This is a genomic window from Arthrobacter sp. B055-34 (assembly GCF_059090425.1).
The window spans coordinates 1-56,062 of the sequence record NZ_JBNHFQ010000011.1 but is presented as its reverse complement, the minus strand read 5'-3'; the positions used below and the strand labels follow the sequence as shown (position 1 = coordinate 56,062).

Below are 56,062 nucleotides of genomic sequence, written 5' to 3'. Positions count from 1 at the left end.
ACATTGGCTCGGTCGAGTTCCGGGTTCACGATTCCGTACCGGCGCAGGGCTGACCAATAGGCTGCAGAGGGAAGCTGCTGCACATTCCGGCCTGCGTCCCGGCCGATAAAGCTGTCCACCCCGATCTCCTTGAACCGCTCGATCAGCCGGCGCTCCGACTCTTCGGTCCGGAACCGTAACTGGTCAGGCTGAGCCGCTCCGTGCCGGCTGCTGAGGTAGGCCCACGGAACCAGGAGCATGTACCGGGCGCCAACATGCAGCACCGACGTACCGGGGAACAAGCTGTTGCTGATCGCATCGCGTAGCTGGCCCGTGCCCAGATCGTCAGTCGTCTCGGGGGAGCCGAACAGTTTCACCAGCTCTCGCATCCGGTTATTTTCTTCGGTGGAAGCATCGAGCCAGGAGATAAGGGATGTCATATGCAGTAAATACTCGCAGTCATAGACGTCGAACAATATTGGACTCTGGAGAAGCTAAAACGAGGATTAGGTGCACACTGTTCCACCATCAATCCTAGGAATGATCCCCCTTAGAATAAGGGTGGTCTCCGATATCCGTAGATGCATTGTGAGCTTTGCCTTCAGGGTTTTCGAACCGCCCGCTAGATTTCATCGTGTCTAGTAAGGAAAGTGCTTCCTTTGACTCGGGCTCGAGGTACCTATCCTCACTCTGAACTTGAAGTAACAACACGCCATCGGAATTTGCCTGGTCTATGACATTCTCCGTAAATCCGTTTAATGAAAAAATTACCCCTCTGCGGCGGGATAAGCGGCATATTGTAATCAGCTTGAAGTACCTGTTCAGGTCCATGCGGCGATGTTGGTCGTTTACATAGACTATGTATTCTGTGCCCGGCGGATGGCTGACTTGGTGCACCTCGTCAAAATTAAGGTTTGTAAGCTCTGCATCCATAGGGTTGATTCCCAACGCCTTGGTCCATACGGCTGGTGAATCATCTCGCGCCGATTCAAGCGACAAGGCGGTTCTTCGGTTTGCCACTGGGCGAGTGCTGGACGCTGCTGTCGGTGATTTTATCGGTGCAGGATCTAGCTGCCGAACCAGGGGCGTCATCGTAGTAGCGACGCGGGAAGAAGCCGCCTGAGCACTCTGATAAGCAATTTCTTCGAGATCTGCAAGGGTTAATTCAACTTGTCTCTTGATGTACTGCGGGTTTTTGGTGCCTAATGTGTTGTTGTACATTGAGCTCGCGCCAGCTAGTCCAATTGCCGCTCCCGTAATGCCTAGTAACACCATCATCGATTCTGGGACGTACGATGCAGCAACGAAGAGCGCGGAGCCAATGAGTGCAATAAAGCAGCCCGGTGACTGTTGAGGCGTCGGCAGTAGCTTCCGTTGTGAATATGCCCAGCGGTTGCATCTCACGCGAATTTCTTTATCGTGTTGAATGCGACTTATTTGATTCTTAGCGGATAAGGACGGGTCGGCTGCGATTTTCAGTCCTGCGTCTTTGGCTGCCTGTACCAATTCGTCCGATAAGTGAAGTCGCGGGGTTCTCATGAGGTAGCTCGCGATTGTTGTTGGGATTCAATCGATCGCGGCGCCATGGACTCCATCTGCTCGATGACGAGCTTGATGGCTTCGGGCTGCTTGTCTGGCGGATAGCCGTTGATCACCAGGAGCCGTTTGATCGATGAGCGCAGCTTGGCCCGGACATCCTCGCGGACTGTCCAATCAGTGCGGACGTCGCGGCGCATGATGCCGACCAGTTGGCGCGCGATTTCGGCCAGAATGCCTTCCCCTTGGACTTCAACGGCCGACTCGTTCTGGGCGACTGCGTCGTAGAAGGCTAGTTCGTCCTCGTTCAACGGCGGGGAGAAACGCTGGCCGCGGTGTGATTCCTCGGCGACCTCCTTCGCCAGTTCCACGAGTTCGGCTATGACTTCGGCGGAGGTCAGTTGCTGGTTGGTGTATTTGTGCATCAGCTCAGTGATGCGCTCGGAGAAGGCCCGATGTCGGATGGTGTTATGCCGCGTGGTCCGGACAGACTCCTCCGCTACCAGCTTGCGCAGCGCTTCGATGGCCAGCTGCGGGTTCTTCGCCTTTTGCGTCTTCCCGATAAACTCCGGTGTCAGATCGTTGAGCGACGGCTTGGGCATGCCGGCGGCATCGTAGATGTCGAGAACTTCACCGGTGGCGTCCGTCGCCGTCGCAATCAGCTGACCAAGCATCCGCTGAATGTCTTCGGGGACGGGCTCACCACGGGACTGTCGGTCCGCGGCGTCGTACTTGCCCATCCAGACGCGGATCTCCTCATACACCTGGATCTCCGGGCGAAGCTCTTCCAGCTTCCCGGAACCGGAGCAGAGCGCCCAAGCCCGGGCCAATTGGCCGGCTGTCTGGCGGTAGCGGGCAGAGAGCATGGGGGAGTCGCTGTCAGGCTCGTTGCCTGGAGTCGCAGGGCTGCGCAGGTAGTTGACGGCACCGCTGACGGCGTTGAGGAACGCCTTCGGCCCGCCCTTGAGCAGGACAGCCTTCCAGTTGTATCCGGCCAGAAGCCCGCGCACCTGATCGACCAGCTCCATAGCCAGCGCGGCGGCGTCGTCGACGTTCTTGCCGACGGGCTTCCTCTCCTTGTCTGTGGACGTGTACTCGGCCAGAGCCTTGGCGAGATTCTCCGCCAGGGGCGCGTAGGCCACCAAGAGCCCGTCCTTTTTGCCACGGAAAGTGCGATTGACCCGGGCGAGCGTCTGCATGAGCAGCGCACCTTTCAGCGGCCGGTCCAGAAAAAGCGTGTGTAGCGGCGGGGCGTCGAAGCCGGTGAGCATCATGTCCTTGACGATGACGAGCTCCAGCTCGTCGCCCGGATCTTTGAGCCGCTCCTTGATGGCCTTGTTCGCGGAGTCGCGGCGGACGTGGTCGATCACCGGCGGCATATCCGAGGCATCGCCGGAATAGACCACCTTGATCTTGCCCTTGTCCAGCTCGTCCGAATGCCACTCTGGCTTCAGCGCAACGATCTGCGCGTACAAGTTCGCGCAGATCTCCCGGGTCCCGCAGACGATCATCGACTTGCCGTAGGTGGCCGAACCCTCGGTGTCCGCAATGAACGGTGCCATGAGACCGCGCCGCTGCTCCCAATGCGACACCAGATCCTTGGCCAGCTCCTCTAGCCGCTCGGGGGCACCATAAACCGCGTTGACCACGGCCACGGATTGCTCGATCCGCGCGCGTTCGGTGTCGTCCAGCCCGACGGTCGCCTCATCCGCCGCAGCGTCGAGGTCCTCCTGCGTCACGCCCTCGGCAAGCTGCACCTTAATGAGCCGCGGCTCGAAGTAGACGGGCACGGTCGCGCCGTCGTCCACTGCCCGCGAAAGATCGTAGATATCGATGTAATCGCCGAACACATCACGGGTGTTGCGGTCGTCGAAAGAGATCGGTGTGCCGGTGAACGCGATCAAGGTCGCGTTCGGCAGCGCGTCGCGCAGATGCCGGGCGTAGCCGTCGAGGTCGTCGTAGTGGCTGCGGTGCGCCTCGTCGACGATGACGATGATGTTCTTCCGGTCGCTCAGCAGCGGGTGCTCTATGCCGGAATCCTTCTCTTCCTGTGTGCGCCCGAACTTCTGCAGGGTGGTGAAGTAGATGCCGCCCGTGATCCGGCCAGAGAGTTCGGCTCGCAGTTCCTTGCGCTTGCGGATCTGCTTCGGCACCTCCGGCAGCAGCCGCGAGCGGGCGAATCCGGAGAAGAGCTGCCCGTCGAGTTCGTTGCGGTCCGTAATAACGACGACGGTCGGGTTCTTCAGGGCAGGGTGCCGCATGACCCTGTTGGTGTAGAGCTCCATTTCCATCGACTTGCCGGAGCCCTGGGTATGCCAGACGACGCCGGCCTTGCCGTTCGTGCGTACTGCATCAATCGTGCTGCCCACAGCCTTGGTAACGGCAAAGTACTGGTGCGGCTTAGTGATTCGTTTGAACAGGCCTTCGGCGCCGGCATCGAACGCAGTAAAGGATTCAACTAGCTGCAGGAAACGCGTGGGGTTGTAAAGCCCAGAGATTGCGGTTTCGATCGCGAGGACCGCCTCGCCGTCAACCAGTTGGTCCGGCGGAACGGGATTGCCGTCGTCGTCCACGTTCCAAGGGGAGAAGTGGTTCAGCGGTGTGAACGGCGTGCCGTACTTGGCTTCGAGTCCGTCGGACGCGAAGGTGAAAATGCAGAAGCGGAACGCCATCGGGAATTCACGCAGGTAGGTCTGCAGCTGGGCGTGTGCGGCAGCGACGTCGGCAGTCTTGGCCCCGGCCTTCTTGAGCTCGAGGACACTCACCGGCATACCGTTGCAATAAAGCACGACGTCGAAGCGCCGCCGGCAGTCACCCTGCACCAGTGTGACCTGGTTGACGGCGAGCCAGTCGTTGTCCGTCTCCTCGGCGCCCAGCAACCGGAGCGTTGGGTTCTGCTCCGCACCTTCCGGATCGAGGTAGGTGAATCGGTAGCCTTCGACCAGCATCTTGTGAATGCGATGGTTCTCCGTAATAGCGTCCTGAGATGACGGCGCAGCGATCTCAGCTAGGGCCTGCTGCAGGTACTGCTCGGGAATCCCAGGGTTCAGCCGTCGCAGCGCAGCCAGCAGTCGCGGGCGGATGAGCAGTTCGTCCCAAGTCTCGCGCTCGCCTGACCCTGGCGCGATCTCGTCCCCGTGCATCGGTAGCCAACCGTGCTCGCCGAGCAGATCGAGGGCCAAGCCCTCCCAATCGGCCTCTGTAAACGTTGTCTGAAGTGTCATGCCCTAGCCCTTCCCCCGTGGACGGTGTGTTAAAAGAATCTATCTGCCTTCAAGATGAAGCATTCCAAAACTTGCAGATGGCATCTGCAAGTTGCCCACTGAGCGATTCAGATGTTGCAACAGGCTGTTGCAACATCTGTGTCCAATTGTGCAAGCGACGCTTGCAACATTCGGGTTGTGCAACAGCCTGTTGCACAACCCGCAGATTTGCAGACACGTTATACCGCTGCTTCCACGAGTGCTTCAGCCTCTCTAATCAGGAGCCTGCCGGACATCATCTGCGGTAGGAGGGCGTCACGTATTGTGGCGAGGGCAGTATTTTCATTGCGAAGCGACCCGAGGATCTTCAGATTTTCGTCTGCCCACCGTCCGAACTCAATAAGGAATTCCTTATCGATACGCGAGAGGGTATGACGAGCCAAATCAGCTGCCGCCACGCGCTGCCTGCCAGAGGTCCCGGCCATGTTCTGAATCGCGAATTCGCGGAAGCGCTCGCTGATGGCCATGAAATAGGAAAGGCTCAGCGGTAGGCCCGCCTTCGAGCGAATCACGATGAATTCTGTTGAACCTATGCCAACGTCGCCGTCGGAGAGAAAATCAACGTAGGCGGTCTTGCGATTCTCCAGGCATGGCGTTATGCGGGCGACCAGAGTGTCGCCATTCATGAAGCGAGTTCCGCCCTTTCGTTTTCCGATCCCCCATGTGGCGATTAGCGGTTCGGATGTGGGGAGAGCCTGCATATCGATGACAGTTGGGCCATTTGTTACCACGGTCCTGCGCGGATTCAAGTCGAATAGTGTATCTATGGTGCAGCCGCCGTCAACAGGCTCCGAGTCCAGACCCAACTGACTAAACTTGGCAGTGCCGAGCGCCTCAAAAGTACGTGCGAGCTTGTTGTTGGCATTGATCTTGTCGTCGAGGGAGCCGAGGACGTCGGCAATGGTCTTTTGGCTACTTAATGCTGGGATATTGACAGGGAGATCTCGCAATTGACCGAGGTTGAACCCAGGAATTGTGCTGCCGATGGCGCGGGACTTGACCTCGGAGATCATTCTCGGCTGACTCAGATAGTAGTAGAGGAAAACAGGATCCACCTGCTCTAAATCAGGTGTCAACTTCATCTGCTTGTTAGACACTATGTAGCGGTCATAACGCGACGATTCATCGATCAGACCTAACTGACCAACCGAGCCCCAGTTGGTGAATACGAGATCTCCGCGTTTGGCTACGCTCCGCTCGAACGTCGCTGCGAGAGCTGGTTCAAGGTAGACAAGGTCGCTCTCACTCAGCCGGACGCTAACGCCTTCGCTTAGGTTGCTGCCTCGCAGCATTGGAACACCTTCACTGCGGAAATGCTTCGAGGAAACCGATGAACCAAAGGGCCCTGTTGCCAAAGCGGACTTAGTTGAAGCCGCCAACTGACCTATGGTCGTGGAACGCCAATTGCTCACGGGAGCCTCGCTAGCTGCTCACGAACGACCTGCGCCAGTCGCTCAGATTCTTCGAACTGTTCGAAGAGTTCCTTCTTGAGCCGGACAATTTTCTCCCTGATGGGTTCGCCGTCGTCCTCGATCTCGGCTGCGCCGACGTAGCGTCCCGGGGTGAGAGCATAGTCCGCTTCTTTGATCTCCGCCAAGGTGGCCGAATAGCAGAAGCCTGGTTCGTCGTCGTACTTCAATTCCTGTTCCACGGCGGAAGGCGTGCCGCGCCAGGCGTGGTAGGTGTTGGCGATCTTGGCGATGTCCTCATCGGAAAGGGCGCGTTCTGCGCGGTCCACCATGTAACCGAGGTTCCGGGCATCGATGAACAGGACCTGTCCGGTGCGGTCCACGGTGCCGCGGCCAGCCGCGGACTTGTCCTTGGAGAAGAACCAAGTGCAGACTGGGATGCCGGTGGATCGGAAGAGCTGGGTGGGCAGGGCGACCATGCAGGAGACCAGGTCGGCCTCGACAAGCTGCGCGCGGATCTGTCCTTCACCACCGGAGTTGGAGGACATGGAGCCGTTGGCCATGACCACACCGGCCGAGCCGCCGGGGGCCAGTTTTGAGATGATGTGCTGGATCCAGGCGTAGTTGGCGTTGTTGACCGGCGGGACGCCGTAGCGCCAGCGGGAGTCCGATTCATTGCGCGCCCAGTCCTTGATGTTGAAGGGCGGGTTGGCCATGACGAAGTCGGCCTGCATCTCCGGGTGCTGGTCGCGGGCGAAGGTGTCGCCCCAGCGTGGTGCGAGGTTGGCGTTGAGCCCGTGGATAGCGAGGTTCATCTTCGCCATCCGCCACGTGCGCTCGTTGAGCTCCTGCCCGTAGACAGAGATGGCAGTGCGGTCCTCGTTGTGCGCGTCCAGGAACTTCTCGGTCTGCACGAACATGCCGCCGGAGCCGCAGCACGGGTCGTAGACGCGGCCGTCGGTCGGCTCGAGGACTTCCACGAGTACGCGCACGACGCCGGCGGGCGTGTAGAACTCGCCGCCCCGCTTGCCCTCGGCCTTGGCAAACTTCTCCAGGAAGTACTCGTAGACCTCGCCGAGCAGGTCGCGGGCGCGCGTGGCGCCTTCGCCGCGGAAGCGGGTGGTGTTGAACAGGTCCAGCAGTTCGCCGAGGCGTCGCTGGTCCACGCTGTCCCGGTTGAAGATGCGCGGCAGCGTGCCGGCGAGTGACGCGTTCGCGGCCATGATGGCATCCATGGCGGCGTCAACTAGCTCGCCGATGTTCTTCGGCGGCTGTCCGTCCATGGCGGGCAGGCCTTTGGCGTTCTCTGCGAGGTATTCCCAGCGGGCGTTCGCCGGCACCCAGAAAACGCCGCGGCCGGTGTATTCGTCCGTGTCGTCGATCAGTTGGCCGATCTGGTCTTCGTTCATGCCGTCCGCGGCCAGCTCTACCCGCAGCTGCTCGCGGCGCTCGGCGAACGCATCCGAGACGTACTTCAGGAACACCAAGCCCAGGATGACGTCCTTGTACTGCGAGGCGTCCATGGAACCGCGCAGCTTATCCGCGGCCTTCCACAACGTGTCCTTGAGTTCCTTCATGGTCGACGGCAGCGCGTCGGCCTTCTTTTTCGGGGGCACTAGGGTGTTCCTTCCGTTGACGTTTCGGGTGGGACGACGGCGAGCCGTCCGCGGGAGGTGCCGTCCATCAGCAAATCGGTGAGGTTGTTGAGCCGGGCGAGTCTGTCCTCTGCGGCCCGGCGGTGCCGGTTGAGCTCTGCCAGCGCGGCGGCCAGCGGCTCCCGCTGTGGTGCGGGAAGGGTGCGGACCGGCCATTTCCGCCAGTTGCCCGCAGGGGCGGCGTTGATGTCCGCTGCGAGGAGCTCGGGCAACAGTCCGCCGGGATCCTTGGCGCTGATCCGCAGCACCCGGGCCGGATAAATCACGACGGCGGAGCCCTCCTTGTCCACGAGAACGGCTGGTTTTGCTCCGGTGCAGAAGACGATATCGCCCGGCTCTGTCAGTTGGGCGCGCGGGTGGTTGGCAGCGAAGACCAGCCTGTCGATCCGACGTCCACCGGGATCGGAGCTGCTATGGAGCTCGGCCATTCCAAAGACACGGGCACCGCCGTCAGCTTCGGTTGACACATCGGCTTCATCCACTCGTGTTCCGGGAATGTAGACGAGGTGCCGGGCTTTCAGCAGCTGGTCGACGGTGGAGCGCCCAGGACCTGATTTTGTCTGTCCAGTGGAACGGGTGGGTGCAGTTTCCACCGTGATTTCCAATGGAACAGCCTCGACATCCGATGAGTTCAGCCGGGCAATCAAATGCTCGGCGCGAACCATGTCTTCGGCGGCGGTCGCTGCCTGAACCAGGGTCTTCAACCGCGGTATGCTGGCGGCAATCGTCAGCGCACCCCGGCCCGCGAGCAGGGCATGCGTCAGTACCAGCCGCGCGAAGCGGAAAGAGTGGGCGCGGACCAGCTCACGGTTCCCCATGGCAGCAGCCATGTCCGAAACCAGGTCCTGCACCGCGGCCTCGTCCAGTTCGACGTTGGACAGGTCCGCGGTCATGGTCCAGCGTTCGCCGATGGGAACGTCCTGGTGGGCCGGGCCGAGGACCCAGAGGGCCTGGGCCTGGCGGGATTTGCTCTTGAGCAGGCCCTGCGGCAGCTTCACGATGGCACGGACCCGGCCAGAGCGCAGGACGTCGGAGCGAATGTCTTCCACGCGGCGGTTGCCGGCAGCGTCTGCGAGGACTGCGGCGGGTCCGATAACGACGGCCCGCTGGGAGTCATCCATCCGCAGCACAATGTCGTCGACGGCGGTGAGCAGATCCTCCGGCGACAACTCCGGCTGGGCAGGGGAGGGGAACTGAGCCACGTGAACGATCGAACTTTCAGCGCCGATCCCTGCAGCGTCTTTGATACGGAGATTGTCCCGGTGTGCTGCATGGAGCCGCAACCTGCGCCGCCCGAGCCGCGCCGCGCCGTCGTCGTTGTTTCCCGCCGCGAGGACGGCGGCCTGCCCTTCGTGGAGAAGATCCGCGACACCCACCAGGAGGTCGCTCCCGCCCAGTGTGGCGTCGGCGAAGACCGGCTGCGGTTCCCCGGCCGAGAGCTCGACGGCGATCGCGGCGACCGTGCGGATGGCAATATCGGTGAGCGCCGCGAGCGATTCCTCCCGCAAACCGACCCGGAAGCGGTCCGCCATGAGGCGCTCGAAGGCGGCGGGAGCGCTGTAGGCGGCGTCCACCAGCAGGTCCGTGTACTTAGCCAACGGGACGAGTCCGCCAGCGAGGGCTTCGAGTTCCGAGTAGAGGAACGTGTCGTCCGGATCCTGCTCGTCGGCGGCGTCCAGCAGATCTGCCTCGCTGAGATCGCTGACGGGGCCACCGGTGAGTGAGCGTAGCGCGAGCAGGCCCGTCACAGCGTTGAAGTGTGCGCTGTCCAGGTTTGGGCCGGTAGGAACGGCGAAGGCCGCGAGATCCTGCGCGGCTTCCGGATTGTTGCCTCGCCCCGTGGCGTTGAGCCATTCCGCCACCTCGAAGGCGTTGAAGAGTTCCTGGTTTCCGTATATGGCCACCGGTTCAGGAAAGGGCAGCGCGGTCCCCTCGCTGCGTTTGCGCCACATGGTCACCACCGGGCGCTTGACCTGGGCCAGGAGCGCGATATCGGCAAGGGAGATGTGCAGCGGCGCGGCCGTGCCAGTCATCTGATTCCCCCTTTTTCAGTGCGTGGGTTCCAGCGTACTGGATAAACGTTCACTGGTAGAGCGTGTCCTGATAATCCCCCTTATCAGTTGTTTGTGTCCGCCTTTGATGGCGGTCGTCCTAGGTTTGAAGAGCAAGGCCGGCTGGGGTGAAAGACCGGCACTGCAGGCGGGGAGGCTGAAGCCAAGTTGTGGGGGACTTGCTTCGCCTTCCCGCCCATTAGCTACCAAGCATTCCGCACCAGACAAGGAAGCCCGTCATGACGCAACCACCGAACACAGTTCCTCCGGAACCAGCGGCGGGCGCCGACTTGAATGGCTCGGCTGGGCAGCCGGACGGAAACGCCGACGCTACTCTGGCGCGGCGGAAGGACAAGGGGCGGCTCCTATTTGCTGCAGGCGGCGTCGGTGTCGGTTTGGTTGCGGGCGTCCTGATGGGGCAGATCGACTTCCCGTCCACTTCGCACGCCATTCCCGTCGCCGTCGAATCCTGCGAGGTGGCTGACGCAACGGGCATCAGCTTGCTGGACGAGGGCCAGAGCATCTCGATGCAGACGGCGGGAAGCGAATCCACCGGGGCCGAGTATGCCGAGGTTACTTGCGTGCTGATCGCCCTTGAAACTCCGCAGAGCGTGATCTCGCGGATCGACAGCACGCGGGCCCTAGACGGACGCCAAACCGGGGAATGGGGAGAGTTCTCGGCGTCGTGGGGCTATCACCCGGACAACGGCCTGGACATCGTCGTCGAAACAGTCGACAAGAAGTAGCTCGGAAAGGTTGGGGGAAGCATGGACAAGGCAAAAGTTGGGGCAACCGGCAGAGGGAAGACGATCGCCCTGGTGATTGCCGGCGTCGTACTTTTTGGCGGTGGGATCGGCGTCGGCACCGCGGTGACGGATCCGACCGCGAGCAATGAATACGTTGCTCTCCTGGGGGAGAGGGACGCTGTGGAATCAGAGCTGACCGGGCTCGATTCGGACTATGGCGAGCTCAAAGCCGACTACGACGCGATGGCGGGCGGCATCGAAAAGCGTGAGTCCGCTGTCGAGGAACGGACCGCGGACCTCGAAAAGGGCGAGGCGGAGCTGAAGGAAGCCGAAGCTGCCGTCGCGAAGCGGGAAAAGGAAGTCTCCGGCGCCGAGAAGGAAAAGGCGGACAACACCATCCGCGAAGGTACCTGGACGGTTGGCGTGGACATCGCCGCAGGCACCTACCGCACCACGGATTCCGTCGGGTCCACCTGCTACTGGGGCATCTACACGTCCGGTACCAACGGCGACGACATCATCACCAACGACATCCCGGGCGGTGGCCGGCCAACGGTCACGCTGTCCAAGGGGCAGGACTTCAACACGACCCGCTGCGGTACGTGGGAGAAGCAGTAAACCAACAACGTCCGCCAAACGGCGGACCGATGAAAGGCGCAACCATGACTCACTACGCACCGAACGAACCGCTGGCCGGGCGGCCGGCAAACAACTATGCAGCCCAGTCGCAGGAGGGCGGCAAGTCCTTCCTGGCCACGTGGCTGTTGTCCCTGTTCCTTGGGGTCTTCGGAGTGGACCGGTTCTACTTGGGCAAGATTGGTACCGGGATCCTCAAACTGGTCACCTTGGGAGGGCTGGGGGTCTGGGTCCTGGTGGACCTGATCATCGTGCTGGCCGGCGGCCAGAGGGACAAACGCGGGCTGCCGCTGGCCGGGTACGGTAAGCATAAAGTTCTTGCCTGGATCGTGACTGCGGTCCTCATCGTGCTCAGCGCGATCACCGGCGGTTCCGCGGGGCAGGGCACTGCCGGTCCTGCGCCGATTGCGGACACGAACGCCGCGGTTCAGGAGCAGCCGGCGCCGGAGCCCGAGGCAGCTGAACCGGCTCCGGCCGAGGCGGCTGAACCGGCTCCGGCCGAGGCGGCTGAACCGGCTCCGGCCGAGGAACAGTGGACCGAGGTGGCTTCGCTCGAGGGGAGCGCTGACGCCGCCAGCCCCACCTTCGAACTAACCGGAGGCGAAACACGCCTGACATATGAATTTGAAGGGGCCGAAAATGATTTCGTTGTGGTGGCGGCCTACCTGGAGAAAGAAGGGACCGACCTGGCTGTAGATGGCGGCCTCCCGATTATGGTCCTCGACAAGCCGGGCGCCGGCGAAACAGCCCTGCACAAGACGCCGGGCAAGTACTTTCTCGACGTGCGCGCAGCCAACATCGACTCGTGGACTGTGACGATCGAGGAGAAAAAGTAGTCTGCCGAAGCTGACTCCAGGAGCCGAGCTGCTCAGGCCCAGTAAAAATGTCAGTGCGAACGGTTAACCTGAAATTCGGGGTGGTTCTGGGACGAGCACCTCGTTGGGGGATAGATAGGGGAGCTGCAATGAACTGGGCGTTGTGGGACGGAACAGGGGCGGAGCTTGCCGCACATATGCAAAGGGAACGCGAGCAACATCTCGTGGTCATTTCGCAGCGGACTGACTCGGAGGCATTGAACCTTGACGCCCAATACATCGCTGAACGTCTGGATGGATGGGCTGAGGTTGTCGTACTGAGGAACGTGGGCGCCGCATACGAGTTGTCAGAAATTCTGCCCGAACACTGGCAAGTATTCGGTGACTCGGCCCGGGCCTATCCTGCCGGTGCGACCCTGGAGGATGGCCGTCCCAGCAGGTACGTTGTCGCCCGTGCCACTGGGGAGCTGCGGAAGGCAGCCGATGAGCTGATCGACCTGGTGGATGCGATGCCGCTTCCACCGGTGGCCGCGGCAACGTTGGCTGGCCGGAAGGATCGCGTGACAAAGCCTGTCCGGCAGTCTGGTGTGGTGGCTGGCTTTCTGGGGGCTGGGGAGCGGGCTCTGCTGCACCTTGCGGATGGAAGCCGGGCCGTTGTGCGGCATGAAGACGTGATCCCGAACGTCCGGCTCGATTGGCTCATGACGAATGGACAGGCTGTTTCGGGGTTCGTGGATCCTGAGTCCAAGATCATGGACGTGTCGGACGACGTTTACATTCCCGGTACGGGACAGGTCTACCAGTGGGGTTCTGTTGTGCTGTGCCTGGTTGAGTCGGTGGGGGCGGACTCAGCTCAGCTGACTCTTGTCCCGAACGTCTCTGTCACTGTTCCGGTAGCGGACATCAGCTCCAACCCACTGGACCAGGCAGACGAGCTGCTGACCGCAGGACATGTAGTGGCAGCGCGGCTACTGCTGGACCGTGGCCGCAAGAGATTGTCACTGATCGATGTGGACGACGAGGACATGCCAGTCCCGGCGCCCGCTTTGCTAGCCGGCGGGACGCCATGGCTGGAACTGGGCCGGAACCTGTTGCCGCCCAGTTTTGAGGAACTCGCCGAAGGCGGTGCAGGAGCCGGCACGGAAGACAGGGAACGCGGCATTTCCACGCCAAGGACCCCGGCAGCACCTTCGAGACCTGCCTTAAAAGAAGTCGAGCTACAACTCGAAGCGGCACGCGCAGAGAACCGCCGTCTGCAAAAGGAGCGGCAAAACAAGGACGCCGACAGCCTGCGGGCGGACGAGCTCCAAGTCGAACTGGACAACCTCCGCAGGGAGTTCCAGGACGACGCCCGGACGATCCATGCGCTGCGCTCCGAGGCACGGCACAAAACTGAACTACTCATGAAGGCCCAGAACCGGGCACGTGTCGCGGAACGGAGGCTTGGCCGAGCAGAAGGAGGGGACGCAAAATTCTCCACAGTAGAGGAACACTTCCGGCACGAGCTCTATCTTGCATGGGTTGAGCGGGTCGCGGCGACGGAGAAGGCGAAGCTGCCAATGCAGGAGTTCACGGTTGGTCCGAAATTTCTGGACTCCTTCTACACGCATTCTGCTGAGCATCGGCGGAAAGCGCTGCGGGGCCTCGTTGATCTGTTGACGGGCAGGGCTACAAGCATGCCTGCCCGTCAGCTCCACCAGTTGCGAACCGGCGTCGGCGGTGATGACGGCCCGGTTGTCCGCTCCTCTGATCGGGCCCGCTGCATGCGTATGTCGGTGGAAGTCAACGCTCCGGCCGCCCGCCGGTTACATTTCTGGGACATACCGGGTGGACCTATCGAGCTTCACGAGCTGGTCCCGCATGATGTGACGGACCCGTGATTTCTGAGGCGGAGGCCGAGTCGTAAATCCCTCCACCGGACGGGTTGATGTGGTGAGCCCGCACCTGCGTCACGGCGAGATCCAAGAGCGGCGTATCGACATTCAGGGTTCGTGCCCGGGCCGCGAGAGACCCGAGAAGGTGCTCGGCTTCGACTGCCTGCCCCCTTTGGAGATCCCGGTAAAGCGAAGAAGTGAACGCAGACCCCGGAGCTGACAGCATCTGCAGGCTCTGCTGATGCCCCAGCTCGCTCACGGGGTAGCCAGCTGCTGCGGCAACGTTTTCGGCTTCGGTGATGGCTTGCAGGATTTGGGGCCGACCTCCTGCTTCGAGGATCACGCCCACATTGTTGCGTAGCAGGCAGGTGAGAGCTCCGGCTGCGCTGATGAATGCCCACTTTTCCCAGAGCTGCTGCATCATCGTCGTCGTGATGGTCAGGTCGATGCCGGGAACATCCAGGTTTTCCACGAGGGAGGGAGGAAGTGGGTCGGCCGTCAACGCCCCGACGGTCATTGTGGACAGTGCTGTCATCTGCCGGATGGCACCGGACTCGTCGACCATAGCGACGATTTTCACTAGGCCACCAATTACCTGCCCCGGATAGGCGTCTTCGAGCACGTCGATATGGTCAAGACCGTTGAGGAACGGCAGAATCAGTGTCTTGTTGCTGATCGCTGGGGCGGCGGTGTCGAGGATCCCCTCAAGTGCGGGTGCTTTCACCGCAATCACCACCAAGTCGTAATGATCACCTTCAGAGATGGTGGTGACGGCTGTAACGGCATGCGTCCGATCCCCGTCTGGGGCGAAGAAGCGCAGGCCATCCCTTTGCAGGAGTCTCTGGCGTTCAGGGCGAACAAGGTACGTGACGTCTCTGCCCGCTTCCTGGAGCCGCGTTCCAAACGCACCTCCGGTAGCTCCCGCGCCAACAATCAATATGCGCACCGGTACTTCCTTCCAGTTTGTCCCAGGCAGAGAATGCGGTTAGAGGACAGTGTTCTGATCATTTCAAGTCTCTCAGCCCCTCATCGGACTCAGAAGCAGAAGTGCTGTGTCTACATCAGCCACCACTTCGTCAAGAGTGCCGTGCTCGTGTTTGCCCACTTTGCGCGAACAGACATCAAACGTCTAATGTTTACATATGTCGTCCCGGATTACTCAAGCTCCTCCTCATGAACCTGCTAATGAGAACTTGGGCGAAGTCCTGGATGAAACTCTTGCTCCGGAGTTGGAAGAGCGTCTGATGGCGCCGAAGCCGGCCACGCCGAAAAGGCTTGCGGCCTTCTTGGCGATTACCGCCGTCGTACTTATTGGTCTGAATTTGCGCGTGGGGGTAGCCAGCGCCGCCGCCCTGTTCCACGATCTGCAGCTGCTGCTGGGGTACGGACCGCTGGTGGCGGCCACGCTGCCGTCGATTCCCGTCATCTGCTTCGCCGTTGCCGGCGCCGCCACATCCTGGCTGACCAGACTCGTCGGGCTGGAACGCGCGATCGCTGTTGCATTGACGCTTCTCACGGCCGGACTGGCGCTGCGCGTGGTCGATTCGGTCGGCATGCTGCTGCTGGGCACGGTGGTCAGCATGTCGGGGCTGGCCATCTGCAACGTGGCGATGCCATCCTTCATCCGCAAGCACTTTGCACACCGGACTTCGACGATGACGGGCGTTTACACCATCACCATGTCGATCGGCGCGACCACTGCCGCTGCGCTGAGTGTCCCGGTGGCGATGCAGCTGAACTCGCCGGTTATGGGCCTTGCGTCGTGGTCGCTTCTGGCCGTCGTCGCCCTGCTCGCGTTCATTCCACTGGCTGTGTCTTCCAAACCGCGCCCGGTAGCCGAAACCGGCGCGGGCGTCTCGCCGTGGCCGTTGCTGCTCACCCGCCAAGGCCTGTTGATCACCGGTCTCTTCACCGTGCAGGCGCTGCTGGTCTATACGATCATCAGCTGGCTGCCCTCCATCCTCATCGCCCGCGGACTGGATCCGGCGTCCGCGGGGCTGATGCTCGGTGCTCTGCAGTTGATCAGCATTCCCGCAGTTGTCCTGGTGCTGGCGATGGCCAGCAGGCCACGGCTGCTGCGCCCGGCGTTCATGGTGTCCACCGGCGCCAGCTTCCTGGGCTACGTTTGTCTGCTGGTCATGCCCAACCAGCTGGTCCTTGTGCCAGTGCTGCTGATCGGCATCGGGTTCTCGGTGTTCCCGATCGTCATGGTGGTGATCAGCCGCAGCGGCAACAACGCGGCGGAAACCACGGCGATGTCCACTCTTGCCCAGTCGGTGGGCTATCTCGTGGCGACCGTGGGTCCGTTCGGCCTGGGTTTGCTGCACGCGGCCACCGGCGGGTGGACGCTGTCGCTGGAGCTGATGGTGGCCGTGGCGGTGCTGCAGCTGTTCCTGGCGTACTGGCTCAGCGCCGGTGGCGGTGGACGCGGACGGGGCCGTGGCCGGGTACGCTCGGGCGGCCGGGGGCGTTTGCTTGGGCGTCGCGGCGAGGGGAGCCAGGCATGACGCTCGGTTCAGTCCACCGCCCGCAGCTTGCCGACGAAGTCACCGAGCGGCTGCGCGAGGCGATCGTCTCCGGCCAGTGGCCCCTGCAGGAACGGATCCCGCCCGAGCCCGAGCTCATGGCGCAGCTCGGCGTTTCACGGGGGACGCTGCGCGAGGGGATCAAGGCGCTGGCCCACTCGGGGATGCTGGAGGTCCGGCGCGGGGACGGCACCTACGTCCGCGCGGCCAGCGAGATCCATGGTGCCGCCCGCAAGGCCTACCGGGATTACGAGGACGAGGACGTACTGCAGGTCCGCTTCGCTCTGGATACGAAGGCCGCGCGTCTGGCCGCCCGCTTAGCTAACGACGACGACATCGCGGCTATGCGGACGATGCTCGCCAAGCGCCGCGAGGCCTGGGCGGCGGAGGACCTGGAACAGTGGATTGCGGCCGACTGGGAGTTCCACCTGAAGGTGGCGGAATCCTCGGGCAACAGGCTGCTGCACGAGCTCTACGGCAGTTTCGGTGATGTCTTCCACGGCACGAAAATGGCCCAGCGGTTGCGCAATGGATTCGACGGCTGCCTGGAAGCCGGGCATGAGGCGCTCGTGGCGGCCATTGCCGCCGGCGACGAGGAAGCGGCCGTGGCGACAGTCAACGCCAATCTCAACTACTGCATGTCATGGATGAAGCAGCCGGGGGAGTAGCAGTCCAGGGCCGTGCCCGGCCCGCTCATCCGGCCTTATGCAGCGCCGAGCCTTTATGGACCGCGACATGGTCCGTCTTGTCGCTCTTGATTTCGTACTGCGGCTCATCCGGCGAGCAGCGCCGGGTGCGGCCTTTGAATTCGAAGTCCTTCGTGTGGATCTTGGTGATAGTGCCGGAAACCTCGCCGCCCTCTGTATTCCACCGCACGTGGTCGCCGGTCTTGAATGATGCAGCCATGTAGGCCTCCTCTCAGGCCAGCCGGGTTTCCGTCGTCGTATGCAGATGCTCGCCGCCATGGGGGTGGGCCTCGCCGACAATCTCATGCAGCCCTTCGACCGCCTCGACCAGAGACAGATCCGGCTGGGAAACAATGAAGGGCAGCAGCAGCTTGTTTTCCTTGTCCAGGTGCTGCGCGAAGAGGCGCTCGATCGCGGTGGCCAGGGCGGCGGCCCGGATTCCCTGGGCACCGCGCAGTTCCTCCAACGAATTGGTGATCACCCGGTGCTCGGCGAGCAGACCCTCGACAAGAAGCGTTGCCTCCGGCCGGGAACGGGCTCGTTCGTAAAGGGCTGATTCCTCTGCCATGGCATGCGGAATCAGCTCGATTTCACACCACTCCACCAGCAGTGCGTGCGCGTCATGTTCCGCCGGCTTCTTCCCGCTTTCAACCGCGTCAACCAACGCGCGGGTCAAATGGTTCAGCCGGGTCAGCATCTGCCCGTGATGGTGTTCGACGGCGGCGATGGCCTGCTGGTCGCTGTTCACATCTTTGGCTTCGTTGACCATCTCTACCATTGCCCTTCCCGCGTATACGGCCGCGACCACAAGGCAATCTGCAGCAGCACCGCTTTGAGCCAGGCCTGCATCATGGCATCAACTTGTTCGCCGTCGTTCTCTTTGCGCGCCAGGAAGGGACGGACGGTGATCGTGACCGGCCCGGTCAATGCGATGAGATGCCGCAGCGGCACTACCGAGGTGGAGCCGACATGGTCCGTCTCGTTCTTGTGGGCCGGAGTGTGCCGGAGTGCGATTTCGTTCTGGTAATCCAGCCATTCCTGGTCGTAGGAGCGGGAGCAGGTGTCCCGGATCCATTGCCCGAAACGCGGACGGACCGCCGCGAGGTACTCATCGATGGGCGGGCCCCCGGGCTGGGAAAAGTGGGCCACCAGTTGCGGCTGGCTGGCAACGAAGCCGTACCAGACATCGAGAATGTCATCGACCTGGTCATCGAGCAGTTCGCCTGCCCGCTGCAGCAGCGCCGTGTCGCGTTCATCGAGCATCACACTGGCCTTGAGTTCCTCCAACTCGGTCAGGGTGACGGGCGAATGCTCGGCGGTTCCGTAGTTGTAGCCGGGAATCTCTGTGTTGGTCGACTCGGACGACATGGCCATACCTCCAACTAGTTCGCGTCCCTCATTCGTACCCCCGGGTGCAGCCAGGGTCAATGGTTTGCCGCCGGGCCTGTTCGCGGGTGGGACGTGAGCTAAGTCGGTCGAGGGGTACAAACATCTCAAATGTTGGGGAAAGAGTTGGGGAAATGAAGAATCTGTTTTCATGCTCCTTGTGGGCGGCCCATTCGGCGCGAGATCGGCTTCCCAACCCACGACGGCGACGTCTTTCTTCCCGCCGCGTAGATACAGCCGGGACCGCGTGGAAGGCAATCAGGCTGCTGCTGCCCAACGGCTGATTGGTGCAGGTGCCTTCAAACCCGGCCTCCGTGAGACTCACGGACACCGTTTCAACGATCCTCCGGACGGGTGAGCTTGGCGGAGGTTCGAAAAAGAGCCTAAGGACGCCGTCGTCGGACAGGATGCGGGCGAGTTTTTGGAGCTCCTCGACGGCGTTCCGGGTCCAGAAGAGGTTCACGTTGATCGCAAAAACCGTGTCGAAAGGGCCGGCGGACTGCAAAGCGGCGTCTTCGAGAGGTGCACACCGCACTTCTGCGGTGCCCCGGTCGATAAAGCCTGCGAGGCGTTGTCGGCTCGCGGACACAGCCTTTTCGGAGCGGTCGATCCCCAGGTAGCGTCCCGTTGTCAGCTGCGCGCAGATCAAGGATGCCGCAGCGCCGGTGCCACCGCCGATTTCCAGAATCGCCTGCGCCGGACGAACGGCGAGCACCTCAACGGCTCTACGCACTCTCGGTGGCACAGAACCGGGCAGCAACGTTCCATCACCCTCAGTAACCAGCAGCAAGAAGTCTTTGCGCACAATAAGATGCCGAAGAGGGGACATTGGCAAGAGCTGTTCGGAAACCGGGAGGACCACATGGGTGCAATGAACGACCTGCTGAGTCCGGAGGCCGTGGAGGGACTGAGGACAACGCTTGGCCAGGGCTCACCTCGTTCGGACTGGCCGGCGCTCGCCGCCGCCGAGGCGAAGCTGGAGCCGCTCTCGCTCCGCGCGCGCTGCGATCTGCTGACGGCTGCGCTGCTGTCCGATCTGGACGTCGGCTACGATCAGGCAGCCGACATTGTCCGCACTGCTCTGAATGATGAGTCCTTCAGCGGCTGGATGATCTGGCCTGTCTCGGAGGCTGCCGTCACGCTCGCGTTGCAGGACGGCACCACGCGCGCCTTCGACGATGCCCTGGCCTTGCTCTTCGAGCTGACTCCCCGGCTCACCGGGGAGTTCGCGATCCGCCGCCTGCTTCTGCAGGACCTTGACCGGGCGCTGGCACAGATGCAGGACTGGACGCGGCACACGGACGAGCAGGTCCGCCGGCTCGCCAGCGAAGGGCCCCGGCCGTACCTTCCATGGGCGGTCCGCGTGCCGGAAATCATCGCCCGCCCGGAAGCGACGCTGCCGCTCCTGGATGCCCTGCACGCCGATCCAAGCCAACTCGTCCGCCGGTCCGTGGCGAACCACCTCAACGACATCGCCCGCCACGACCCGGAAACCGTGGTCGCCCTGGTAGAGAAATGGCAGGGGGATCCCGGCGACGGAACGCCGTGGGTGGTGCGGCACGGGCTGCGGACACTGGTCAAGAAGGCGCACCCCGGCGCGCTTGCTTTGCTGGGCTTCACTCCGAATGCGGTGAGCATCGCCGTGCCGGAACTGGACCGGATCGAGGTGCAGTTGCCGGGCGAAATCGCGTTCACGGTTGCGGTCACCAACGACTCGCTGCACCCGGCGCGTCTGGCCGTGGACTATGTGGTCCATTACGTGAAGGCCAACGGAACGCTGGCCCCGAAGGTCTTCAAACTCGCAGTCGCGGAACTGAAACCGGGCGAGACCCGCCGGTTCAGGAAGATCCATGCCCTCCGGCCGATGACCACCCGGGTGCATTACGCCGGCCGCCACCTGCTTCAAGTGCAGGTGAACGGCCAGCTATCGGCGGCGGTGGAGTTCGACGTCGTTATTTAGCGGTGGCCGGGGAGCGATGGCAGGAAATCGACGGAAACTGGCAGTTTTCCCGGCCATGGAATCCGGTGTGCACGGCGTTGATGCTAAGACCTATCGGAATCCGTGAAGAAAGCAGGACCAGCCATGAGCCTCCAACCTCCGGAATACTGGCTGAAAATCCACAACATCGAACTGCAGCAGCTGATGGCGCAGGCAGAGCGGACCCGCCAGCGCTCGCAGTACCAAGGGAATGGGACGGCCTTGAGGTCACCCAGGAACCGGGCCAAGGCGCTGGTGCCCACCCGGCAAGCAGCTACAGCCAAGACGCATGACAATCGGGCGCTGGCCTGGCTCCACGGCTTAATGCCGCAGCTGAGGCGCAGAGGACTAACGGCGCCGGCACCGGCTGGGCGGCAGCCAGCAGACTGCTGCGCCTGACTCCAGACGCCCCGGGTGTGCTCAGGAACCGGACGAATCCGCCGGACCCGTCCGGTTCCTCCGGCGTCGGTCGTAGACTCGGGCCATGGCACGCTTTTTGGTTTTTGTTGTTCTTGCGGTGCTGGGCTTTATTACCATCGTGGCCGCGTCGTTCGGTTCCGTTGGCTGGTGGGTGCTGGCCGCCGTCGTTGTTGCGCTCTTGGTGATCGGGATCTGGGATGTGGTCCAGACCAGGCACTCGATCCTGCGGAACTATCCAATCTTGGGGCATATGCGCTACGTACTGGAATCCATCCGGCCGGAAATCCAGCAGTACTTTGTCGAGCGGAACGTGGACGGGAAGCCGTTCAACCGGGATGTGCGGTCGCTGGTGTATGCGCGGGCCAAAGGCGAGAACAGCCACAAGGCCTTCGGTACGGAACGCGAAGTGAACCAGATCGGCTACGAATACCTGATCCATTCCACCGCCCCGGTAGCGCCGCCCAAGCAGCATCCGCGGATACCGCTGGGCGGGCCTGATTGCAGGCAGCCCTACGACATTTCGCTGTTCAACGTCTCGTCCATGAGCTTCGGCTCGCTGTCGAAGAATGCCGTGCTCGCGATGAATAAAGGTGCGGCGCTGGGCGGCTTCGTGCAGGAAACAGGTGAAGGCGGCCTGACCAAGTACCACCTCGAATACGGTGCCGACTTGATCTGGGAAATAGGCTCCGGCTACTTTGGCGCGCGCGACAAGGACGGCCATTTCAGCCCCGAGGCCTTTATTCCGAAGGCGGCGCGCCCCGAGGTCAAGGGCATCAGCATCAAGCTTTCGCAAGGGGCCAAGCCCGGTCTGGGCGGTGTCCTGCCAGGCTCGAAAGTCACCCCGGAGATTGCCGAAGCACGCGGGGTGGAGATGGGCGTCGACTGTGTGTCGCCTGCCAGCCACAGCGCCTTCGGCACACCGCGGGAGCTGATCCGCTTCGTCAAGCAGCTGCGCGATCTCTCCGACGGCAAGCCCATCGGCTTCAAGCTGTGCGTGGGTTCGCGCGTGGACGTGCTCGCCATTTGCAAGGCGATGCTGGAGGAGAAAGTGACTCCGGATTTCATCGTCGTCGATGGGTCCGAAGGCGGGACCGGCGCGGCGCCGCTGGAGTACCAGGACAACGTGGGCACGCCGCTGACCGAAGGCCTGATGCTGGTGCACAACGCCCTGATCGGAGTGGGGCTGCGGGAGCGGGTCCGCATTGCCGCCGCGGGGAAGGTCGCATCCGGCTCGGACATCGTCAAACGCCTGATCGAAGGCGCGGACTTCACGATGAGCGCGCGGACCATGATGATGGCCACCGGCTGCATCCAGGCGCAGAAATGCCACACTAACGAATGCCCGGTGGGCGTGGCCACGCAGAACCCGCGGCTGGTGCGCGCGCTCAACGTCGAAGACAAGGGCCAGCGCGTTTTCAACTACCAGAAGCTCACAGTGGACGAGAGCGTGCAGATCATGGCGTCGATGGGCTGCAAATCCCCGGACGAGGTCTCGCCGCGGATGCTTCGGCGCCGCGTGGACCATCTGACCACGCGCTCCTACGAGAACATCTACAACTGGATGGAGCCCGGCGAACTGCTCAAGGATCCTCCCCGCGGCTGGAGCGAAGACTGGAACCTGGCCAACGCCGACTACTTCCGCGAACCGCCCAAGAAGCCCGCCGAGGACGAACACAAGGCGGAGCCCGTACCAGGCAGTCCGGAGTATGACCGGGCCCGGCTCCCCGGCGACAAGCACCAGCCTGAAGGCCAGGTTGGCCGCCCCGAGGGCGAACTGGGCCGCTAGGAAATACAGAAGTCCTCATGTTACGGCGCGGTTGAGTGCTCCGGGGTGCGGCGGGCAGAATCGGACGCAGAATCAAGAGTTCCAACCTTCGGCCCTGGCCGGTTGGACGGCAACCCTCGTAGCTGTAGCGGGGTGCCCCAGGTGAAGATTCGACGCCGGCCCAAACGGGAGGCGTAAGTATGGCGCCCTGCTCCGGCGTGCGCCGACAGGAAGGATTCCACCATGACTGAAACAGCTCTCCGTGATCTGGCCGAAGACCGTGCCGCCCGGCTGGATGAGGCCGGCGCCTTCTGGACCGGCAAGATTGCCGAAGACACCGCCAATGCCAAGCTGACGTTCAAGGTGGCAGGTCAGGGAACCGGCCCGGTAGCCACCCGTGTCACCGCGGGCAGGCACGAGTTTTCCGTTGACGAACCGGCGGGCCTGGCCGGTGAGGACACCGCCGCGAGCCCGGTGGAGTACGCGCTGGGTGCCCTGGCCTCCTGCCAGGTAGTGGTCTACCGGCTGTACGCACACCAGCTGGGTATCCGTTTCGACGAGATCAGCATCGACGCCGAGGGCGATCTGGACGTGCAGGGCCTGTTCGGCGCCGATCAGAGCGTGCGTCCTGGATTCAGCGCCGTGCGGTTGAACGTGAACATCAGCGGCCCCGAAACGCAGGAACGCTACGAGGAGCTGCGCCGCACCGTGGACGCGCACTGCCCGGTGCTGGATCTCTTCGCCAACCCCACGCCGGTTAGCGCCGAGGTCTTCAAGAAGTAGCACGGGCTATTCCCCTTCGGCGCAGTCGATCGTACCCTAGGGCCAGGAGGTATTTCACGATGAAGGCATCGCCAGGCAACAGGATCATTGTCCGCGGCCGGACCGTAGAGTCGTCCGACCGGCACGGGGAAATTGTTGAGGTCAGGGGTGATGACGGCGCTCCTCCGTACTTTGTGCGGTTCGACGACGGCCACGAATCGGTGGTTTTCCCCGGCGGGGATTTCGTAGTTGAGCACAACCCCTAGCCACAGGTTCCAGCCCGTTCATCAGCCGAGAGCGGATCTGAGGGCGAGCAGCATGATGATGCTGCTCGCCCTTGCGCTGTCCAACATCGGCGGACCACAGGCAAGAAGACCCAGCCAACGCAACATGGCCATTTCAGGCCGAAACATCGTAGTAATGTCGTGCAGTTACTCTTGCCGTGATCGGTGCCACCTTCGCGCCGCCGGCAATTTTCCATGCCCGAACGGCATCTGAACGAGAAAGGGGCATCGGCGTGGCTGTATCACAACACGAATCCGAACCCTCATTGAAGAAAGTACTGGGACGCCTCGACGTCCTCGCCCTGGGCTTCGGGGCCATGATCGGCTTCGGCTGGGTGGTCCTGACCGGCGGCTGGTTGGAGTCCGCCGGAACCATGGGCTCAGTGACGGCCATGCTTGCGGGCGGCATCATCATGGGCGTGGTCGGACTCACTTATGCCGAGCTGTGTGCGGCAATGCCCAAGGCCGGCGGCGAGCACAACTACATCATGCGGGCGATGGGACCGCGCCCGTCCTTCATCGGTTCCTGGGCCATCATCGGCGGCTACGTGACCATCGTGGCCTTCGAAGCGGTGGCGCTTCCGCGGACCGTCCAGTACATCTTTCCCAACCTCAGCCAGATCAAGCTCTGGAACGTCGCCGGTTTCGACGTCCACCTGACCTGGGCGCTGGTAGGGGCCGTTGCCGCCGTCGTTATTACCTGGATCAACATCCGTGGTGTGAAGGAAGCCGGCATCGTGCAGACCTTTGTGGTGCTGTTCCTGCTGGCCATCGGCCTGGTCATGATCGCCGGAGCATTTACCGGCGGCGAAGTGTCCAATATGGAGCCGTTCTTCAACGGCGGCATGACCGGGTTCTTCGCGGTACTCGTGGTGGTGCCGTTCCTGTTCATCGGCTTCGATGTGATTCCGCAGTCCGCCGAGGAAGTGAACATTCCGGCGCGTCAGATCGGCCGGCTCGTGGTGGTCTCGGTCATCCTGGCCACTATTTGGTACGTGATGGTGGTGCTGACCACGTCTTCGGCCATGCCGGCCAGTGAGCTGGCCGGGACGGACATTGCGACGGCGGACGCCGTGGGTGCGATGTTCGGTTCGGACATCATGGCCAAGGTACTGATCGCCGGCGGTATCGCTGGCATCCTCACCTCGTGGAACTCGTTGCTGCTCGGCGCATCCCGGCTGATGTTCTCGCTGGCGCGCTCCGGAATGCTGCCGGCCTGGTTCGGCAAGTTGCACTCCAAGTACGGCACCCCGCACAATGCCCTGCTGTTCGTCGGCGGGCTGAGCGTCCTGGCGCCGTTCTTCGGCGTGGAGATGCTGGTCTGGTTGGTGGACTCCGGCGCGCCGAGCATCGTGCTGGCCTACACCATGGTGGCGATTTCCTTTCTGATCCTGCGCCGCCGCGAACCGGAGATGGACCGGCCGCTGCGGATCGGCGGCAAAGGCAAGGGCGGCGTCGCGATCGGCATCGCCGCGGCCGTGCTGGGCGTGGCTTTGTTCAGCCTGTACATGCCGGGGATGCCGGCTCAGCTGGGCATCGAGCCGTGGATCCTCTTTGGCCTGTGGTGGGTCATCGGGCTGGTCTTCTTCTTCCGGGTGCCCGCCGGCATCAAGGCCGGGCCGCTGGCGGAAGAGCACGTGTTGGCGCGGGTCCGCTCGCGCTGACGCAGCACACTCTGCGCTGACCGCAAGACCAACGACGGCGGTGCCTGCCTTTCGTCCCCACCCAGGCAAGGTGCCGGGCGAGGGGGAAGGGGGCATCGCCGTCGTAATCAGTAGCGGTACGGGTTGTCTTCGGCGGCGCCGTGGCGGGCGTGTTCGAAGCCTTCCTGCCAGGCATCCCGGACAGCGTGGGTCAGCTCCGACAGCAGCCGGTATGACGGGTGGTCGGGGCCGACCCAGAGCATTTCTTCCTGCGCCCGGTCAAGAATCCCGTGGATCCGTTCGCTCAGTGCTTTCTCCTCAGGGCGCCCATGATTTTCCCGCCGATGCCGCCGTGTTCCGTGCCGGCGGCTCCGGCCGATCCATAAGTACCGCGCGTTCTGCCCCGCGTGGTGCCGGGAGTATGCCCGGTGCCCATCCTGCCCTTGCCGCCCAACCGCTCGGCGGCCCGCTTGATCCTGTTACCTATACCCATGGTGTTTCTCCTATGGCTGGCAGTGCCCGCCTGCAAGGACGCCGACAGGTCACCCCTCCATTTTAAGACGGGGTATGTGCCAGCGCACTAGGGAGTCAGACCATGGTGCTGGAGGTGGCTACCGCGCCGAAGATGCCGAAGACGAAGATGAACAGCAGCACCCAGCCCAGCAGCATGAGGCCGTTGAGCACCAAGCCGGCGATCGCCATTCCCCTGCCCGCGGGTTCTTTGTTCAGGCCAACCAGACCGAAGATGAATCCCACAATGGGCACCACGAAAGTGAACCCGAGAAACAGCGAGACCAGCCCCAGCACCATGGCCGTGACGCTGGCGCCCTTCGGCTGGGGCTGGACGTAGACCTGCTGGTAGACCGGCGCGGGATGCTGCGGCACGGGCAGATTCGACGGCTGGTACGGATTGGACATGCTGACCCCCGGAGGTAGTGCTGAAAGGTTTACCCAGCGTATCGCCGCCGCCGGACAGTCAGCGCACTGTTACCGGCGGGTTGGCCTCCGTGCGGGTCAACTCATCGTCAGTCCTCCGCTGACGCTGATGGCCTGGCCTGTGATGTAGCCGGCGCCATCGGCTGCCAGAAACAGGACAGCTGACGCGACTTCGGTCGCCGTACCCCGCCGCCGCTTCGGGATGGCCTTAACCATGCCGTTCATGACCTTGCCGGTCAGACCATCGGACGCCAGCATGTCCTGCAGCAGAGCGGTGTCGGTAGGACCCGGGCAGACGACATTGGCCGTGATGTCCAAGGCTGCGTTCTCCCGCGCAATGGCTTTGCCAAAGGCAATCACGCCGCCTCTGGCCGCCGAGGATGCGGCATCCCCGCTGGAGCCGACCTTGCCGCTGTCCGAACCAACCACCACGATGCGGCCGTAGTTGCTGTCCCGCATGATTGGCAGTACCGCACGGACAGTGTTCATGACGGCTAAGAGTTCGGTATCCACTATCTCCCGAGCAGCGGCCGCCTCAGTTTCGTGAAACAACCGCAGCTCGTGCCGGTGCCCGGCGGTAATGACCAGGATGTCCACTCCGCCCAAGGCTGCTGCGGCGCGATTTACGACGTCGGTCACCGCGGTGTCGTCCGCCGCGTCCAGTTGGGCGAATCCCGCGCACCCGGACGGAGTCAGCCGCTGGGCCAATTCTTCGGCAACCTCCCGGCTGCGATGGTAGGTGAAGAACACCGTCGACCCGGCAGCCGCCAGATCAAGGCAGACCTGTGCACCGATGCCGCCTCCACCAATCACCAGTGCTCTCCTGCCGTTGAGGCTGGCGGATCTGCTCTCTGCTGGGGCGTCGCTCATGCGAAAGCCGAGATTCCGGTGGTGGCGCGGCCGATCAGCAGGGACTGGATGGAATCGGTGCCTTCGTAGGTGTGGACCACTTCCATATCCGTCAGGTGCCGTCCCACATGGAAGTCCAACAGCAGCCCGTTGCCCCCGAGGATGTCACGGGCTTCGGAACAGATCCAGCGTGCTTTCTGCGCGGTGTGCATTTTCGCCACGGAAGCCATGGTGCCGGTCCACTGCCCGCTTTCCTGCAGGGACGCCATTCGGAAGCACATCAGTTGGATGGCCGTGAGCTCGGCCAGCATATTGGCAAGTTTGTTCTGCACCAGCTGGTAGCTTGCGATCGGTTTGCCGAACTGGGTCCTGACCTGCGCATAGGTCAGCGCGGCCTCGTAGGTGGCGAGCGCGTGGCCCAGGCTCTCCCAGGAGGCGCCGCCGCGGGTGGACGCCAGCACCCGCGAAGCATCCCGGAACGATTCCGCTCCCGGCAACCGGTTTTCATCCGGGATCCGCAGATTCTTCATTTCGATGTCGGGCTGCAGGATGGCCCGCTTGCCGATTTTCCCGGTAATCACTTCGGTGCTGTACCCCGGCGGGTAAGTGCCGTCGTCGTTCTTCTCCAAAACGAACGCCTTGACCTTGCCATCGGCCTCATCCCGGGCCCAAATAACGACGACATCAGCGAAGCTCGCGTTGCCGATCCATCGTTTGCGCCCGCTAAGTACCCAATGGGTCCCGTCGCTGCGGGCTGTAGTTTCCAGCTGGGCGGAGTCCGAGCCATGCTCCGGCTCGGTCAGTGCGAAGGCACCGACGAGGTCCAGGGCAGCCATGCGGGGAAGCCACCGCTGCTTCTGTTCTTCGCTGCCGAGCATGTTGATAGTGCCCATGGTCAGGTTGGACTGGACGCCGATAAAAGTGTTCATCGAGCCGTCGCCGCGGGACATTTCCACGGTCGCCATGCCTGCCGCCAGCCGGCTCATGCCGGGGCAGCCGTAGCCTTCGATGGTGGAGCCGATGATCCTCAACTTGGCCAGTTCCGGCAGCAGCTCATGCGGGAACTCCGCGCGTTCCCAGTAGCCGTTGATGACCGGCAGTACGTGTTCGTTGACGAAGCCGCGGACCTTGTTCTTGACCGCGCGGTCCTCGTCCGTCAGCTGCTCCAGGAGCAGGTAGCAGTCCGTGTCTTTCGCGTCCGTGAGTCCCTTGGCCAGGGCTGCGGTGTACTGGTCATTAATGGTCATAGGAGTACCAGCCCTTTCCGGTCTTCTTGCCGTAGTGGCCCTGTTCGTAGAGTTCCTTCAGTGCCGGGTGGGGTAGGTCCGCGGGGTCCTGGGTTTCTTCGTAGGTGGCTTGCCGGATCAGGTAGCTCACGTCCAGGCCTACCAGGTCCATCAGTTCGAACGGTCCCATGGGATGGCCGAGCGCGGTCTTGGCGGCGGTGTCGATGTCTTCGTAGCTGGCGATGCCGTCGGCGTAGAGCCGCAGGGCTTCGTCCCGGATGGCGCCCATGAGCCGGTTGGCCACGAAGCCCGGGATCTCTTGGTTGATCAGGACCGGCGCGTTGCCCAAGGTGCGGGCAAGTTCCATCGTGGCGTCCACGGTTTCCTGCGAGGTTTTGGCGTGGCGGACGACTTCCACGCACTTCATCACCAGGGCGGGGTTGAAGAAGTGCATGTTGCAGACTTTGTCCGGCCGGGCCGTTTCGGAAGCAACCTTGGACGAACCGAGCGTGGAGGAGTTGGTGGCCAGGATGGTGTGCGGAGGTGCGGCTTGGTCCAGGGCCGCGAAGATGCGGCGTTTGATGTCCAGTTTTTCGGTGGCCGCTTCGATGGCGAAGTCGGCGTCCGCAGCGCCGTCCCGGAGCGAGGTGGTGAAGGCTAGCCGGGCCAGGGCGGCGTCCGCGTCGGCCCTGCTGAGCCGCCCCTTGGCCACGCTGGCGTCCATCCTTATGTTGAGCTGTTCCCGGGCTGCGGTCAGGGATTCCTCGGCGACGTCCTGCACGGTGGTCCGGTAGCCGGCCAGCGCACACACCATGCCGATTTGGGAGCCCATGGCGCCGGCGCCGATGACCAGGATGTTCTTGATCTGCATTTATTGTTTCCCTGCCCTATTTGCCTTGGAACTTGGCTGGTCGTTTTTCAATGAAGGCCTCGGCGCCTTCGCGTTTGTCCTCGCTGGAATACAGCAGGGACTGCGCCAGGCGTTCGAGCAGCAGGCCGGTGCGCTGGTCGGTTTCGGCGCCGTTCTTGATCACGAGCTTGCCCAGCCGGACCGCGAGCGGGCCCTTGGCCAGGATCTGCCCGGCCGTGTGCTGGACCGCCTCCATCAGTCCGGCGTCAGGCACGACGTCGGTGACGAGCCCGATGCGCAGCGCCTCGGCGGCGTCGAAGACACGTCCGGTGAGAATGAGTTCGACGGCGCGGCCCTTGCCAACCAGCCGGGTGAGCCGCTGGGTGCCGCCGGCACCGGGAAGCACGCCGAGGTTGGTCTCGGGCAGCCCGAACCGGGCGCTTTCGGCGGCGATGCGGATGTCGCAGGCCATGGCCAGTTCATTGCCGCCGCCCAGGGCGAAGCCGTTGACCGCGGCGATGGTGGGCTTTTCGTAGTCCTCGATGTAGTCGTAGAGCCGCTGCATGTCGGAGGAGAGGCCGTCGAAGAGGGTGTAGTCCACCAGCTGGGTGATGTCCGCGCCGGCGATGAAGGCTTTGTCCCCGGCGCCGGTGAAGACGACAGCGCCGACGTCGTCGTTGCCCACGAAGTCCTCGAGGGCGGCGCGGATCTCCCGCAGCACAGTTTTGCTCAGGGCGTTGCGGGCCTGCGGCCGGTTGACGGTTATGATGCCCAGCTGGCTGCGGACATCGGTCAGGATGGTTTCGTAGCTCATCTGCTCCCCTTACCGAAAGGCCGGCTGGCCGGTGATGTGGTTACCTAGGATCAAGGTGTGGACCTCGTCGGTGCCCTCATATGTGCGGACTGATTCGAGGTTGTTCGCGTGACGCAGCGGCGAGTAATCCAGGGTGATGCCGTTGCCGCCGAGGATGGTGCGGGCCTCGCGGCAGATCTTGATGGCCTCGCGGCAGTTGTTGAGCTTGCCGACCGAGATCTGCACCGGCTCCAGGGTTCCGGCGTCCTTGAGCCGACCGGTATGGATGGCCAGCAGGGTGCCTTTCTGGATTTCCAGCAGCATGTTGACCAGCTTTTCCTGGGTCAGCTGGTAGCCCGCGAGCGGTTTGTCGAACTGCAGCCGGTCCAACGAGTACTTCAGGGCTTCCTCGTAGCTGTCTCTGGCGGCGCCCATGGCACCCCAGATGATGCCGTAGCGTGCCTCGTTCAGGCAGGAGAACGGGCCGCGCAGTCCCTTTGCGCCGGGCAGCAGCGCGTCTGCCGGGAGGCGGACGTTGTCCAGCTCGATGTCGCACTGGATGGAGGCGCGCATGGAGAGCTTGGGCTCGATCGGTGTAGCGGTGAACCCCGCGGTATCCGTCGGGACCAGGAAGCCGCGCACGCCGTCGTCGGTGGCGGCCCAGATCACCGCGACCTGCGCGATGGAAGCCAGCCCGATCCAGCGCTTGGCGCCGTTGAGGACCCAGCCGTCGCCGTCGCGCACGGCGGTGGTCTGCATGCTGGAGGGGTCTGAACCGGCGGTGGGCTCGGTCAGGCCGAAGCAGCCGATGATTTCGCCCTTGGCCATGCCGGGAAGATAGGTGTTCTTCTGCTGCTCTGAGCCCCACTTGTGGATGGCGCTCATGGCCAGCGAGCCCTGCACCGAGACGAAGGTGCGCAGGCCGGAATCACCCGCTTCGAGTTCCATCGCGGCGATGCCGTACTCGACGGCGGAGCGGCCCGGGCAGCCATAGCCCTTCAAATGCATGCCAAGCAGGCCCAGCCGGCCCATCTCCCGGACGATTTCGACCGGGAAGTGCGCGTCTTCGTACCACTGCTTGATGTTCGGCTTGATCCGGTCCCGTACAAAACCACGCACCGTATCGCGCAGCACAAGTTCACCGGGACTGAAGAGGCCATCCAGCTTCAGCACGTCAGAATTGGCCAGCACAGCCGGTTCTGCGGCAGCCGCCGGCACGGCTTCGGCAACATGGGCAACGGGGTTCATCGGGCTCCTCCTGCCGGAACGGCCTGGTTCTTTTCCTGCACGGCCGCAGCGAACTTTTCGCGCAGCTGGAACTTCTGGATCTTGCCGCTGGGAGTACGGGGGAAATCTGGTACCACTTCCACGCGCTCGGGCCAGTATGGCTTGGCCACGCCCTTCTCGGTCAGAAACCGCTGCAGCTCGCCGAGGGTGAGCTCGGATTCACCGTCTTTGAGGACGACGGCGGCGCAAGCGGTTTCCTGCAATCTTGCATGCGGGATGGAGACCACAGCGACGGCGTCGACCTTGGGGTGTTCGTAGAGCACGTTTTCCACGTATGCGACAGGGATGTTCTCGCCGCCGCGGATGATCACATCCTTGGTACGGCCGGCGATCCGCAGGTAGCCGTCCTCGTCAATGCTGGCCAGATCGCCGGTGTCAAACCAATCGCCGTCGAACTCGCCGCGGGTCTTCTCCAGCTGCCCGGCGTAACCCTGAAACAGGAAGGGGCCCTTCACCTGCAGCTTGCCTTCTGTCCCCGGCGCAGCCTCGGAGCCGTCGAAGTCGGCCACCCGGATGCTCATGCCCTCGAGCGCGCGGCCGTCGCTGTTGATGATCTTCTCCAACGGATCCGACGGGTGGCCCATGGTGACCAGGCAACACTCGGTCTGGCCCCAGCCGCCGAAGACACTGAGCTCAGGCAGCCGCTCCTTGGCTTGGGCCACCATGACCCGGGGGATCGGCGCACCCATGCAGCAGAAGTGCTTTAGCGAGGACGTGTCATGTTCGGCGAGGTTGCCGGCCTCAAGCAGATCGTGCAGGAACGGGGTGGCACCGGAAGTGTGCTGGATGCCGTGCTGCTCGATCAGCTCTACGAACCTCTCGGCGTTCCAAACATCCTGGATGATGGCAGTGCCGCCGAGCTGGATGGGCAGCGATACACCGTACAGGTAGCCGGTCAGGTGGGCGAAGGTCGAGGCCATGTGGATGACGGCGCTGTTATCCATGCCCAGCTTGTCCGGCCACGGCATACTGCCGGCCACTAAGGTGTTGTGCGTGTGCATCACGCCCTTCGGCTCGCCGGTAGTACCGGAGGTAAAGATCATGACGGAGAGGCTGTTGGGATCGGGGCGCAGCCCGGCCAACTCGCCGGCGTCGCGACGTTCCTCCCACGGTGTGCCGATGAAATCCTCCCAAGAGCGGAAACCCTCGCCGTTGCTGCCGGAATCGCCAATCACTACAACCTGTTCAAGCGCCGGCAATTCTGGACGGAGCCGCTTAACCATTTCCGGGTAGTCGAACTTGCGGAAATCCTGCGGGATGAAGAGCACCTTGGAAGCGGCCCGCTTCATCATGAAGCCGACTTCGCGGTCGCGGTAGATCGCAATCAGCGGGTTGGTGACGGCGCCGATCCTGATGGCAGCCAGATGAATGACCAGCCATTCGCGCCAGTTAGGCAGCTGGATGGAAACCACTTCGCCGGGCCTGACGCCCATTTCAAGCAGCCCCAGCGCGCAGCGGTCGACCTGCTGCTTCAGTTCGGCATAGGTGAAGGTGCCGCGCGAGTCCACCGTGGAAGTTTTGTCAGGGGTGGCAGTGGCGGCCTCGTCGAGGTAATCGGTGAGGGTCTTGTTCTGCCAGAGTCCCTGGCCGGTATAGCGGTCGATCTGCTCTTGCGTCAGCAGCATGTCGAAAGTCATGGCAGTGGTTCCTTATGCTCGTCGTTGAGTCGGGTGCCGGAAGCTGGATTATTCGAGGTCGGACCGGTCAGCTCATGGTCAGGCCGCCGCTGACGGACAGCGTCTGGCCGGTGATGTAGGCGGCCTCGTCGGAGGCGAAGAAAGCGACGGCGTTAGCCAGGTCTTCGGGCTGGGCCAGCCGGCGCATCGGGATGGACTTCTCGAGGGCCTCGCGCAGTTTGGGATTGCCCTCGCTGATGCCGGCGAACAGCGGGGTGTCCGCCGGACCGGGGCAGATACAGTTCACGTTGATCTTGCTGCGGGCCATTTCCCGGGCCAGCGTCTTGGTGAAGGCGATGATGCCGCCCTTGGCTGCCGAATAGACGGCTTCACCCGAGGAACCAACCCGGCCGGCGTCGGAGCCGATATTGATCACCGCGCCGGAACCTTGTTCCTTCATGACTGCCAAGGCGGACTGGCTGCAGTGCAGTGTGCCGTAGAGATTGATGGCGACCACCCGGTCCCAGTCGGAAACCTGGCTGTCGAGGAAGGGCTCCACCTTGTCCCAGCCGGCATTGTTGACCAGCACATCTATGCGTCCGAATTCCTCCTTGACAGCCCGGACCATGTCGTCGACGGATTCCCGTGAGGTGACGTCGGTCAGCACACCGATCGAGTTGTTGCCCAGCGACGCGGCCGTCTCTTTGGCCGCCGCCTCATTGATATCGCTGACGACGACGGTAGCGCCTTCCGCAGCGAGCTTGCCGGCGATAGCCCGGCCGATGCCGCTGCCCGCGCCCGTGACGATAGCGATCTTGTTTTCAAGCTTGCCCATGGTTCGCTCCTTTGCGAGATGAATGTCTGAAGTAAAGGTGGTGGCGGTGGTCAGGGAGCCAGCTCGCGGCCGATGGCCTGGCGGGCGATGATCATCTTCATGATCTGCGCGGTACCGTCCCCGATCTGCAGGCCCAGTACGTCGCGCAGCCGCTGCTCAATGGGCCGGTCCGTCTTGTAGCCGTACTGGCCGTGCAGCAGCAGGCAGTCCTTGACGATGTCGAAGGAAACCTTGGGCGCCCACCATTTGCACATGGCCGCCTGCGAGGTGTGCGGCAGGCCTTGGTCCTTGAGCCAGAGAGTCTGGTAGCAGAGCAGTTGGGCTGCCGCGATCATGGTTTCGGCCTCGGCCAGAGGGAAGGAGACGCCCTGGAATTTGCTCAGCGGCTGGTCGAATGCTTCCCGGTGACTGACATACTCCCAGGTCTCGTCCACGGTGACCTTGGCTACTGCCAAGCACTGCAGCCCGATCAGGGCACGGCTGAAGTCGAAGCCCTGCATGACCTGGGTGAAGCCCTTGCCTTCCGCACCGAGCAGGTGGTCTTCGGGTATCCACGCGTCCTTGAAGTGGGCGGCGCCCCGCCCAACGGCAGTGGTGCCCATGTCGGCGTAGCGTTCCCGGCTCACACCTTCGCCGTCGAGCGGGACGATGAAAGCACTGATGCCACGGCCACGGGGTGTATCAGGATCTGTTTTGGCGAAGACGACGACGGCGTCCGCGGACTGGTTGAAGGACATGGACTTCACACCGTTCAGGACCCAGCCGCCGTCCCGGCGCTCTGCACACAACCGTGGCATCCCGGCGTCGGAACCAGCGTCTGGCTCGGAGAGACCGATGCCGACGATGGACTCGCCGCTGCAAATCCGAGGCACCCACCGTTTGGCGATCTCGGGCTGGGCGTTCTGCGCCAGGATCTGGCCCACCAACGACCCGACAACCTGAACATACGAGACGTTGAAGTCGCCGCGGGCAATTTGTTCCAGAATCAGGCCGGAGGTCAGGCGGTCCAGCCCGCGTCCGCCCAGTTCCACGGGTAGCTCCGGGGCAATGAGTCCCAGCGAGCCCATTTCTCGACGCAGTTCTGCGGAGACGAAACCGTCGTCCTCACGCTGCATGTAGCCGGAGGCAATCTTGTCAGCGTAGTTTTTCGCCTGCGCCTGGTATTCGAGCTGCTGCGCGGTCAACGCAAAATCCATGGTGACTTCCTTGTCAGTGCAAATGGGGAGGGCGGTCAGTGGGCCAGCACGTGCTGGTTGAAATCGGGCTTGCGCTTCTCGGCGAAGGCGGCTGCGCCTTCCATCCCCTCAGGAGACGCGGTGTAAAGGTCCAGGGCGGACATGGCCAAATTGCTCAGGCCGGCCTGGTGGTCGGTGTCCGCGTTGAAGGACTGCTTGAGGAACCGAATCGCGGTCGGGCTCTTTTCCGCAATCTCGGCCGCCCATGTTTTCGCTTCTTCCAACAGTTTGTCGGCCGGAACCACTGTGTTGACCAGACCCCAGCGTTCTGCTGTCACGGCGTCGTACTGCCGGCAGAGATACCAGATCTCACGGGCGCGCTTCTCGCCAACAACCCGGGCCAAATAGGCAGAGCCGAAGCCGGCATCGAAGGAGCCCACGCGCGGGCCGGCCTGACCGAATTTGGCATGGTCAGCAGCGATCGTCAGGTCGCAAAGCACATGCAGGACGTGGCCGCCGCCCACTGCCACGCCGTTGACAGCGGCAATCACGGGCTTGGGGATGTCGCGGATCAGTTTGTGCAGGTTGCCGATCTCGAACATGCCGGATTCCGTGGGGCCATAATCGCCGGTCTCGGCCCGCTGCTTGACGTCACCGCCCGTGCAGAACGCCTTTTCCCCAGCACCGGTGAGGACGACGGCCTGTACTGACCGGTCTGCCCAAGCAGCACGGAAGGCCTTGATGAGTTCCTCAACGGTGCGCCCGCGGAAAGCGTTGTAGCGCTCCGGCCGGTTGATCGTGATCATGGCTGTAGCCTGGTCGACTTCATAGATGATGTCTTCGTAGTTATTCATGAGGCGAACCTTTCGGTTAGTCGAGGTCGAGCAGATGGGCGTACTGGCTGCGGTACTCCGGAGCGACAACGGCTCCGAGCGCCACAGCGGTCTGCTTGCGGACGTAGGTAGGGAAATCCAGTGAGCGTTCGAAGTACCAGTGCTTGAGTGCCCACGCATGTGCGAGCAGTAGCAGGTTGTAGGCAAAAAGGTCGACATCCACTTTGACGAAGCGGCCCGCTGCGACAGCATCCTGGACGGTGGCCCGCAGTGGCTCCGATGTTTCGACCTCAAGATTCTTGATCCGGTTGCGGCCCTCGTCACCGAGAGTTTTTGATTCGCGGTAGGAGAGCACGGCCGCGTGTCGGTGATCATTGATGACCTCGCAGTATGCGGCGAAGGCCTTGGCCACGCGCTCGACCGGATCCTCTCCAGCTGCCTTCACCGCGGCGGGAACCCGGGTGGCGAAAGCCTCCAGTACCTCCACAATGACGGCAAGCAGCAGGTCCTGTTTATTGCCGAAATAACGGTAGATCAGGCCTACGCTGACGGAGGCTTCGTCGGCCAGGGCCTGCATGGAGACCGCGTGTGAACCGTCGCGCTCCATCAACCGTGCGGCCGCGCTGAGGAGCTGCTTGGTGCGCAGGTTTGTCCGGGCTGCACGCGCTGCCGCTCCCGGATCCCCGGTTTCGACAGGTGCTGAAGAAGTCATTGCAGGTCCTTAAATGAATGTTGATTCGTTAGAAGTGAATCTCGATTCACTTTTTATGAGCGTACATTCACCCGAGGGCGGAGTCAACGGTTTATAGGTTCGCTTTCTTAGTTACGTGGCACGAAGCAGGGCGCATTGAGGCGGCTAAGCATCACCTGAACCAAAATCCCACCGAGCAGCTGGCGGCTCTGGCAGACGACATACGGAACCCCGGGCAAATATTGCCCGGGGTTCCGTATGGGTTGTAAAAAGGTGGCAGCTGGGCCGGTGCCTAGCTGACGGACATGATCATGAGACAGGCTCTTGAGCGTCCTGGGTTGCTGCCGCTTGGGCTGCTGCTGCCTGAAGGGCGGAGGCGCGCAGGTCCGCTTTCATCACCTTGCCGGTGGAAGTCCGCGGCAGTTCGTCGGTGAACAGGATCCGGTCCGGCAGCTTGAACCCGGCCAGCCGTTCCCGCAGGTGATCGCGCAGGCGCGCATCATTGACGGTGGCGGTGCTGCTGCGGATCACGAAGGCCATCGGCCGCTCGCCCCACTTTTCGTGCGGAACACCGACGACGGCGGCATCCAGCACCTCGGGGTGGGAGACGATGGCTTGCTCGACCTCAATTGTCGAGATGTTTTCGCCGCCGGAGATGATGATGTCCTTGGCCCGGTCCTTGAGCTGGATGTACCCGTCGGCATGCATGACGCCCAGGTCCCCGGTATGGAACCAGCCCCCGTGGAACGCCTCCGCGGTGGCTTCCTCATCCTTGTAGTACCCGAGCATGACATTGTTGCCGCGCAGGACGATCTCGCCGATGCTGTTCCCGTCTGCAGGCACGTCGTTCATGTCCGGATCCACCACCCGGGCGCTGTCCGCCTGCAGCATGCCCACGCCCTGGCGCGAGATCTTCTCGGCCCGTTCCGCGGCGGGGAGCGAGTCCCACTCCGGCTGGTGCTCGCAGATGGTGTTCGGGCCGTATACCTCGGTCAATCCGTACACGTGGACAACTGTGATTCCAAGGGCTTCGAGCTTGCCGATGATGGTTGGCGACGGCGGTGCTCCCGCCGTCGTAAGCCGCAGCGGGGACTCCAGCGGGTGTGCCTGGTCGGCTTCGGCGATGATGCTGCAGACGGTCGGCGCTCCGCACAGGTTGGTGATGCCCTGGTTATCGACGGCATCCCAGACGGCGTCCGCGCGGACGGCGCGCAGACACACATGCGTGCCGGCAGCGGCGGTGACCGCCCACGGGGTGCACCAGCCGTTGCAATGGAACATCGGCAGGGTCCATAGGTAGCGGGTATCGCCGGTGAAACCGTTGTGGAAGGTCTCGCCGAGGGCGTTCAGGTAGGCACCGCGGTGCGAGTAGAGCACGCCTTTGGGCCGTCCCGTGGTTCCCGAGGTGTAGTTCAGCGTGATCGGGGTGCGCTCATCAACCACGCTCCACGGCAGATCCGGTGCCTTCGGTGCCGAGGCCAGGAACTGTTCGTAGCCGGTTGTCGCGATGGTACCGGTGGCGTTGGTTGCAGCCATGGGGTGACCCGGGACCGTGCTGTCGGAGACTTCCACGACTTCGGCGAGTTCGGGCAGCTGCGCCCGCAGCCCCGCCAGCGACCCCAGGAACTCGGAGTCCACGAACACCAGCTTGGACTCCGAATGTTCCAGAATGTACTGGATTTCCCGCGGCGAAAGACGGGTATTGAGCGCCACCAGCACGCCGCCGGCCAGCGGCACAGCGAAGTGCGCGATCAGCAGTTCAGGGACATTCGGGCAAAGGAACGCCACCCGGTCGCCCGGCTCGATCCGGTTCCTGATGGCCTTCGCCAGCCGCTGGGCTTCGCTGGCGAAATCCTGGTAGCTGTAGCTGCGGTCGCCGTGGATGATGGCGGTCTTGCGGCCGAACACCTCGGCCGAACGCTGCAGGAAACGCAGCGGGCTCAGGGGAGTGTCGTTGGCAGCCTGGATGTCGGCGGGAATTACTGACGTCACTGTCATGCTCCTGGTTTGGCGGGGTTTAGGCGAAGGCACTGAGGCCGGTGACTTCGCGGCCGATCAGCAGGGCCTGCACGCTCTCGGTGCCCTCGTAGGTATGGATGGATTCGATGTCGAGCAGATGGCGGACTACATGATTCTCCAGCAAGATGCCGTTGCCTCCAAGCATGTCGCGTGCGATGGATGCCAGCTCGCGTGCCTTGCGCGTGTTGTGGTATTTCGCCATCGAGGCCTGCGTGGGGCGCAATGCACCGGCCGCGTCCAAGCCTGCCATGTGGACGCAGTGCAGCTGCATGCTGGTCAGCTCGGCGAGCATATGGCTGAGCCGCTCCTGGACCAGCTGGAATTTGGCCAGCGGCTTGCCGAACTGCGTCCGTTGCTTCGCGTAATTCAGCGCGGCCTCGTAGACTGCGGTGGCATGGCCGAGGGCGGACCATGCCACGCCCAGCCGGGTAGCGACGAGCACGGTTGAAGCATTCTTGAAGGTGCGGGTGCCGGGCAGTACGTCGTCCACCGGGATGCGGACATTTTCCAGCCGGATCCGGGCCTGGTAAATGGCCCGCAGCGAAGCTTTGCCGGTAATCGTCTCTGCCTCGTAGCCCCGGGTGTCCTGCCTGACCAGGAAACCGCGGACGTTGCCCTGCTCGTCCCGCGCCCAGACTACCGTCACACCGCCGACCGAACCGTTGCCAATCCATTTCTTCTCACCGTTCAGCACGAAATCATCGCCGTCGCGCACTGCCGTGGTCTCCAGCGAGACGGAGTCCGATCCGTGGTCCGGTTCCGTCAGGGCAAACGCGCCGAACTCTTCACCCCGTGCCAGCGGCCCGAGCCACCGGTCCTTCTGTTCCTGCGAGCCGAAGTAGGCGATGGAGCGCATCGCCAGCCCGCCCTGCACAGCGATCACGGTGCCCAGCGAACCGTCGCCCCGGGAGACTTCCATGTTGACCAGGCCGGCGGCCAGGGGCGACATCGGTTCCTGCCCGGGGACGGCCAGACCGTCGGAAAGCAGGTCCAGATCGCCCATGCGCTTAACCAGATGGAGGGGGTACTCCGCGCGGTCCCAGTAATCGTTCATCTGCGGTACCGCTTCGTCGGTGAACGTCCGGGCTCGTTCCCAGACAGCCCTGTCCGCCGCGGGTATGCCGTTGAAGACGCCGTAGTAGTCGGTGTCGAGCGGAGCGGAAACGTCATAGTCAGGCACTGATGCTGTCCTTTGTTCTCGGGCTGCCCGCGCTGGCGGGACTCGGGTGGTGGCTGGTGCCGGCAAGCCGGTCCAGCAGCGGTGTCAGACCGCCGGTGTGGAAGGGGTAGTTGGCGCCGAGGATCATGCACAGGTCGATTTGCTCCGGCCCGGCCACCACTCCCTCGGCGAGCATGTGCTCGACTTCGTCGGCCAGCGCCGCGATGATCCGGCTCCGCGCCCTGGCTGGATCCACAGTGCGTGTTGCGGGCAGGAGAGCGTGGACCCCGGGCGGGACTTCGCCGTCGTCGTCCAAGTAGCCGGGCAGTCCCGCGCCGACAATCTTGCGCAGGGTGGCGCTGAGCCGGAACCGGTCCGGAAACGCGCTGTGCATGGTTTCGCAAATGTGCTGCTGCACCACCGGACCGATAAAGCGCAGCAGTGCCAGCGGCCGCATCGGCAACCCCAGCGGATCCAGGACGCGGTCGACGGCGGCCGGATCACCGCCGTCGTCAATCAGCGCCAGCACCTCGCTGAACAGCCTGGTCAGCAGGCGGTTGACCACAAACCCGGGAGCATCGGCGACCAGGACGGCAGTCTTGCGCAGCCGGGCGGCGAGCTCGAAGGCCGTGGCCAGGCTCGTCGAGTCCGTCTGCGGCGTCCGCACTAGCTCCAGCAGCGGCAGGACGGCCACCGGGTTGAAGAAGTGGAAACCGAGCAGGCGCTCCGGATGCGCCAGGCCGGTGCCCATGGCTTCGATGGACAGCGATGAGGTGTTTGTCAGCAGCAGGGCGTCGGGCCGCAGGATGGGCTCCAACTCGGCAAAGACGTTCTGCTTCACCGCCAGATCTTCGAAGACTGCCTCGATCACCGCGTCGCACGGCGCGAAATCCTGCTTGTCTGTGGTGACGCTGATCAGTCTGCGGATCTGGGTGGCCGCGTCCTCGGTCAGTGTGCCGCGGTGCACCTGCTTGGCGAGCTGGGCGTCGATCCAGTCCAGTGCTTTGTCCAGCTTCTCGGCTGACAGGTCCGTCATCAGAACCGGGACACGAAGCTGCCGGGCGAAGACCAGCGCCAGCTGGCTGGCCATCAGGCCGGCGCCGATGACTCCGACGGATGACACCGGGAGGGCATCGACTGCCGGACGCCCCGCAGGGTTCCTGGCTAGGGACTGGGTGAGGCGGAAGGCGTAGATGCTGGCGCGGGCCTCGGGGGAGAGGACAAGCTCGCCGAATGCACGGACCTCGGCCTCGGGGGACGCTGCGTCTTGAACTGTCCGCTCGATGAGCTCCAGTGCACGATAGGGCGCAGGCGCCGCGCCGTGGAGCCGGCTGTCCAACTCGCACCGGGCAGCTTTCAGCGCGTCCGCCCAAGCGGCTTGGCTCGGCTGTGGCCGGTGGGCGGTCCTCCCATCTGCGAGGATGGCGGAGGCCACGTCCAGTGCGGCGGGCAGGAACTTGGGCTCAGGTACTACGGCATCGACCAGGCCAACGGCCTCCGCACCCCGTGCAGTGAGATGGCGGCCGAGCAACGAATCGCGCACTACCAGCTTGGCCGTAGCCTCGGGGCCCATCAGCGCCACGGACAACGGAATCCCTGCCCAGCCGGGAATCAACCCGAGCCGGACTTCCGGAAAGCCGATGTCGCGTATCGAGGCTGCTGCAATGCGGTGATCCGCGTGGAGGGCCAGCTCGAGGCCGCCGCCCAACGCCGCGCCGTTGAGGAACGCGAAGGTCGGTACAGGCATCGTTGCCAGCTTGCCGAAAACGTGCAGGCCCTGCCGGGCAATTCCTTCCGAGTCCTCAGGGGTTTCGGCCTCCAACATGTTGTCCAGGTCGGCGCCGGCACAGAACACCCTGCCTGTCCCGGTCACGGCCACGGCATCGACGTCGGATATCTCCAGCGTGTCTAGGGCTGCGTCCAAGCGATCCAACGAAGCCGGCCCCAGAGTGGCCGGCCGACCGGCTGGACCGGACAAGGTGAGCAAGGCAAACCGGAAACCCTCGTGCTCAAGGCGGGAAACAACGACGTCGGAAACTGTTTCGGGGGTAGTCACCGTAGAAGTATGTGATGAAACTCAGTATCAAGTCAAGGGAAACTCAGTCTCAAAAAGCTAGCCGCGCTGCAGTTTCTGCTGGAGCCGGCGTGCGAGTTCAGCGGGCGGGAGGGACCTGGGGAACACGGCTACCACCATTTCCTCCTCGGCCGGCGGGCCTGCGTCCGCAGACGGGAGCACGCCGTACAGGCGCCGCACATCGTCGAGCGCTGCCTGCAGTTCCCCGACGTCCAGTTGCCGTTCGTTGCGCATCAGTTCGCGGAGCAGGAAATTGTGCGTACTGATGACTGTTGCCGCAAACCGCACGGCATCCAGCGGCGGCAGTCCAGAGACGGCGTCGCGAAGATACTGGCCGAATAGCCGTTCATAACGAAAGACCGTGACGAGTTCGCGGTCCCGCAGTGCCGGTACCGTATTGACCACCTGGTAGCGCTGCCGGGACGTTTCGACCTGTTTCGCGAAATGCTCGAAAACCATCGAGGCGGCCCGGCAGACCGCTTCCCAGGGGTCGTCATGTTTCCGTGCCAGCAGCACCTCCGCCTGCTCCAGCAAGGTTTCGTGGTCGGCGAAGATGACATCTTCCTTGGAACGGAATTGCCGGAAGAACTTGCTGCGCGAGATGCCCGCCGCCTGCGCAATCTCATCGACACTGGTGGCCTCATAACCCTGGCTGACAAAAAGTCCCAGCGCTATCGAAGCGACGCCGGAGCGGAACTGCGCCTGTTCATCGGGGCTGGCATTGTCCATCGTCCTCGCCATCAGACTGCCCTGCTGCCGGCCGGAATTTCTTCGTCAATCACCGTTCCACCGTACGGTACAGGCACTGTTACCGCAGGAAAGTGATGTACGCGGCGAAGATGGCCAGACCGAGCACCCAGCCAACAACCACCTGCGGCCAGGTGTGGGCCAGTAACTGGACCCGCGACCACCCAACCGCCCAAGGGATAGCTGCCCAGAGGATTCCCAGCGGCAGTGTGGCCGAGACCAGCATCGCTCCCAAAAGCGCAGCGACCGCGGCATGCACGGACACTTTCCAGACCAGATTTATCAGCAGGGAAGCGACCAGACCCAGCAGCACGGTGTAGATCAGCGAATGCAATGCCGACGGTGCCTGCATCAGCGTGAGCAGCCAGAGACCAACCCCGATCGAGACGGCGGTGCCCGCCAGAATGGGAGCCCGTTGCGTCCGCGTCCCGATGTGGATGTCGCTGAGTTTGCCTCGACGGGTCAGCAGGACCACAACGCTGAAAGGGAGGAGCGTGACAAAGAATGCGGCCACCGCAGCCTGCGCAACTGTCACCTCTGGCAGGGTGAACGGCGAGGTCACCAACACCAGCGTCACCAGGACGGCGGGCGCGAAAATCTCGGTGATGACGCGTGCGATCCGGTGGATATGGGCGGGATTTCGGGACACCTTCCAGCCTAGCGGGCTTGCCGGTTACTCGGCTGGCCGCTCAGCCGCCCTAAGCCTGTTCCTCAGGCTCAAGAAATTTTCAAGTGCCTCGACAGATGATGGACATGTCAACTAATCGCAGTCCAAGGACCGCCCCGTCCGAAGGAGAACCCGATGTCCGATTCCTTCCGCATACAGCTGCAGCACGTTGGAATTACTGCCTTGCGCGTCATCACGGGGCTGATATTTGTCGCCTACGGGTGGCAGAAAGTCAGCCAGAATACAGTAGCCAGCGTCACTGGTTACTTCACGCAGTTGGGTGTGCCGCTGCCCGAACTGTTCGGTCCCTTCATCTCCTACCTGGAACTCCTCGGTGGCATGGCCCTGATCCTGGGCGTACTGACCCGGCCGATCGCCCTCTTGTTCGTGGCCGACATGGCTGGAGCCCTCATTTTCGCCCACCTCCCCTCCGGTTTTTACGTGGAGCAAGGAGGCCTTTCCCAAGTGTTGATTCTGGGCACCGCGGCCCTTGCCATTGCACTGATCGGTCCTGGCCCGTACTCCGTGGACCGTTACATCTTCGGTCGGAAGGAATCGAAAGTCGCGGTCCTCGCCTGAACCTCAAACGCGGATTAGCCCAACCAACAGATAGAGGACGACGTCGGCACCTACGAAAGTGCCGGCGTCGTCCTTGAGGGAATCAGCCGGTTGTCAGTCCCGACTTCGGGCTAGTTCGTCCTGAGCGGACGCCTGCTGTTTCTCGGTGTCCAACGCAGAAGCCGATGCCGGATCCGGGTCCGGACCGTGCTTGCGCAGCGGCACCATGTGGATGGCTTCATACTCGTCCCTCGAGGGGCCCCCGGCGTAACGCGGGGCCGGGCCGAGGCCCTTGGCTGCGCGCTCCCGCTCGTCCTCTTCGAACTCATCTTCCTTGTCCAGGAACAGCGAGGATGCCTCGTTGGTGATCTCGCCGGCGAAGGCCCGCTTCATTGCCTCGCGGTCGAACTGCTTCTCCCACTTCGCCACTACGAAGGTGGCCACGCAGTTGCCCAGCAGGTTCACGGCAACACGCATGGAGTCCATCAACCGGTCTGCGCCGAGCATCAGAGCCACGCCTGCCACGGGGAAGATGCCCAGGGCTGCGGCGGTCGCGGAGAGGGCCAGGAACGAGGAGCCTGGCACGCCGGCCATGCCCTTCGAGGTCAGCAGCAGCACACCGAGCGCGGCCAACTGCTGCCCCAGGCTCAGATCATGTCCGAAGGCCTGCGCCAGGAAGAGCAGCGAGATGGACAGGTACATTGCGGCGCCGTCGAGGTTGAACGAGTAGCCGGTAGGAACTACCAGGCCCGTGGTGGCGCGGGAGCAACCGGCATTCGTCAGCTTGGTCATGATGCGCGGCATCACTGCTTCCGTTGAGGCGGTACCGAGCGCCAGCAGGAATTCTTCCCGGGTGTACTTCAGGAAGCTCCACAGCGGAACGCCGGCGATGAACCATGCCACCGCGAACAGCAAGCCGATGAAGATCACCGCCGCCGCGTAGCACGCCGCGATCAGCTTGGCGTAGGTTCCCAGGGTCTCGATGCCGTACTGGCCGATGATGAACGCCATGGCACCGAAGGCACCGATGGGGGCTACCCGCATGATCCAGGACATGATCTTGAAGACGATCTCCAGGATGGTCTCGAACAGGCTTAGCAGCGGTTTGCAGCGGTCCTGGCCGATCACAATGACGGCGGATCCGAAGAATACGGAGAAGAAGAGCACCTGGAGCAGGGAGTTTGTGGCGAACGCGCCGACCAGGCTGTCCGGGATCACGCTGAGCAGGAAGTTGGAAGCGCCCTCCGGCTGCGCGCCACCGGTCTTCTCGGCTAGGGCATCCTCGGACATGGTGGCTGGATCGATGTTCAGGCCCTTGCCGGGCTGGACAAGATTGGCCACAACCAGCCCGAAGACCAGCGCAAACCCCGTCGCGGCCGTGAAATAGACCAGCGCCTTGACGCCTACGCGTCCTACCGACTTCACATCGCCCACCGCGGCAATGCCGGTGACGATGACCAGGAAGATCAGCGGGGCGATGATCATTTTGATAAGTCGTATGAAGCCGTCGCCCAAGGGACGGAGTTCCGCACCGATGTTTGGCCAGAAGTGGCCGATCAGTACACCCGCCACTACGGCGATCAGGATCTGAAAGAAGAGCGACTGGTACAGCCGTTTCTTCTTGGCCGGCGTCGAACTCGCCTTCAACGCGGCATTGTCGGGGATCTTCATCGGTCCAAACCGTTCAATTAGGGGATTGTGGTCTACCTCACGGAGAGGCTCTGACTAATTTAGGCCGCATCCTTCTATTTCACAAGGGGAGATTTGTTTCTCGGATTATGGAAGAAGGAAAAAGAGTGAATTTCGAACACGATGAGTTCGAGCTTGTTCCTCCGTGTGCTCCGCATGCTGGACTGCGAAACCCAGGTTTGAGCTGCGGTCCGGTGCGGAAGGTTCCGCTGGGAGGCAAAACGACGTAGGTTGAAGAAACGGTTCGGTGGCACTCGGAGGGACGTGACTGTGGCAGACGAACAGCGGGATAGTGTTCCAGAGACCGGGCCGCAGCCCTGTCCTTTCTGCGGCGCGGGACTGCGCGGGCTCGACGAGAGCCAGTGGCCGGCGGAAGGCCCGGTCCCCGAGGGGACTCTGGCCGTCTACCTGTGCGAAGGGCAGCACCGGGTGATCGTGGCGCCGCCCGCAGTCCAGGGCTAGATATCTTCGCCGGTGTGCCGGTCCTTGATGATCCGGTCGATCTCATCGCGCAGGGTGACGGCATCCTCCAGATTGAGCTTGAGGCTGTCACCGGTCTCAACCCAGCCGATGCTGAGCACTTCGTCACCGGAGATGCCGGTGATACCGACAGTCAGCGCCCGGCCGCCGATTCTGCTCACGTCGCCGATGACCATATCGCCGGCATCGTCCTTGGCAATTTCCATTGTTCGCTCCTCTGTTCGTGGCAGACCTCGCAGCAGCAGTCCCGTTTCTACTATTGCCGGTTTACCGCACACCCCGCTAGGGGCGTTCCCGCACGGGAGTGTCGCGGCAGCCCGCCGTCGTACGCCGTATTGCCTCGCCGAGGGAAGGATTTCCAATGAACGACGCCGGTTCCCGCCTGATTTTCGGCTGCATGGGGTTGGGTGGCGGCTGGGGTTCCGGACCGTTGGAAGCTGCCGATATAGCGGCGGCCAACACGGCCGTTGATGCGGCGCTGGAAGCGGGCATCACGGTTTTTGACCATGCCGACATTTACGCCCACGGCAAGGCGGAAGAAGCGTTCGGCCGCGTCCTCACGGACAGGCCGGAGTTGCGCGACAGGATCCAGCTGCAGACCAAATGCGGTATTCGGCTCCCGGCCGCCGGCCGCATCGGGCAGTACGACTCCTCCCGGGAAACGGTCATCGCCCGGGTTGAAGAGAGTCTGGAGCGGCTGGGCACGGATCGTATCGAGGTGCTGCTGATCCACCGTCCTGACCCGCTCGCGCATCCGGAGGAAATCGCCTCCGCTTTCCAGCAGCTCAAGGACGACGGCAAAGTGCTGCGGCTGGGCGTTTCCAATATGTCCGCGGACCAGATGCGCTGGCTCCAGTCAGCGCTGCCGGACCCGCTTGCGGCCAACCAGTTGGAGATGAGCCTGCACCGCAGCGGGTGGCTCGAATCCGGCGTACTGGTCAACCACACCGAAGCCGCCGAGATCGGATTCCCGCACGGCACCCTTGAGTACTGCCAAGCGAACGACGTCGAACTGCAAGCCTGGGGTGCGCTGGCCCAAGGCCGCTACAGTGGGGCTGCCGGGACGGCGGAAACCGGCCCGGACGCGGCAACGGCAGCCTTGGTCACCGAGCTCGCCGAGAACAAGGACTGTTCACCCGAAGCCGTGGTGCTGGGCTGGCTGATGCGGCATCCGGCCCGCATCCGACCGGTGGTCGGCACCAGCAACCCGAAGCGGATCCGGGCCTCCGCGGAAGCCGAACGGATAGCCGCGGCCATGACGCGGGACGAGTGGTATTCACTGTGGGTGGCTGCCCGGGGACGCGCAGTTCCATAATCGTGGGCCACGTCCGGCCCTCGACAAGCTGCGCCGATCGGAGGAAGGTGGGAGGTGCGAATTTTGTGCCAAGACCCCTTTCGCCGAGACATCCATCAATGGCGTCAGGGTAGACCGCTTCCGGAGTGGCTTGAGCCGGGTTGCCCGGAGGGAACGTCGTACGGCTCGCCTATTCCGCAGGAGCAGAAAATGGCTGCAAATGTTGTATCCCAGCTTGCCTCACGGTCCTTTGACGACCCGGATGAGAAACGCCGTCCCGATAAGACGCAGGTAGACGTGGTCACGGTCAGCGACTACACGATGGCCCGGTTCCGGTTCGAAGCAGGGTGGCGCTGGTCCGAGTGCATCAAACCGGTCGTGAAAACCGATTCCTGCCAGGTCAGCCACGTAGGCTTGTGCACCGGCGGGTCCATAACTGTTGAACTCAGCGACGGAACTCGTGCCACGGTGAAGGCCGGTGACTCCTATGCCATACCTCCGGGCCACGATGCCTGGGTTGAGGGTAATGAGCCGTTTGTCGGCTACGAATTCCTGAGCGCCGCCGAATACGCGAAGGAGGCCTGAGTCCCCAGCTGCCAACAACGACGGCGGCGTCTCACCTTGGGGTTCGGCGCCGCCGCTGAGGGCGCGGTTAAAGAGAAAGGCGCCGGCCGGTCTGGAGGTTGGGGGAAAACTCCGACCGGCCGACGCCGCATCACTCGCACCTTTATGAGGTGTTTTCACACTAAGGGCCCAAGTTGTTCATTGACCGGGAGCAACCTGTGTATTGCCTGAGTATCGCTCCGTGCCATTGGTATCGTCTTTTTCATGAGCACACCCCAGACACCTAGCCTGACCTTCCTTGCCACTATTGATGTCGCCGTCGGCGAGCCGGTCGAAGTAGGCGAGACCTCCGAGGGGCACCGGCGGATCATTCCTATCATCGGCGGTGCGGTTCAGGGCCCTGCCCTGAACGGCAAGGTGCTTCCGGTCGGCGCGGACTTCCAGATCCTCAAGTCCGACACACTCACCGAGCTGCAGGCGCAATACGCGATCGAGACCGACGACGGCGACCGCATCTATGTCTCAAACTTCGGCTTGCGCTCGGGCTCGGCCCAAGACATTGCCGCGCTGGTCCGGGGCGAGTCCGTGCCGCCGGAACGGATCTATTTCCGCTGCAGCCCGCAGCTGAGCTCGGCAGGCGAACGATGGTCGTGGCTTGGATCGAAGATCATCATCGGTACGGGGGAGCGGCATCCGGAAGCCGTCCGACTGCATCTTTTTGTGGTGGAGTAGCCGGGGCATTATCCGCTCGTTACAAGAGCTATCCGGCGGCCCGGGCCTCGTTCATAATGAAGCATGAGCGCCGACGAACTCTCCCTCGAGGCGGCCGTAGCCCGGCGGACGCCGCCAGGTTGGCGGGTTCTCGCCGTCGTCGCCGGTGTTATGGGCGCACTGGTGGTGTCGCTGTTTTCCTGGAGCCTGGTCAGCCCCAAACCGGCGGTACTGCTGATCCGGACCGTGTTCGACCGGAACTGGCGCCGGGTCTCGCGTGAGATGGCCAAGCACGTGCCGGAGGGCATTTCGGAAGTCCTGCACGAGCAGTATCTGGACAGCAGCGACAGTGCCTACCTGGACGTTTACTATCCGGATCGTGCCGACACAGCCCGGGGTCTGCCGACCATCGTCTGGCTTCATGGCGGGGCATGGGTTTCCGGGAGCAAAGAGGACGTGGCCAACTACCTGCGGATTCTCGCTTCCTACGGTTTTACCGCCGTGGGGGTCGGCTATTCCCTGGCGCAGGCGCAGAAATACCCCGAACCCGTCCGCCAAGCAGCCGCCGCCCTGACCTATCTGCAGCAACATGCAGAACGGCTGCGGGTGGATGCGGAACGGCTGGTGCTGGCTGGCGACTCCGCGGGAGCCCAGATTGCCGCGCAACTTGCGCTGCTGATTACCGATGCCGATTACGCTGCCAGGCTGGGCATTCCCGCTCCCATCCGGCTGGCGGAACTTCGTGCGGTGCTGCTGCATTGCGGCGGATACGATCTGTCCATCAAGAGTGCCAAGGGCGGCATGGGCAACGGCTTCCTGCGGACAGTGATGTGGGCCTACACAGGTTCCAGGAACTACCTGGCCATGCCGCAGGTGGACCTCGCATCCATCACCGGCCGCGTGGGAGCGGACTTCCCGCCCGCGTTCGTGACTGCCGGCAACGCGGATCCGCTGCTGCCGCATTCCCTCGCACTTGCCGAAGCGCTCAGCGATCAAGGGGCCGACATCGAGACCTTGTTTTTCCCGGTCGGGTACGAGCCGGCGCTCGGCCATGAATACCAGTTCAAGCTGGACAGCAGGGCCGCGCAGCTCGTCCTGTCCAGGAGTGTGGACTTCCTGCGGCGCAAGACCTTTTGAGATGGGTGGCGGAGGCTGAGGTGGGCCGTAGCGGGTGGCAGCGGGTCGCGGAGAATCGTCACGTTGCTCAGCCGCGGTGGCCGCGGAGCCGCTCCAGCTCGCGGCGATCCTTCTTGGTGGGCCGGCCGGTGCCGCGGTCCCGCTGCGGTATGCCGAGCGAGGGCGTTGGCGGCCGTTCCGGCGTGTGGTCGGTGTAGCAGTGCGAGGCGGCCTCGGCCCCGACCCGCTTGGCGATCAGCTGCCGGACTTCGAGGATGCGTTCATAGCCCGGTTGGCGCACCCGCAGGGTATCGCCGGGCACCACGGCCTGCGACGCCTTGGCCGGATTCCCGTTCAACCGCACATGCCCGGCACGGCAAGCCGCTGTAGCGGCGGAGCGGGTTTTGTAGGCACGGATGGCCCACAGCCAGGCGTCGATGCGTACTGACTTCGGACTGCTTGTCGGGATGCTCATGATGGTCACTCAGTTTATCGGACGCAGAAAACGCCGGGAGCAGCAACGTACGACGCCGGCACTTGGGTGAGTTTTTCGGCTCACCTTTGTGCCGACGTCGTACTCTATTTGCTTGCTGCCGCTGTCAGTCGGCGATGTAGAAGAGGCGCTTGTTGACGAATTCGTCCATGCCGAGCGGGCCGAGTTCGCGGCCGAAGCCGGAGCGCTTGACGCCGCCAAACGGAATGTCCGCACCCTCGCCGACGCCGTTGACGTTGGCCATGCCGACCTCCAGACGCTGGGCTATCTTGCGGGCGCGTTCCTCATCGGTGGAGAAGACGGCACCGCCGAGGCCGTAGTCGGTGTCGTTGGCCAGGGCAATGGCCTCCTCGTCGCTGGAGACCTTGTAGACCACGGCGACCGGACCGAAAAGCTCTTCCTTGTAGGCGCGCATTTCCTTCGTCACGCCGGTCAGGACCGTCGGCTCAAGGTAGGAGCCGGGACCGTCCACCAGCTTGCCGCCGGCGTGGACGGTGGCGCCCTTGTTCACGGCGTCCTTCAGCTGCTCGGCGAGGCCTTCCGCCGCGGCGCGGGAGGAAAGTGGGCCGAAGGTGTTTTCGGTGCCCTCGGCCGGGTTGCCGGGCTTCATGTTCTTGGCGCGCTCGGTCAGTTCGGCGACGAAGTCGTCATAGATGTCTTCCATGACGATCATGCGCTTGTTGGAGTTGCAGGCCTGGCCGGTGTTTTCCATCCGGGTTTCCCAGGCCTGATCCGCGGCCGCCTTGATGTCGGCCGAGTCCAGGACCACGTACGGGTCGGAGCCGCCGAGTTCGAGGACGGCCTTCTTGAGGTTGCGCCCGGCGATCTCGCCGATGGCAGCACCTGCGCGCTCCGAACCGGTGAGGGAGACGCCCTGGATGCGCGGGTCGGCAATGATCTCGGCAACCTGGTCATGCGAGGCGAAGACGTTGACGTAGGCGCCCTTGGGCAGGCCGGCGTCGTCCATGATCTTCTGGATGGCCAGGGCGGACTTCGGGCAGTTCTCCGCGTGCTTGAGGACGATGGTGTTGCCGAGCATCAGGTTCGGCGCGGCGAAGCGGGCCACCTGGTAGTACGGGTAGTTCCACGGCATGATGCCCAGCAGCGGGCCGACCGGGAGCTTCTGGATCATGGTGCGGCCGCCGCCGATGGCCTTGATCTCCTGGTCCGCCGCGAGGCTCGGGCCCTCGGTGGCGAAGTAGTTGAAAATGTCCGTGCAGAACTCGGCCTCGTCCCTGGACTCGCTGATGGGCTTGCCCATCTCCTGGGTAATGATGGCAGCGAGCTCATCGGCCCGCTCGGTGAACAGCTCCGCGATGCGGGAAACCACCTTGGAGCGCTCGGTGATCGGCACGTCCTTCCAGGACTGGAAGGCTTCCTGGGCGGCCGCGAGGGCGTCCTGGATATCCGCGTCAGTGGCAGTGGGAAATTCTTCAACCACCTCGCCGGTAGCGGGATTCAGCACCCGGTAAGCGGTCTTCGTGGATGAGGCGGTATTGGTCGTAGTTGTCACGGCCAGTGCTCCTATCTGATCAACGGCACGCCGGAAACCACATTATTTCCGGCTATGTTGCAATCATGTCGCGAAAGACCGATTTTGTGAAACCGGTCACGGTGCCTGCGGAATGGCGCTCGGCGGGTTAGCCCAGCAGGCCGTCGAGACTGCGAACGATTTTTCGCATCAGTGTTGCAGTTGCGAGGAGTTCGTTCACGATCTCCTGCTCCCGGGGCGGGCTCAAACGATCCAGGGGTACCGAACAGCTCAAGGCGTCGCCGCCGCTGTCATCCAAGTCGAGGCCCACTCCAAAGCAACGCAAGCCCAAGGTGTTCTCTTCGTTGTCGAGAGCGTAGCCTCGCTTCCTGCTGGCCTCCAGATCAGCCTTGAGCTTTCGGCGCGAGGTGATCGTGTGCTGGGTCAACGGCAGCAGCTTCTCCGGCAAGTGCGCTTCCAAATCGGTGGCCAAATTTGCCAGAACCGCTTTGCCGAGTGATGTTGCATAAGCGGGAAGTCGACGACCGACGCGATTGGATTTCCGCTCGTAGGCGGGAGATTCCTGTGTTGCGAGATAGACGATGTCGGAGCCGTCCAGTCTGCCGTAGTGCACGGTCTCGCCGAGGCGTTTGCCCAGCTCTTCGAGGTGTGGCTGGACGATTCGCAACAGCGGATCTGTGTCCAGATACGTGGTGCCGGCGAGGAGTGCCCTGATTCCGATGCTGTACATGGAGCGGGTAGGATCCGTGCGGACCCACCCCAAGTCAGTGAGAGTGCGCAGCAGCGCATAGATGCTGCTGCGCGGGGCGGACAATTCCGAACAGAGTTCCCGGATCGTCACTGGCCGGTTGCGCCGCGCAGCGAGAAACTCAAGAACTTCCACGGTCCGGGCCGCTGACTTCACTTCACGAATACCGCTGAGGGCGGCCGTGCCCGCCGGCGCGGGCACGGCAGAAGGTGCGCTCATGGGGCCTCCTTCCAGGGAAGACAACCGTTGACGACACTGTAGCGGAAACGCATGCCCGTCGCGCAGCCGTCTTCATATGCAGACACGCCTAGGATGGACGAAGTGCTGGCGGCACGCCCCGCAGCTTCTGTCAGCCGCGCGGGCCCACTGGGGGTTTGACCGCGTGAACTGGACAACCGGCTTCGAGAATCACACGTTGGGCAGTGCTGCCAAGAATCAACTTGCCCACCCGGGAACGGCGGCGGACCCCAATGACAATGAGCTCGACGTCGTTCTCGAAGGAGACATCAACGATCAGGTCGCCCGGGTCGTCGTCGCCCTCCATGTCCCGGACCGTGGCCGGAACCCCAAGATCCGCGGCACGCTTCAGGGCTTCCGCCAGTTCTGCTTGTGCGGCGGGAGTATTTTCCGCCAAGGCGGGACCGAGGATCCTCAGCTTGGTGCTGCGCAGGGCCGCCTCATCAATGGCACTTTGCAGGGCAATGCGTCCTTCATCCGTGGGGACGAAGCCAACGGCAACACTCATGTCTACTCCTGTTTGCTGGTGTATGCGGGAGACTAATGGACGGGAGTTTCCAATGTGCCGTCGTCCAGGAAGCGCTTGAGGTTGGCCAAAGTCAGCTGTGCCATGTCGGCGCGGGTTTCATGCGTGCCGCTACCCAAATGCGGGAGGACGACGACGTTGTCCAGCCCCAGGAGTTCCACGGGAACCTTGGGCTCGTCGCCGAAGACATCCAGCCCGGCGCCGGCCAGTTTTCCCTTGACCAGCGCGGCCACGAGAGCAGACTCGTCGACGACGCTGCCCCGGGCAATATTGATGAGGTATCCGTCGCGGCCCAGCGCCTCGATGACGTCCGCATTGATCAATCCTGCAGAGTCGGGACCGCCAGCGGCGGCCACGATGAGGACATCGCAGTCCCGGGCGAGATCGATCAGCGAGTCCCGGTATTCGTATGAAACGCCGTCAACGGGACGGCGGTTGTGGTACGAGATGAGGCAATCGAAGCCTTCCAAGCGGCGTGCGATGACTTTGCCGATGCGGCCGAGTCCGACAATGCCGACGCGCTTCCCGCTGGCTTTGGTCGCCAGCGGGAAGTTGCCCTTGCTTAGCCAGTCGCCTCGCCGGACGTAGCGGTCCGCGGTGCTGATCCGGCGGAGGACGTCCAGATAAAGGGCGAGGGCGGTATCGGCGACACAGTCATTGAGAACGTCGGGAGTGTTGCTGACAGCGATGCCACGCTCGGCAGCTTGAGCCACATCGGTGGTGTCATAACCTACGCCGAAGTTAACTACGGCACGCAGGTTGGGGAGTTGTTCCATCAGTTCGGTACCGACACCGAAGCGCCCGGATGTCACGGCGACGCCGAACTCAGCGCCTCGGGCTGCAAGGAAAGCTGCGCGTTCATCTGCGTTGTCCGGCAATCGCACGGCACCGTACTCGGTAGTGATCGGATCCTGAACCGCAGGCATCAAGGGACCTACCTGCAGCACTGCTTGGGGTGTCGTCATAGTCTGGACATTAGTGATGTCCATCGATGCGCGTCCAACTCTGAAATTGGATAGATCAATACGCTTGGTGTATTGATGCCCGAAAGGCCGCAAAAATCCGCGGAATCATGCGGAAGGGTGGGCTGTGTCACACGGAACGTCAAGGCCTGGTGATGTTTTGGCGGCCGTTCATACAAAATCTGCTTATTGACGGTTGGCGCTTCGAGCCACAAGCTGGGGAACACCAGCACAGACGTGAGCTTCATACGTAGACAACGAACCGAATGCAGTGCTTTAGACCCGAAGGAACCCAATGATGTCTTCTTCACCATCCGTCAAACGACAGCTCAGGCTGCAGATACCCGTCGTCGTTGCCGGGTCCGCTTTGCTCCTAAGCGGTTGCTCCGTAGCCAACTCAGAGAATGCCGCCGGTGCTACCGCCGGTGCCGCGTCCGACACCCTCCGGGTGGTCCTTCAGCAGGAGCCGCCCACTTTGGAGGCTTGCGAAGCAAATCTGACTTCGACCGGCGTGGTTGTTCGGTCCAACGTCACCCAGCCCCTTATCGAGCGCAACCCGACTACAGGCGAACTTGAGCCGCTGCTGGCGACCGAATGGGAAGCGACCTCCGACACCGAGTGGACCCTGAAGCTTCGCGATGATGTGAAGTTCCAGGACGGAACCGACTTCAATGCGGAAGCGGCGGCCTACACTATCGACCGCGCTGTTAACTCCGATCTCGGCTGCAACGTCGAAGGGTATGTCTTCGGCGACACCGATCTTGAGGTCGAGGCTGTGGATGCAACAACTTTGAAGGTTACGACGCCGGAACCGGATCCCATTCTTCCGTTGCGGTTGTCCTTCCTCGAGGTAGTACCGACCTCCACCAGCGACACTGAGAAGGTCCGGGAACCGATCGGCACCGGGCCCTACAAGATTGAGCAGTGGGATGCCGGCCAGAAAATTACGCTGAGCACCTGGGACGGCTACTGGGGCGATGCGCCGGCCTTCCCTAAGGCTGAGTACCAGTGGCGTGGCGAGGGCACTGTTCGCGCAGCCATGGTGACGAGCGGCGAAGCCGATATCGCGATGGGTCTGGGGCCGGATGACGGCGCCGGAGATCTTGGCGTGAATTACCCGAATAACGAGACGATCGGCCTGCGACTCAGTGGCGATACTGCGCCGCTGGACGATATCCGTGTCCGCCAGGCCATCAACTACGCCATCGACAAGGAAGGCATCGTCGCCAGCCTGTACCAGAACAAGGACAAGGTAGCAGCACAGCTGATCCCGGAAGGGGTAGTGGGACACAACGCCTCGCTGGAGGCCTGGCCCTTCGATCTTGAGAAGGCTAAGGCGCTTGTCGCAGAGGCCAAGGCGGATGGCGTGCCGGTTGACACCAAGATTACTTTGGTAGCCCGCAACGCACAGTTCCCCAAGGTCACGGAGCTGTCGCAGGTATTGCAGGAACAGCTGGCCCAGGCAGGTCTCAACGTTGAACTCAAGATGACCGAAACGTCGCAGCACCTGCAGTACCAGATCCGGCCGTTCGTTGAGGACCAAGGTCCCATCGCGCTCCTGATCCAGCATGGCAACCAGGCTGGGGACGCCGCCTTTACCGTTGAGCAGTACATGCTCAGCGACGGCGCCCAAAGCTCCTTCGGAACGGAAGAATTCGACAAGCGGCTGCTTGAAGCGGGCAAGACTTCCGGCGCGGACCGGCAACAGGCCTACGAAGACATCTTCACCTATCAGAACGAGAACGTCGTGCAGTTCGCGACCATCGCACACCAGACGGGCATCTTGGGTAAGTCTGCAGCTATCAACTACACGCCTAACTCATCCTCGGGCGACGAGTTGCGCCTGACCGAGATGACCCCGGCCAGCTGAAAACGACAGCAGGGAAACGAGGAACGAAACCATGCTGGCCTATCTGAGAAAGCGAATTCTCTCCAGCGCGTTGCCGTTGGTTGCAGTGATCGTGGGAGTGTTCGCGCTTGCCCGACTGACCGGTAATCCGGCAAACCTGTATTTGCCGCTGA

Annotated in this window: 55 protein-coding genes and 1 riboswitch (1 of these 56 cut by a window edge); of the genes, 19 read left to right on the top strand and 36 right to left on the bottom strand. The window is 63.0% G+C overall.

The genetic code is table 11. The features are described from left to right. The 6 genes from AC5RWO_RS18590 to AC5RWO_RS18565 form a co-directional block, all read right to left on the bottom strand. Positions 1–419: the start of a DUF6361 family protein gene (locus tag AC5RWO_RS18590; RefSeq protein WP_498732984.1), read on the bottom strand. It extends 793 nt beyond the left edge of the window; only the first 419 of its 1,212 coding nucleotides appear in the window; the start codon lies at positions 417–419; its stop codon lies beyond the left edge, outside the window. A gap of 94 nt (positions 420–513) precedes the next feature. Beyond that, positions 514–1,200 (bottom strand): hypothetical protein, encoded by a 687-nt coding sequence (locus tag AC5RWO_RS18585; protein WP_498732983.1) that lies wholly within the window; start codon positions 1,198–1,200, stop codon positions 514–516. A gap of 314 nt (positions 1,201–1,514) precedes the next feature. Beyond that, entirely contained in the window at positions 1,515–4,739 is a 3,225-nt protein-coding gene (locus tag AC5RWO_RS18580; RefSeq protein ID WP_498732982.1) for a type I restriction endonuclease subunit R, read from the bottom strand. 218 nt (positions 4,740–4,957) lie between these two features. Then, positions 4,958–6,190 (bottom strand): restriction endonuclease subunit S, encoded by a 1,233-nt coding sequence (locus AC5RWO_RS18575; RefSeq protein WP_498732981.1) that lies wholly within the window; start codon positions 6,188–6,190, stop codon positions 4,958–4,960. Beyond that, a complete protein-coding gene (locus AC5RWO_RS18570) occupies positions 6,187–7,803 on the bottom strand; it encodes a class I SAM-dependent DNA methyltransferase (RefSeq protein ID WP_498732980.1) in 1,617 nt (538 codons plus the stop codon). The genes AC5RWO_RS18575 and AC5RWO_RS18570 overlap by 4 nt, the downstream gene beginning before the upstream one ends. Then, the gene (locus AC5RWO_RS18565; protein ID WP_498732979.1) at positions 7,803–9,875 is read right to left on the bottom strand and encodes a hypothetical protein; all 2,073 of its coding nucleotides are present in this window, start codon (positions 9,873–9,875) and stop codon (positions 7,803–7,805) included. The genes AC5RWO_RS18570 and AC5RWO_RS18565 overlap by 1 nt, the downstream gene beginning before the upstream one ends. Before the next feature lie 257 nt (positions 9,876–10,132). Here AC5RWO_RS18565 and AC5RWO_RS18560 point away from each other — a divergent pair, with 257 nt between their 5' ends. From AC5RWO_RS18560 to AC5RWO_RS18545, 4 genes are all read left to right on the top strand, one after another. Continuing rightward, the gene (locus AC5RWO_RS18560) at positions 10,133–10,639 is read left to right on the top strand and encodes a hypothetical protein (protein ID WP_498732978.1); all 507 of its coding nucleotides are present in this window, start codon (positions 10,133–10,135) and stop codon (positions 10,637–10,639) included. 21 nt (positions 10,640–10,660) lie between these two features. After that, positions 10,661–11,257 carry an Rv1352/Rv1906c domain-containing protein gene (locus tag AC5RWO_RS18555; protein ID WP_498732977.1) on the top strand — a complete coding sequence of 199 codons (597 nt, stop codon included), beginning with the start codon at positions 10,661–10,663 and terminating at the stop codon, positions 11,255–11,257. Between the two features lie 44 nt (positions 11,258–11,301). Beyond that, complete coding sequence (locus AC5RWO_RS18550; protein ID WP_498732976.1) at positions 11,302–12,111, top strand: TM2 domain-containing protein; 810 nt, start codon at positions 11,302–11,304, stop codon at positions 12,109–12,111. 128 nt (positions 12,112–12,239) lie between these two features. Next, entirely contained in the window at positions 12,240–13,970 is a 1,731-nt protein-coding gene (locus AC5RWO_RS18545; RefSeq protein WP_498732975.1) for a hypothetical protein, read from the top strand. On the opposite strand, the gene AC5RWO_RS18540 is transcribed toward AC5RWO_RS18545, so the two are convergent. Then, positions 13,924–14,910 carry a ketopantoate reductase family protein gene (locus AC5RWO_RS18540; RefSeq protein ID WP_498732974.1) on the bottom strand — a complete coding sequence of 329 codons (987 nt, stop codon included), beginning with the start codon at positions 14,908–14,910 and terminating at the stop codon, positions 13,924–13,926. The two genes, AC5RWO_RS18545 and AC5RWO_RS18540, sit on opposite strands and share 47 nt — an antisense overlap. Before the next feature lie 247 nt (positions 14,911–15,157). Between AC5RWO_RS18540 and AC5RWO_RS18535 the strand changes: the two genes are divergently transcribed. Both AC5RWO_RS18535 and AC5RWO_RS18530 read left to right on the top strand, forming a co-directional pair. Next, a complete protein-coding gene (locus tag AC5RWO_RS18535) occupies positions 15,158–16,471 on the top strand; it encodes an MFS transporter (RefSeq protein ID WP_498732973.1) in 1,314 nt (437 codons plus the stop codon). Further along, positions 16,468–17,157, top strand: a complete 690-nt coding sequence (locus tag AC5RWO_RS18530; protein ID WP_498732972.1) for a FadR/GntR family transcriptional regulator — start codon at positions 16,468–16,470, stop codon at positions 17,155–17,157. The genes AC5RWO_RS18535 and AC5RWO_RS18530 overlap by 4 nt, the downstream gene beginning before the upstream one ends. A 25-nt stretch (positions 17,158–17,182) precedes the next feature. On the opposite strand, the gene AC5RWO_RS18525 is transcribed toward AC5RWO_RS18530, so the two are convergent. The 4 genes from AC5RWO_RS18525 to AC5RWO_RS18510 are packed head-to-tail and all read right to left on the bottom strand — an operon-like array spanning position 17,183 to position 19,366. Further along, positions 17,183–17,395, bottom strand: coding sequence for a hypervirulence associated TUDOR domain-containing protein (locus tag AC5RWO_RS18525; RefSeq protein WP_498732971.1), 213 nt, complete (start codon positions 17,393–17,395; stop codon positions 17,183–17,185). A gap of 12 nt (positions 17,396–17,407) precedes the next feature. Beyond that, positions 17,408–17,953, bottom strand: a complete 546-nt coding sequence (locus AC5RWO_RS18520) for a hemerythrin domain-containing protein (protein ID WP_498732970.1) — start codon at positions 17,951–17,953, stop codon at positions 17,408–17,410. Further along, entirely contained in the window at positions 17,947–18,549 is a 603-nt protein-coding gene (locus AC5RWO_RS18515) for a protoglobin domain-containing protein (RefSeq protein ID WP_498732969.1), read from the bottom strand. The genes AC5RWO_RS18520 and AC5RWO_RS18515 overlap by 7 nt, the downstream gene beginning before the upstream one ends. Before the next feature lie 22 nt (positions 18,550–18,571). Next, positions 18,572–19,366 carry a class I SAM-dependent methyltransferase gene (locus tag AC5RWO_RS18510; RefSeq protein ID WP_498732968.1) on the bottom strand — a complete coding sequence of 265 codons (795 nt, stop codon included), beginning with the start codon at positions 19,364–19,366 and terminating at the stop codon, positions 18,572–18,574. Between the two features lie 57 nt (positions 19,367–19,423). On the opposite strand from AC5RWO_RS18510, the gene AC5RWO_RS18505 reads away from it, so the two are divergent. The 6 genes from AC5RWO_RS18505 to AC5RWO_RS18480 all read left to right on the top strand — a co-directional run bounded on the left by AC5RWO_RS18505 (position 19,424) and on the right by AC5RWO_RS18480 (position 25,434). Beyond that, positions 19,424–20,521 carry a DNA alkylation repair protein gene (locus AC5RWO_RS18505; RefSeq protein ID WP_498732967.1) on the top strand — a complete coding sequence of 366 codons (1,098 nt, stop codon included), beginning with the start codon at positions 19,424–19,426 and terminating at the stop codon, positions 20,519–20,521. Positions 20,522–20,644: 123 nt separating this feature from the next. Continuing rightward, the gene (locus AC5RWO_RS18500; protein ID WP_498732966.1) at positions 20,645–20,938 is read left to right on the top strand and encodes a hypothetical protein; all 294 of its coding nucleotides are present in this window, start codon (positions 20,645–20,647) and stop codon (positions 20,936–20,938) included. 85 nt (positions 20,939–21,023) lie between these two features. Further along, positions 21,024–22,745: an FMN-binding glutamate synthase family protein gene (locus AC5RWO_RS18495; protein WP_498732965.1), complete on the top strand. Its 1,722-nt coding sequence runs from the start codon at positions 21,024–21,026 to the stop codon at positions 22,743–22,745. A gap of 70 nt (positions 22,746–22,815) precedes the next feature. Then, positions 22,816–22,931: riboswitch (SAM riboswitch) on the top strand. 36 nt (positions 22,932–22,967) lie between these two features. Next, positions 22,968–23,507 (top strand): OsmC family protein, encoded by a 540-nt coding sequence (locus AC5RWO_RS18490; RefSeq protein ID WP_498732964.1) that lies wholly within the window; start codon positions 22,968–22,970, stop codon positions 23,505–23,507. A 59-nt stretch (positions 23,508–23,566) separates the two neighbouring features. Next, positions 23,567–23,752, top strand: a complete 186-nt coding sequence (locus AC5RWO_RS18485) for a DUF1918 domain-containing protein (RefSeq protein WP_498732963.1) — start codon at positions 23,567–23,569, stop codon at positions 23,750–23,752. A 251-nt stretch (positions 23,753–24,003) separates the two neighbouring features. Further along, entirely contained in the window at positions 24,004–25,434 is a 1,431-nt protein-coding gene (locus AC5RWO_RS18480; protein WP_498732962.1) for an APC family permease, read from the top strand. Between the two features lie 107 nt (positions 25,435–25,541). Here AC5RWO_RS18480 and AC5RWO_RS18475 read toward each other — a convergent pair whose 3' ends face one another. The 18 genes from AC5RWO_RS18475 to AC5RWO_RS18390 all read right to left on the bottom strand — a co-directional run bounded on the left by AC5RWO_RS18475 (position 25,542) and on the right by AC5RWO_RS18390 (position 43,152). Further along, positions 25,542–25,676 (bottom strand): hypothetical protein, encoded by a 135-nt coding sequence (locus AC5RWO_RS18475; protein WP_277351902.1) that lies wholly within the window; start codon positions 25,674–25,676, stop codon positions 25,542–25,544. 41 nt (positions 25,677–25,717) lie between these two features. Next, positions 25,718–25,906 (bottom strand): hypothetical protein, encoded by a 189-nt coding sequence (locus AC5RWO_RS18470; RefSeq protein WP_498732961.1) that lies wholly within the window; start codon positions 25,904–25,906, stop codon positions 25,718–25,720. A 95-nt stretch (positions 25,907–26,001) separates the two neighbouring features. Next, on the bottom strand, positions 26,002–26,331 hold the full coding sequence (locus AC5RWO_RS18465; protein ID WP_498732960.1) for a DUF4190 domain-containing protein: 330 nt from the start codon (positions 26,329–26,331) through the stop codon (positions 26,002–26,004). Between the two features lie 96 nt (positions 26,332–26,427). Beyond that, positions 26,428–27,219 (bottom strand): SDR family NAD(P)-dependent oxidoreductase, encoded by a 792-nt coding sequence (locus AC5RWO_RS18460; protein WP_498732959.1) that lies wholly within the window; start codon positions 27,217–27,219, stop codon positions 26,428–26,430. After that, complete coding sequence (locus AC5RWO_RS18455; RefSeq protein ID WP_498732958.1) at positions 27,216–28,445, bottom strand: acyl-CoA dehydrogenase family protein; 1,230 nt, start codon at positions 28,443–28,445, stop codon at positions 27,216–27,218. The genes AC5RWO_RS18460 and AC5RWO_RS18455 overlap by 4 nt, the downstream gene beginning before the upstream one ends. Continuing rightward, positions 28,435–29,295 (bottom strand): 3-hydroxyacyl-CoA dehydrogenase family protein, encoded by an 861-nt coding sequence (locus tag AC5RWO_RS18450; RefSeq protein ID WP_498732957.1) that lies wholly within the window; start codon positions 29,293–29,295, stop codon positions 28,435–28,437. Before AC5RWO_RS18450 ends, AC5RWO_RS18455 begins: the two co-directional genes overlap by 11 nt. 16 nt (positions 29,296–29,311) lie before the next feature. Then, complete coding sequence (locus tag AC5RWO_RS18445; RefSeq protein ID WP_498732956.1) at positions 29,312–30,088, bottom strand: enoyl-CoA hydratase/isomerase family protein; 777 nt, start codon at positions 30,086–30,088, stop codon at positions 29,312–29,314. A gap of 9 nt (positions 30,089–30,097) precedes the next feature. Beyond that, positions 30,098–31,315 (bottom strand): acyl-CoA dehydrogenase family protein, encoded by a 1,218-nt coding sequence (locus AC5RWO_RS18440; protein WP_498732955.1) that lies wholly within the window; start codon positions 31,313–31,315, stop codon positions 30,098–30,100. Beyond that, positions 31,312–32,991 (bottom strand): AMP-binding protein, encoded by a 1,680-nt coding sequence (locus tag AC5RWO_RS18435; protein WP_498732954.1) that lies wholly within the window; start codon positions 32,989–32,991, stop codon positions 31,312–31,314. Before AC5RWO_RS18435 ends, AC5RWO_RS18440 begins: the two co-directional genes overlap by 4 nt. Before the next feature lie 67 nt (positions 32,992–33,058). After that, entirely contained in the window at positions 33,059–33,805 is a 747-nt protein-coding gene (locus AC5RWO_RS18430; RefSeq protein WP_498732953.1) for an SDR family NAD(P)-dependent oxidoreductase, read from the bottom strand. Between the two features lie 50 nt (positions 33,806–33,855). Then, positions 33,856–35,001, bottom strand: a complete 1,146-nt coding sequence (locus AC5RWO_RS18425) for an acyl-CoA dehydrogenase family protein (protein ID WP_498732952.1) — start codon at positions 34,999–35,001, stop codon at positions 33,856–33,858. 35 nt (positions 35,002–35,036) lie between these two features. Continuing rightward, the gene (locus tag AC5RWO_RS18420; protein ID WP_498732951.1) at positions 35,037–35,834 is read right to left on the bottom strand and encodes an enoyl-CoA hydratase-related protein; all 798 of its coding nucleotides are present in this window, start codon (positions 35,832–35,834) and stop codon (positions 35,037–35,039) included. Between the two features lie 16 nt (positions 35,835–35,850). Beyond that, positions 35,851–36,525 carry a TetR/AcrR family transcriptional regulator gene (locus AC5RWO_RS18415; protein ID WP_498732950.1) on the bottom strand — a complete coding sequence of 225 codons (675 nt, stop codon included), beginning with the start codon at positions 36,523–36,525 and terminating at the stop codon, positions 35,851–35,853. A gap of 288 nt (positions 36,526–36,813) precedes the next feature. After that, positions 36,814–38,502: a long-chain-fatty-acid--CoA ligase gene (locus AC5RWO_RS18410; RefSeq protein ID WP_498732949.1), complete on the bottom strand. Its 1,689-nt coding sequence runs from the start codon at positions 38,500–38,502 to the stop codon at positions 36,814–36,816. 19 nt (positions 38,503–38,521) lie between these two features. After that, positions 38,522–39,703, bottom strand: a complete 1,182-nt coding sequence (locus AC5RWO_RS18405) for an acyl-CoA dehydrogenase family protein (protein WP_498732948.1) — start codon at positions 39,701–39,703, stop codon at positions 38,522–38,524. Then, the gene (locus AC5RWO_RS18400; protein ID WP_498732947.1) at positions 39,696–41,738 is read right to left on the bottom strand and encodes a 3-hydroxyacyl-CoA dehydrogenase NAD-binding domain-containing protein; all 2,043 of its coding nucleotides are present in this window, start codon (positions 41,736–41,738) and stop codon (positions 39,696–39,698) included. Before AC5RWO_RS18400 ends, AC5RWO_RS18405 begins: the two co-directional genes overlap by 8 nt. Positions 41,739–41,795: 57 nt before the next feature. Further along, entirely contained in the window at positions 41,796–42,485 is a 690-nt protein-coding gene (locus AC5RWO_RS18395) for a TetR/AcrR family transcriptional regulator (RefSeq protein ID WP_498732946.1), read from the bottom strand. Positions 42,486–42,564: 79 nt separating this feature from the next. After that, positions 42,565–43,152, bottom strand: coding sequence for a phosphatase PAP2 family protein (locus AC5RWO_RS18390; RefSeq protein ID WP_498732945.1), 588 nt, complete (start codon positions 43,150–43,152; stop codon positions 42,565–42,567). A gap of 153 nt (positions 43,153–43,305) precedes the next feature. On the opposite strand from AC5RWO_RS18390, the gene AC5RWO_RS18385 reads away from it, so the two are divergent. Then, a complete protein-coding gene (locus tag AC5RWO_RS18385; RefSeq protein WP_498732944.1) occupies positions 43,306–43,749 on the top strand; it encodes a DoxX family protein in 444 nt (147 codons plus the stop codon). Positions 43,750–43,842: 93 nt separating this feature from the next. Here the strand turns inward: AC5RWO_RS18385 and dctA are convergent, their stop codons facing one another. After that, positions 43,843–45,399, bottom strand: a complete 1,557-nt coding sequence (dctA, locus tag AC5RWO_RS18380) for a C4-dicarboxylate transporter DctA (RefSeq protein WP_498732943.1) — start codon at positions 45,397–45,399, stop codon at positions 43,843–43,845. Positions 45,400–45,687: 288 nt separating this feature from the next. Between dctA and AC5RWO_RS18375 the strand changes: the two genes are divergently transcribed. Beyond that, positions 45,688–45,879, top strand: a complete 192-nt coding sequence (locus AC5RWO_RS18375) for a hypothetical protein (protein ID WP_498732942.1) — start codon at positions 45,688–45,690, stop codon at positions 45,877–45,879. Here the strand turns inward: AC5RWO_RS18375 and AC5RWO_RS18370 are convergent. Then, entirely contained in the window at positions 45,876–46,103 is a 228-nt protein-coding gene (locus AC5RWO_RS18370; RefSeq protein ID WP_498732941.1) for a hypothetical protein, read from the bottom strand. The genes AC5RWO_RS18375 and AC5RWO_RS18370 overlap by 4 nt on opposite strands. Before the next feature lie 155 nt (positions 46,104–46,258). On the opposite strand from AC5RWO_RS18370, the gene AC5RWO_RS18365 reads away from it, so the two are divergent. From AC5RWO_RS18365 to AC5RWO_RS18350, 4 genes are all read left to right on the top strand, one after another. Next, the gene (locus tag AC5RWO_RS18365) at positions 46,259–47,212 is read left to right on the top strand and encodes an aldo/keto reductase (RefSeq protein ID WP_498732940.1); all 954 of its coding nucleotides are present in this window, start codon (positions 46,259–46,261) and stop codon (positions 47,210–47,212) included. Between the two features lie 189 nt (positions 47,213–47,401). After that, positions 47,402–47,776, top strand: coding sequence for a cupin domain-containing protein (locus AC5RWO_RS18360; protein ID WP_498732939.1), 375 nt, complete (start codon positions 47,402–47,404; stop codon positions 47,774–47,776). 243 nt (positions 47,777–48,019) lie between these two features. Then, a complete protein-coding gene (locus tag AC5RWO_RS18355) occupies positions 48,020–48,487 on the top strand; it encodes a DUF3237 domain-containing protein (RefSeq protein ID WP_498732938.1) in 468 nt (155 codons plus the stop codon). A gap of 63 nt (positions 48,488–48,550) precedes the next feature. Beyond that, positions 48,551–49,603 carry an alpha/beta hydrolase gene (locus tag AC5RWO_RS18350; protein ID WP_498732937.1) on the top strand — a complete coding sequence of 351 codons (1,053 nt, stop codon included), beginning with the start codon at positions 48,551–48,553 and terminating at the stop codon, positions 49,601–49,603. A 67-nt stretch (positions 49,604–49,670) separates the two neighbouring features. Here AC5RWO_RS18350 and AC5RWO_RS18345 read toward each other — a convergent pair whose 3' ends face one another. The 5 genes from AC5RWO_RS18345 to AC5RWO_RS18325 all read right to left on the bottom strand — a co-directional run bounded on the left by AC5RWO_RS18345 (position 49,671) and on the right by AC5RWO_RS18325 (position 54,043). Beyond that, positions 49,671–50,057, bottom strand: coding sequence for an RNA-binding S4 domain-containing protein (locus tag AC5RWO_RS18345; protein WP_498732936.1), 387 nt, complete (start codon positions 50,055–50,057; stop codon positions 49,671–49,673). Between the two features lie 124 nt (positions 50,058–50,181). After that, positions 50,182–51,588 (bottom strand): NAD-dependent succinate-semialdehyde dehydrogenase, encoded by a 1,407-nt coding sequence (locus AC5RWO_RS18340; protein WP_498732935.1) that lies wholly within the window; start codon positions 51,586–51,588, stop codon positions 50,182–50,184. A gap of 127 nt (positions 51,589–51,715) precedes the next feature. Next, positions 51,716–52,534, bottom strand: coding sequence for an IclR family transcriptional regulator (locus AC5RWO_RS18335; protein WP_498732934.1), 819 nt, complete (start codon positions 52,532–52,534; stop codon positions 51,716–51,718). 130 nt (positions 52,535–52,664) lie between these two features. Continuing rightward, positions 52,665–53,060: a universal stress protein gene (locus AC5RWO_RS18330; protein ID WP_498732933.1), complete on the bottom strand. Its 396-nt coding sequence runs from the start codon at positions 53,058–53,060 to the stop codon at positions 52,665–52,667. A gap of 32 nt (positions 53,061–53,092) precedes the next feature. After that, positions 53,093–54,043, bottom strand: a complete 951-nt coding sequence (locus AC5RWO_RS18325) for a 2-hydroxyacid dehydrogenase (protein ID WP_498732932.1) — start codon at positions 54,041–54,043, stop codon at positions 53,093–53,095. 295 nt (positions 54,044–54,338) lie between these two features. On the opposite strand from AC5RWO_RS18325, the gene AC5RWO_RS18320 reads away from it, so the two are divergent. After that, on the top strand, positions 54,339–55,910 hold the full coding sequence (locus tag AC5RWO_RS18320) for an ABC transporter substrate-binding protein (RefSeq protein ID WP_498732931.1): 1,572 nt from the start codon (positions 54,339–54,341) through the stop codon (positions 55,908–55,910). Positions 55,911–56,062: the final 152 nt, after the last annotated feature.

Bases quoted from the DNA above. Each gene is read 5' to 3' on its own strand.
- AC5RWO_RS18410 (WP_498732949.1), bottom strand. From the start codon at position 38,502: ATGACAGTGACGTCAGTAATTCCCGCCGACATCCAGGCTGCCAACGAC.
- dctA (WP_498732943.1), bottom strand. From the start codon at position 45,399: ATGAAGATCCCCGACAATGCCGCGTTGAAGGCGAGTTCGACGCCGGCC.
- AC5RWO_RS18395 (WP_498732946.1), bottom strand. From the start codon at position 42,485: ATGGACAATGCCAGCCCCGATGAACAGGCGCAGTTCCGCTCCGGCGTC.
- AC5RWO_RS18425 (WP_498732952.1), bottom strand. From the start codon at position 35,001: ATGGATTTTGCGTTGACCGCGCAGCAGCTCGAATACCAGGCGCAGGCG.
- AC5RWO_RS18585 (WP_498732983.1), bottom strand. From the start codon at position 1,200: ATGTACAACAACACATTAGGCACCAAAAACCCGCAGTACATCAAGAGA.
- AC5RWO_RS18530 (WP_498732972.1), top strand. From the start codon at position 16,468: ATGACGCTCGGTTCAGTCCACCGCCCGCAGCTTGCCGACGAAGTCACC.
- AC5RWO_RS18350 (WP_498732937.1), top strand. From the start codon at position 48,551: ATGAGCGCCGACGAACTCTCCCTCGAGGCGGCCGTAGCCCGGCGGACG.
- AC5RWO_RS18565 (WP_498732979.1), bottom strand. From the start codon at position 9,875: ATGACTGGCACGGCCGCGCCGCTGCACATCTCCCTTGCCGATATCGCG.
- AC5RWO_RS18430 (WP_498732953.1), bottom strand. From the start codon at position 33,805: ATGGGCAAGCTTGAAAACAAGATCGCTATCGTCACGGGCGCGGGCAGC.
- AC5RWO_RS18445 (WP_498732956.1), bottom strand. From the start codon at position 30,088: ATGAGCTACGAAACCATCCTGACCGATGTCCGCAGCCAGCTGGGCATC.
- AC5RWO_RS18325 (WP_498732932.1), bottom strand. From the start codon at position 54,043: ATGACGACACCCCAAGCAGTGCTGCAGGTAGGTCCCTTGATGCCTGCG.
- AC5RWO_RS18455 (WP_498732958.1), bottom strand. From the start codon at position 28,445: ATGACCATTAATGACCAGTACACCGCAGCCCTGGCCAAGGGACTCACG.
- AC5RWO_RS18420 (WP_498732951.1), bottom strand. From the start codon at position 35,834: ATGAATAACTACGAAGACATCATCTATGAAGTCGACCAGGCTACAGCC.
- AC5RWO_RS18335 (WP_498732934.1), bottom strand. From the start codon at position 52,534: ATGAGCGCACCTTCTGCCGTGCCCGCGCCGGCGGGCACGGCCGCCCTC.
- AC5RWO_RS18545 (WP_498732975.1), top strand. From the start codon at position 12,240: ATGAACTGGGCGTTGTGGGACGGAACAGGGGCGGAGCTTGCCGCACAT.
- AC5RWO_RS18365 (WP_498732940.1), top strand. From the start codon at position 46,259: ATGAACGACGCCGGTTCCCGCCTGATTTTCGGCTGCATGGGGTTGGGT.
- AC5RWO_RS18435 (WP_498732954.1), bottom strand. From the start codon at position 32,991: ATGACTTTCGACATGCTGCTGACGCAAGAGCAGATCGACCGCTATACC.
- AC5RWO_RS18370 (WP_498732941.1), bottom strand. From the start codon at position 46,103: ATGGAAATTGCCAAGGACGATGCCGGCGATATGGTCATCGGCGACGTG.
- AC5RWO_RS18555 (WP_498732977.1), top strand. From the start codon at position 10,661: ATGGACAAGGCAAAAGTTGGGGCAACCGGCAGAGGGAAGACGATCGCC.
- AC5RWO_RS18360 (WP_498732939.1), top strand. From the start codon at position 47,402: ATGGCTGCAAATGTTGTATCCCAGCTTGCCTCACGGTCCTTTGACGAC.
- AC5RWO_RS18475 (WP_277351902.1), bottom strand. From the start codon at position 25,676: ATGCTCTGGGTCGGCCCCGACCACCCGTCATACCGGCTGCTGTCGGAG.
- AC5RWO_RS18505 (WP_498732967.1), top strand. From the start codon at position 19,424: ATGGGTGCAATGAACGACCTGCTGAGTCCGGAGGCCGTGGAGGGACTG.
- AC5RWO_RS18465 (WP_498732960.1), bottom strand. From the start codon at position 26,331: ATGTCCAATCCGTACCAGCCGTCGAATCTGCCCGTGCCGCAGCATCCC.
- AC5RWO_RS18550 (WP_498732976.1), top strand. From the start codon at position 11,302: ATGACTCACTACGCACCGAACGAACCGCTGGCCGGGCGGCCGGCAAAC.
- AC5RWO_RS18450 (WP_498732957.1), bottom strand. From the start codon at position 29,295: ATGCAGATCAAGAACATCCTGGTCATCGGCGCCGGCGCCATGGGCTCC.
- AC5RWO_RS18485 (WP_498732963.1), top strand. From the start codon at position 23,567: ATGAAGGCATCGCCAGGCAACAGGATCATTGTCCGCGGCCGGACCGTA.
- AC5RWO_RS18330 (WP_498732933.1), bottom strand. From the start codon at position 53,060: ATGAGTGTTGCCGTTGGCTTCGTCCCCACGGATGAAGGACGCATTGCC.
- AC5RWO_RS18345 (WP_498732936.1), bottom strand. From the start codon at position 50,057: ATGAGCATCCCGACAAGCAGTCCGAAGTCAGTACGCATCGACGCCTGG.
- AC5RWO_RS18385 (WP_498732944.1), top strand. From the start codon at position 43,306: ATGTCCGATTCCTTCCGCATACAGCTGCAGCACGTTGGAATTACTGCC.
- AC5RWO_RS18525 (WP_498732971.1), bottom strand. From the start codon at position 17,395: ATGGCTGCATCATTCAAGACCGGCGACCACGTGCGGTGGAATACAGAG.
- AC5RWO_RS18580 (WP_498732982.1), bottom strand. From the start codon at position 4,739: ATGACACTTCAGACAACGTTTACAGAGGCCGATTGGGAGGGCTTGGCC.
- AC5RWO_RS18500 (WP_498732966.1), top strand. From the start codon at position 20,645: ATGAGCCTCCAACCTCCGGAATACTGGCTGAAAATCCACAACATCGAA.
- AC5RWO_RS18415 (WP_498732950.1), bottom strand. From the start codon at position 36,525: ATGACTTCTTCAGCACCTGTCGAAACCGGGGATCCGGGAGCGGCAGCG.
- AC5RWO_RS18440 (WP_498732955.1), bottom strand. From the start codon at position 31,315: ATGAACCCCGTTGCCCATGTTGCCGAAGCCGTGCCGGCGGCTGCCGCA.
- AC5RWO_RS18320 (WP_498732931.1), top strand. From the start codon at position 54,339: ATGTCTTCTTCACCATCCGTCAAACGACAGCTCAGGCTGCAGATACCC.
- AC5RWO_RS18460 (WP_498732959.1), bottom strand. From the start codon at position 27,219: ATGAGCGACGCCCCAGCAGAGAGCAGATCCGCCAGCCTCAACGGCAGG.
- AC5RWO_RS18355 (WP_498732938.1), top strand. From the start codon at position 48,020: ATGAGCACACCCCAGACACCTAGCCTGACCTTCCTTGCCACTATTGAT.
- AC5RWO_RS18515 (WP_498732969.1), bottom strand. From the start codon at position 18,549: ATGGCCATGTCGTCCGAGTCGACCAACACAGAGATTCCCGGCTACAAC.
- AC5RWO_RS18495 (WP_498732965.1), top strand. From the start codon at position 21,024: ATGGCACGCTTTTTGGTTTTTGTTGTTCTTGCGGTGCTGGGCTTTATT.
- AC5RWO_RS18490 (WP_498732964.1), top strand. From the start codon at position 22,968: ATGACTGAAACAGCTCTCCGTGATCTGGCCGAAGACCGTGCCGCCCGG.
- AC5RWO_RS18560 (WP_498732978.1), top strand. From the start codon at position 10,133: ATGACGCAACCACCGAACACAGTTCCTCCGGAACCAGCGGCGGGCGCC.
- AC5RWO_RS18470 (WP_498732961.1), bottom strand. From the start codon at position 25,906: ATGGGTATAGGTAACAGGATCAAGCGGGCCGCCGAGCGGTTGGGCGGC.
- AC5RWO_RS18520 (WP_498732970.1), bottom strand. From the start codon at position 17,953: ATGGTAGAGATGGTCAACGAAGCCAAAGATGTGAACAGCGACCAGCAG.